At 69.1% G+C, this 57,671-nt stretch carries 39 protein-coding genes and 1 pseudogene; 9 read left to right on the plus strand and 31 right to left on the minus strand.

Features of this window, described 5'->3' with window-relative positions; translation table 11 throughout:
* The coding region (locus tag VGZ32_RS06310) for a hypothetical protein (RefSeq protein WP_326884894.1) at positions 1-182 on the plus strand (182 nt) is incomplete at its 5' end.
* Positions 183-242: 60 nt separating this feature from the next.
* On the opposite strand, the gene VGZ32_RS06315 is transcribed toward VGZ32_RS06310, so the two are convergent.
* The 4 genes from VGZ32_RS06315 to VGZ32_RS06330 all read right to left on the minus strand — a co-directional run bounded on the left by VGZ32_RS06315 (position 243) and on the right by VGZ32_RS06330 (position 5,571).
* On the minus strand, positions 243-1,280 hold the full coding sequence (locus VGZ32_RS06315; protein WP_326884895.1) for a hypothetical protein: 1,038 nt from the start codon (positions 1,278-1,280) through the stop codon (positions 243-245).
* Positions 1,277-2,950 carry an ATP-binding cassette domain-containing protein gene (locus tag VGZ32_RS06320; RefSeq protein ID WP_326884896.1) on the minus strand — a complete coding sequence of 558 codons (1,674 nt, stop codon included), beginning with the start codon at positions 2,948-2,950 and terminating at the stop codon, positions 1,277-1,279. The genes VGZ32_RS06315 and VGZ32_RS06320 overlap by 4 nt, the downstream gene beginning before the upstream one ends.
* Positions 2,951-3,566: 616 nt before the next feature.
* Entirely contained in the window at positions 3,567-4,325 is a 759-nt protein-coding gene (locus VGZ32_RS06325; RefSeq protein WP_326884897.1) for an NUDIX hydrolase, read from the minus strand.
* A 94-nt stretch (positions 4,326-4,419) separates the two neighbouring features.
* Positions 4,420-5,571, minus strand: a complete 1,152-nt coding sequence (locus VGZ32_RS06330) for a DUF4192 domain-containing protein (protein ID WP_326884898.1) — start codon at positions 5,569-5,571, stop codon at positions 4,420-4,422.
* Positions 5,572-6,163: 592 nt separating this feature from the next.
* On the opposite strand from VGZ32_RS06330, the gene VGZ32_RS06335 reads away from it, so the two are divergent.
* The 3 genes from VGZ32_RS06335 to VGZ32_RS06345 all read left to right on the plus strand — a co-directional run bounded on the left by VGZ32_RS06335 (position 6,164) and on the right by VGZ32_RS06345 (position 10,347).
* The gene (locus tag VGZ32_RS06335; protein ID WP_326884899.1) at positions 6,164-6,850 is read left to right on the plus strand and encodes a response regulator transcription factor; all 687 of its coding nucleotides are present in this window, start codon (positions 6,164-6,166) and stop codon (positions 6,848-6,850) included.
* 155 nt (positions 6,851-7,005) lie between these two features.
* Positions 7,006-8,556 (plus strand): HAMP domain-containing sensor histidine kinase, encoded by a 1,551-nt coding sequence (locus VGZ32_RS06340; protein ID WP_326884900.1) that lies wholly within the window; start codon positions 7,006-7,008, stop codon positions 8,554-8,556.
* Between the two features lie 78 nt (positions 8,557-8,634).
* Positions 8,635-10,347, plus strand: a complete 1,713-nt coding sequence (locus VGZ32_RS06345) for a S1C family serine protease (protein WP_326884901.1) — start codon at positions 8,635-8,637, stop codon at positions 10,345-10,347.
* Positions 10,348-10,454: 107 nt separating this feature from the next.
* On the opposite strand, the gene VGZ32_RS06350 is transcribed toward VGZ32_RS06345, so the two are convergent.
* Both VGZ32_RS06350 and VGZ32_RS06355 read right to left on the minus strand, forming a co-directional pair.
* Positions 10,455-11,261, minus strand: coding sequence for a hypothetical protein (locus VGZ32_RS06350; RefSeq protein WP_326884902.1), 807 nt, complete (start codon positions 11,259-11,261; stop codon positions 10,455-10,457).
* A 163-nt stretch (positions 11,262-11,424) separates the two neighbouring features.
* Complete coding sequence (locus VGZ32_RS06355) at positions 11,425-13,095, minus strand: MFS transporter (RefSeq protein WP_414642492.1); 1,671 nt, start codon at positions 13,093-13,095, stop codon at positions 11,425-11,427.
* 163 nt (positions 13,096-13,258) lie between these two features.
* Between VGZ32_RS06355 and VGZ32_RS06360 the strand changes: the two genes are divergently transcribed.
* The 3 genes from VGZ32_RS06360 (at position 13,259) to VGZ32_RS06370 (ending at position 14,662) form a co-directional block, all read left to right on the plus strand.
* Positions 13,259-13,885 (plus strand): helix-turn-helix domain-containing protein, encoded by a 627-nt coding sequence (locus VGZ32_RS06360; RefSeq protein WP_326884904.1) that lies wholly within the window; start codon positions 13,259-13,261, stop codon positions 13,883-13,885.
* A 268-nt stretch (positions 13,886-14,153) separates the two neighbouring features.
* Complete coding sequence (locus VGZ32_RS06365) at positions 14,154-14,405, plus strand: type II toxin-antitoxin system Phd/YefM family antitoxin (protein WP_211470650.1); 252 nt, start codon at positions 14,154-14,156, stop codon at positions 14,403-14,405.
* Positions 14,402-14,662 carry a Txe/YoeB family addiction module toxin gene (locus VGZ32_RS06370; RefSeq protein ID WP_326884905.1) on the plus strand — a complete coding sequence of 87 codons (261 nt, stop codon included), beginning with the start codon at positions 14,402-14,404 and terminating at the stop codon, positions 14,660-14,662. The genes VGZ32_RS06365 and VGZ32_RS06370 overlap by 4 nt, the downstream gene beginning before the upstream one ends.
* A gap of 600 nt (positions 14,663-15,262) precedes the next feature.
* On the opposite strand, the gene VGZ32_RS28610 is transcribed toward VGZ32_RS06370, so the two are convergent.
* The 8 genes from VGZ32_RS28610 to nrdR form a co-directional block, all read right to left on the minus strand.
* Entirely contained in the window at positions 15,263-15,475 is a 213-nt protein-coding gene (locus tag VGZ32_RS28610; RefSeq protein WP_349263510.1) for a KTSC domain-containing protein, read from the minus strand.
* Positions 15,476-15,618: 143 nt separating this feature from the next.
* Complete coding sequence (locus VGZ32_RS06375) at positions 15,619-17,118, minus strand: restriction endonuclease (RefSeq protein WP_326884906.1); 1,500 nt, start codon at positions 17,116-17,118, stop codon at positions 15,619-15,621.
* Between the two features lie 183 nt (positions 17,119-17,301).
* Complete coding sequence (locus VGZ32_RS06380; protein ID WP_326884907.1) at positions 17,302-18,447, minus strand: hypothetical protein; 1,146 nt, start codon at positions 18,445-18,447, stop codon at positions 17,302-17,304.
* A gap of 1,130 nt (positions 18,448-19,577) precedes the next feature.
* Complete coding sequence (locus VGZ32_RS06385; protein WP_326884908.1) at positions 19,578-19,919, minus strand: helix-turn-helix transcriptional regulator; 342 nt, start codon at positions 19,917-19,919, stop codon at positions 19,578-19,580.
* The gene (locus VGZ32_RS06390) at positions 19,916-21,037 is read right to left on the minus strand and encodes a tyrosine-type recombinase/integrase (RefSeq protein WP_326884909.1); all 1,122 of its coding nucleotides are present in this window, start codon (positions 21,035-21,037) and stop codon (positions 19,916-19,918) included. Before VGZ32_RS06390 ends, VGZ32_RS06385 begins: the two co-directional genes overlap by 4 nt.
* Before the next feature lie 96 nt (positions 21,038-21,133).
* Positions 21,134-21,397, minus strand: coding sequence for a hypothetical protein (locus VGZ32_RS06395; RefSeq protein ID WP_326884910.1), 264 nt, complete (start codon positions 21,395-21,397; stop codon positions 21,134-21,136).
* A gap of 281 nt (positions 21,398-21,678) precedes the next feature.
* Positions 21,679-24,621 (minus strand): vitamin B12-dependent ribonucleotide reductase, encoded by a 2,943-nt coding sequence (locus VGZ32_RS06400; RefSeq protein ID WP_326884911.1) that lies wholly within the window; start codon positions 24,619-24,621, stop codon positions 21,679-21,681.
* Positions 24,622-24,724: 103 nt separating this feature from the next.
* On the minus strand, positions 24,725-25,213 hold the full coding sequence (gene nrdR, locus VGZ32_RS06405; protein ID WP_326884912.1) for a transcriptional regulator NrdR: 489 nt from the start codon (positions 25,211-25,213) through the stop codon (positions 24,725-24,727).
* Positions 25,214-25,759: 546 nt separating this feature from the next.
* Here nrdR and lexA point away from each other — a divergent pair.
* Positions 25,760-26,659, plus strand: a complete 900-nt coding sequence (lexA, locus tag VGZ32_RS06410) for a transcriptional repressor LexA (RefSeq protein WP_326884913.1) — start codon at positions 25,760-25,762, stop codon at positions 26,657-26,659.
* 1,070 nt (positions 26,660-27,729) lie between these two features.
* On the opposite strand, the gene VGZ32_RS06415 is transcribed toward lexA, so the two are convergent.
* The 16 genes and pseudogenes from VGZ32_RS06415 to VGZ32_RS06490 all read right to left on the minus strand — a co-directional run bounded on the left by VGZ32_RS06415 (position 27,730) and on the right by VGZ32_RS06490 (position 53,651).
* Positions 27,730-29,901, minus strand: a complete 2,172-nt coding sequence (locus tag VGZ32_RS06415; RefSeq protein ID WP_326884914.1) for an ATP-dependent DNA helicase — start codon at positions 29,899-29,901, stop codon at positions 27,730-27,732.
* A gap of 218 nt (positions 29,902-30,119) precedes the next feature.
* Positions 30,120-32,006, minus strand: a complete 1,887-nt coding sequence (locus VGZ32_RS06420; RefSeq protein ID WP_326884915.1) for an IucA/IucC family siderophore biosynthesis protein — start codon at positions 32,004-32,006, stop codon at positions 30,120-30,122.
* Entirely contained in the window at positions 31,894-33,387 is a 1,494-nt protein-coding gene (locus VGZ32_RS06425) for a lysine N(6)-hydroxylase/L-ornithine N(5)-oxygenase family protein (RefSeq protein ID WP_326884916.1), read from the minus strand. The genes VGZ32_RS06420 and VGZ32_RS06425 overlap by 113 nt, the downstream gene beginning before the upstream one ends.
* Entirely contained in the window at positions 33,384-33,977 is a 594-nt protein-coding gene (locus VGZ32_RS06430) for a GNAT family N-acetyltransferase (RefSeq protein ID WP_326884917.1), read from the minus strand. The genes VGZ32_RS06425 and VGZ32_RS06430 overlap by 4 nt, the downstream gene beginning before the upstream one ends.
* Positions 33,974-35,719 (minus strand): IucA/IucC family protein, encoded by a 1,746-nt coding sequence (locus VGZ32_RS06435; RefSeq protein ID WP_326884918.1) that lies wholly within the window; start codon positions 35,717-35,719, stop codon positions 33,974-33,976. Before VGZ32_RS06435 ends, VGZ32_RS06430 begins: the two co-directional genes overlap by 4 nt.
* 20 nt (positions 35,720-35,739) lie before the next feature.
* Positions 35,740-37,194 carry a pyridoxal phosphate-dependent decarboxylase family protein gene (locus tag VGZ32_RS06440; protein WP_326884919.1) on the minus strand — a complete coding sequence of 485 codons (1,455 nt, stop codon included), beginning with the start codon at positions 37,192-37,194 and terminating at the stop codon, positions 35,740-35,742.
* The gene (locus VGZ32_RS06445) at positions 37,191-38,621 is read right to left on the minus strand and encodes a diaminobutyrate--2-oxoglutarate transaminase family protein (RefSeq protein WP_326884920.1); all 1,431 of its coding nucleotides are present in this window, start codon (positions 38,619-38,621) and stop codon (positions 37,191-37,193) included. Before VGZ32_RS06445 ends, VGZ32_RS06440 begins: the two co-directional genes overlap by 4 nt.
* Before the next feature lie 307 nt (positions 38,622-38,928).
* Positions 38,929-40,413 (minus strand): GTPase HflX, encoded by a 1,485-nt coding sequence (gene hflX, locus VGZ32_RS06450; RefSeq protein ID WP_326884921.1) that lies wholly within the window; start codon positions 40,411-40,413, stop codon positions 38,929-38,931.
* Positions 40,414-40,919: 506 nt separating this feature from the next.
* A pseudogene (locus VGZ32_RS28615) lies at positions 40,920-41,195 on the minus strand (helix-turn-helix domain-containing protein); the annotation flags it as partial.
* A gap of 228 nt (positions 41,196-41,423) precedes the next feature.
* Positions 41,424-41,882 carry a CinA family protein gene (locus VGZ32_RS06460; RefSeq protein WP_414642497.1) on the minus strand — a complete coding sequence of 153 codons (459 nt, stop codon included), beginning with the start codon at positions 41,880-41,882 and terminating at the stop codon, positions 41,424-41,426.
* 107 nt (positions 41,883-41,989) lie between these two features.
* On the minus strand, positions 41,990-42,613 hold the full coding sequence (gene pgsA / locus VGZ32_RS06465) for a CDP-diacylglycerol--glycerol-3-phosphate 3-phosphatidyltransferase (protein WP_326884924.1): 624 nt from the start codon (positions 42,611-42,613) through the stop codon (positions 41,990-41,992).
* 62 nt (positions 42,614-42,675) lie between these two features.
* Positions 42,676-44,151: a 30S ribosomal protein S12 methylthiotransferase RimO gene (rimO, locus tag VGZ32_RS06470; RefSeq protein ID WP_326884925.1), complete on the minus strand. Its 1,476-nt coding sequence runs from the start codon at positions 44,149-44,151 to the stop codon at positions 42,676-42,678.
* 50 nt (positions 44,152-44,201) lie between these two features.
* Positions 44,202-45,269, minus strand: a complete 1,068-nt coding sequence (locus tag VGZ32_RS06475) for a helix-turn-helix domain-containing protein (protein WP_326884926.1) — start codon at positions 45,267-45,269, stop codon at positions 44,202-44,204.
* Between the two features lie 350 nt (positions 45,270-45,619).
* Positions 45,620-48,220 carry a DNA translocase FtsK gene (locus VGZ32_RS06480; RefSeq protein WP_326884927.1) on the minus strand — a complete coding sequence of 867 codons (2,601 nt, stop codon included), beginning with the start codon at positions 48,218-48,220 and terminating at the stop codon, positions 45,620-45,622.
* Between the two features lie 140 nt (positions 48,221-48,360).
* Positions 48,361-49,014 carry a response regulator gene (locus VGZ32_RS06485; RefSeq protein WP_326884928.1) on the minus strand — a complete coding sequence of 218 codons (654 nt, stop codon included), beginning with the start codon at positions 49,012-49,014 and terminating at the stop codon, positions 48,361-48,363.
* A gap of 68 nt (positions 49,015-49,082) precedes the next feature.
* Complete coding sequence (locus VGZ32_RS06490) at positions 49,083-53,651, minus strand: HAMP domain-containing protein (RefSeq protein WP_326884929.1); 4,569 nt, start codon at positions 53,649-53,651, stop codon at positions 49,083-49,085.
* A gap of 282 nt (positions 53,652-53,933) precedes the next feature.
* Here VGZ32_RS06490 and VGZ32_RS06495 point away from each other — a divergent pair, with 282 nt between their 5' ends.
* Complete coding sequence (locus VGZ32_RS06495; RefSeq protein WP_326884930.1) at positions 53,934-56,168, plus strand: SpoIIE family protein phosphatase; 2,235 nt, start codon at positions 53,934-53,936, stop codon at positions 56,166-56,168.
* 58 nt (positions 56,169-56,226) lie between these two features.
* Here VGZ32_RS06495 and VGZ32_RS06500 read toward each other — a convergent pair whose 3' ends face one another.
* The gene (locus tag VGZ32_RS06500; protein ID WP_326884931.1) at positions 56,227-57,645 is read right to left on the minus strand and encodes a sugar porter family MFS transporter; all 1,419 of its coding nucleotides are present in this window, start codon (positions 57,643-57,645) and stop codon (positions 56,227-56,229) included.
* Positions 57,646-57,671 lie beyond the last annotated feature (26 nt).

The raw sequence follows: 57,671 nt of genomic DNA on the forward strand, positions 1-57,671 counted from the left end.
CACCGGGCGCCGCGCTACCCGCGACGGGATTCACCGGCCCCTCGTCGGGACGGGCGGCGGACGCGCCCGCGCTCGGAGAGCGAGGTCGAGACGTCGCGGACGTGACGGAGACGATGTTCATGGTGATCTGGTCGGCGTTCCCCGCGGCTGGCTTGAGAGCTTTCGACACCATTTACTCATGATTGTCACGGAATGCACTCCTGCGAGTGAATCATGATACTTACAGCGTCATGAACCACTTGTTAGCCGACGCGGCGTCTCCGCACCACAACCAACGCAGCCGCCCACCACAACAACGCCGAAACCGCTAGCGCGTCTCGAATAGGCACCCACGGAGCGTCCGCTGCAACGAGTCGCGCCACCCTGCCGACATAGGGCACAAGCGGGCTCGCCGAATCCGGAAGCATCGCAGCAAGAATCACGCAAGCCGCGACAGACGCAAGCACAGCGAGCAGGCGCATCCTCAGCACCGCACAGGCTGCGGTCGCTAGCGCCCCACACATCGCGGCCGTCACGACTTCTCGCACCGCCGGGATCATCAGCCGTAGCGGAACGTCAATCTTCGTCCCGGCCACCGCAAAGCCAAGCCGCGCCGTCCCATAAGCAACCGGCGTCGTGGCAAGGCAGAGCAGCGCGCCAAAGAGCGCGGCGGCAATGCATTTGGCGAGCAAGACCATGCCACGTCGAGGCAGGAGAACGTAGGTGAGCAGCGCTCCGCGATGCCGGTACTCGTATGCGATCGACGACGCGCCGATCAATGCGGCGCCGAGAGCCGCCATGGCCGCCGGAAGCACCGCCCCGACGACGCCGCCAGCAACGACGCCCGCACCACCACCACCCACGTGAGCGCCAGCAAGGCTCACGGTGGAGGGCAGCGTGTGAGTCGTCCCAGTGCCAACATGTGCGAGAACGCGGGCGCCACCGTGGCCCACTGCCGTCGCCAGAGCGATGCCGGACCCGCGCGGCGACCAGTTGGCAGGCAACACGATCGTCCGCCCGATGACACCGTCGCTGCGCACAGCCATAAATCGTCCATCGCCGAAGCTGGCGACCATCCCGCCGCGGCCCAGCACGAGCTTGGCGCCGCTCAGCCGTGCCACCTCAGCAGCCTGAGAATGCGCGAGCCCCACCGCCCTTCGCGCCGCCGGGAGTGTGACCAGCGCCGAGCCCAGAAGGGAAAGCAGGCTGACAGCCCTGACCGACCGCGTGATCAACAGACGCGCGAGCTCGTAACGCAGCGCACCGAGAAGGGCCATCAGCGGCGAGAAGAAGCGGCTCATGCGTCGGCGTCCGATTCCGAAGTCGCCGCTACCGATTCGGCGCCATCCACATGCTGACTCGATGCGTCCACAGACGCACCTTCAGGCTCCGCGCCCAAACCCACGGCATCTGCACTAGGTCTTGGCACCTCAGCGGTCACGCCCGCGAACTCCGCCACCACCGCGCCCACCCCTGCAGTCGACGCCGCACCCGCCCCCGACCCTGCAGTCGACGCCACACCCACGCCCGCACCCGACGCATGCCCCGCCACGCCCGCGAACTCCGCCACCACCGCGCCCGCTCCTGCTGTCGATACCGCACCCGCGTCCGGACCCGACACATGCCCCGCCACATCCGCGACCGCCGCCACCAATCCCGCCGCGCCCACGCCCGACCCTGCAGTCGATGCCGCACCCGCCCCCGCCCCCGACACGCGCCCCGGCACGTCCCCGAGCGCCGTTACCGATCCCGGCGCGCCCGCGCCCGACCCTGCAGTCGATGCCGCACCTGCGCCCGCGCCTACTTTCACGCCGCGGCGCGCATCCACGCCGACACCCGCGGCCGGCCGCGTAACCGTCTGGAGTGGCACAACCGCCCTGCCCCGGCTTGAGCACGCGGCGAGCACGAAGTCTCCCGGATCGGTGCCCGTGAACCGCTCGGCAAGCTCGTGCAGCGGGACGCCGTGCCGGTACGCCAGATCGCCGATCCGTGCCCGATCAAGCCCTCGCACTTCAAGGCTCGCGCCCTCGCCTTGGGAACTGCGGGCGCCCGCCTCGGCCAAGAGCGCCGCGAACCTCACGATCTGCGGGGAACGGACGATCACCGCTGCGCCCGCTGGCGCGCGCAACACCTCCTCCGAAGTGCGTGTGCCGACGAGGTATCCCGAGTCCAGCAACAGGATCCGATCAGACAGACGTGCCACAGTCTCGGTGTCAGCGCACGTCACCAGCGCAGCCCGGCCCTGGCCCGTGAAGGCGCGCAGCAGATCCCCGAGCCAGGCAACGCCTTCCGGTTCAAGCCCTCGGTCCGGGCAGTCGAGCAGCAACGCCATGGGATCACCGAGCAGCGCTGCAGCGATCGCCAATCGGGTCGCCATCCCGTTGGTTAGGTCGGCGATGCGCGTACGGCCCTGGCCGCTCAAGCCCACGATGTCCAGCACCGCGTCGATGCGATGTGTAGGCCGCGTACGGCCGCGCCGTGCGTTGCCGCGACTCGACGGCACGCGTAAAGTCGCGCCACCACCACCAGCCATGCCGGAACGGAGAGAGATCCGGTTGCCTTCGGCGTCACGCACCGCCAAGACACCCTCGCCGCTCTGACCGAGGTGACCGCCGCTCTGCTCAGCACGCCGAAGCCATCCGCGCACTCCGGACTCCACAGCCGCGCGCCGGTCAGTTGCCAGCACGAGCCGCAGATGCCCGCGCACTGTGTGGTCCGGGTATCCGGCCGCGTCTTCGAGGACGAGTCCGACTTCGCGCATCGGATGCACCAGCGCGCGGTAGGGACGGCCCTCGAACAGCGTCTCCCCGCCACCCCGGTCGAGTTGCACCATCCGACGCAGCAAGGTCGTCTTCCCCGCGCCCGTTCCTCCGAGCACGCCCGTGACTTGACCCGGCCGAACGTCGAAGCTGACCGCATCGAGTACAGCGCGGCCGCGTCGACGCACCGTCAGGTCAATGGCCTCGATCACGCGCGGCGCCTCCTAGGTTTCGTTGGCTGCAGACACCTCCGATCGTCTGTCTCGGTCATCATGAGGAAGAACTGACACGCGCGGCATACCGGGAAATACACCCGCATGGGGGCGATTCGTCCCCGCTGACGTGCGAGCTGGCGTCCGTTGCGAGGCGCCTGCCGGTGGCCAGCGCCGGCGAAAGCCGGGCCACGTGTGCGGGCGTTGCTCGACCATCTGCGCCGCGAAGCATGCCGACGCGGCGCCTTCGTAGCCTTTGCAAGTGCGGTCGGAGCTCGCGGAGCGCCTCCTAGCTTAGGTCGGGCTGAGATCCGCGCATCGGGATTGCTGCCCGAGCTGGGAGCGCACTCTCTGCCTTAGGTCGGGCCGCGATCCACGGATTGGGATCGTTGTCCGAACGGGGAGCGCACTCCCTACCTAAGGTCAGGCTGCGATCCGCGAATCGGGACCGTTACCCAAGCGGGGACTGCACTCCCTGCCTGAGGTGAGGCCGCGATCCACGAATCGGGACCGTTGTCCGAACGGGGAGCACACCCTCTGCCTGAGGTCGGGCTGCGATGCGCGGATCGGGATGCCTACCCCGGGCGTGGAATTCCTCCTTGCTTGGGTCGAGTACTCAGGTCGGGCGCAGCATCGGCGGATTGAGCAGGGTCGCCGTACCCAGCCGGAAAAGCTGCGCTGGGCGGCCGCCCTGACGGGCCGTCGTTCCTCCCACCGGAACGAGAAAGCCGGGGGTGCCGGTTACCTTCCGGTGGAAGTTGCGCGGATCGAGCGCCACGCCCCATACGGCTTCGTACACCCGCCGCAGTTCGCCCACCGTGAACTGGGGCGGGCAGAAGGCCGCCGCCAGCGGCGAGTACTCGAGCTTCGCGCGGGCCCGCTCGACCCCGTCGGCGAGGATCTTGGCGTGGTCGAAGGCGAGCGGCGTTCCGGTGGTCCCCGCATGCGCCGATGCACCCGGAAAGAGCGCTGGGAGCATCGGAGCGACCGGACGCCAGGCAGCAGAGGCGGCATCCCCGCCGGCCCGCGGGGTCGGCAGATCCGGCGCAAGGGCCAGATAAGCCACCGACACGACTCGCATCCGCGGATCACGGTCGACCGCGCCATACGTCGCCAACTGCTCCAGATGCATCGGCAGGTCCGCCAGCCCGGTTTCCTCGGCCAGTTCCCGGGACGCCGCCCGGTCGAGCGACTCGGCTTCGCGGACGAAGCCTCCCGGAAGCGCCAACTGTCCGGCGAACGGCTCCTCGCCGCGCCTGATGACGAGCGCTGAGAGCGCGCCGTCCCGCACGGTGAGCACCACCAAGTCCACCGTGACCGCGAACGGCGGCCACCGCCGGGCGTCGTATGACGCGGGGTCAGTCGAGGTCGCCATGGCGCCGCATCATATATCGTCCGAATGACGATAAACAGGCGCGTAAGGACGCCGTGTGTCGTCGACTCGACTGCGGACAGGATGCGAGCCATGGCTAGATCGCCCTCGAACTGAGCTGTTCCGCGTACATCTCGTTCAAGCGCCGCGCCGTGCCCCGCGCAGCCTCTCGCACCAACTCCGGGCCGATGCCGCGGTCCAAGCCCTGCTTGATCAGCCCGGCCAGCGCGTAGCCCGGCACGGCTGCGACGGCGCGCTCGATGCAGAGGCGGCTCCACGCACCCCAGCCGAGCGACCACGTCGCCCACGCCGCGACCGAGTAGGCCGCGGCGGCCTGCTCGGCGGTCACGGCACGGCGCGCCAACTCGACGCCTAGCGCCACCGCCTGCCCAGACCGGTCGTCGCCGCACCAGGTCGCCACGTGGTCGCGGACCCGGACATCGGTGAGCGCGACCAGGAGTTCACCGACGATCTCGTCGGTCAGTGCCCGGTCGAGCGGCACCTGCACGTCGCAGAGGCTGTCGGCCAAGCGCCAAACTCGCGACACGTCTTCCCACCGGAGGTCGAGCGTCTTGTCGTGCGTGGCGCCGACCGATCCTTCGATGGCCATGGACGTCTCGGCGTCCGCGGTCGCCCGTGCGTCGGCGAGTCGGTTCAAGGCGGCATCACACGCGGCGCGCGTACGGTCCGCCATGTCCGATGCATACGGCTCCAAGCCAGCGGCGAGGGCCGCGCGGTTCGGCAGCACAGCCAGCCCTGAATAGGCGGTGAGCACGGCGATCGCGCTCGCCCGGGTATCGATCGGCGAGCCCTCCGGTGGGCAGCACTGCGGGCGGTCGCACAGGAACGACCACCACCGCCCCTCGCTGACGAACAGGACGTCAAGGGGCGCCACGCCTGCGATCCGGAGCGGTGCGCACATCCCGGCGACCAGCCGACGGTACTCGGAGATCCGGGTCGGACCCTCCCGGGGCGGATAGACGACGCACAACGCCTCGTTCGCCCCGGTGTCCACCAGACGTGCCGCCATCCAGCGTCCGAAGGCAGCCGGACCGCGCTGCACCGAGCCGAGATCGATCCGCATCCCTTGATTGATCGCCGCCCGGCAGTCCCGCTGCGAGCGCGATAGGCCGAGCACCACGACAGAGGCGTCCGGATGGAACCCAAAGAAATGGGGAACCGCCGCCGCGACCTCTCCAGGAGAACCAAGCCGTACCGTGTCCTGCGCGTCGCCGTCGACGCTCGCCACAGCAGCACCTACCTCGGGACTTAGCCCAAGCGGCAGTTGAAAACGGTCGAGCCGATCCAAGGCCAGGCCGCCCCCGCCTGGCGTGCCGTGCGCGTAGCCGCACGCGTGGCCTGTCGCCCCGTTCGGCGCGCTGAAGAATCCATGTCCAACGTTGTCGAAGCCCCCGTCCGGCGCCTCGACGCACGCACCATCCACGCAGCGGCAGTCTGTGGTGCGCGGTACGCCGATTCCCGACGATCCGCCGCAATCGCACCGACCCCCGTCAGCACTCGCGTCCACAAAGCCCGACCCACCACCGCACATGCTTCCCGAACCGGTCCCCATCGCGTCCCGCCTCCTCGCGTCGCCCGCCGTTCTCCGGCGGTGGAGCGGACCCTTCGCCCGTCCCAAGACAAAGATCGGCTAGGGGGACAACCGCGCGTAAGAGGATTTGGAGCGTCTGTGGATAACTAGCCGTTGTGGAAACTGGATATCGCTTGAACAGCGCAATCGATAGTCACATGATGGGTATGGCACGCCGGGGCCGTCACTTATCGGCCGCATTTTCGGCGCGTCTCAGCACCTTCTCAGCGCTACGGGTAACACTTCGGGCATGCGGATTCTGGTAGTCGACGACGATCAGGCGGTGCGCGATTCGCTGCGCCGCTCACTGGCGTTCAACGGGTACGACGTCGAGGTGGCCTCCGATGGCCTGGCGGCGCTCGAGTCGATCGCGCGCAGCCGACCGGACGCCGCGATCCTGGACGTCATGATGCCCCGCCTCGACGGCCTCGAGACGTGTCGCCGTCTGCGCTCCGCCGGGGAGGACCTGCCGATCCTGGTGTTGACCGCGCGCGACGCCGTCTCCGACCGGGTCGCCGGACTGGACGCGGGCGCGGACGACTACCTGCCCAAGCCGTTCGCGCTTGAGGAGCTCCTGGCACGGCTGCGCGCGCTGCTGCGCCGCACCCAGCCCTCCTACTCCCCCGACCAGGATCTGCTGACGTTCGCCGATCTCACGCTGGACAGCTCGGCCCGCGAAGTCACTCGCGGCGAGCGCAAGGTGCGGCTTACCCGCACCGAGTTCAACCTGCTCGAGCTCCTTATGCGCCACCCCCGCCAGGTGCTGACGCGTGCGCAGATCCTGGAGGAGGTCTGGGGCTTCGACTTCCCGACCACTGCCAACTCGCTCGAGGTATACGTCGGCTACCTCAGGCGCAAGACCGAAGCTGAAGGCGAGCCACGGCTGATCCACACCGTGCGAGGGATTGGATACGCGCTCAGGGAAACGGCGCCGTGACCGACATACGTCCAAGCAAGCAGGTCAGTCGGCCGGTACAGCGACAGCGAAAGGCCGCACAGCCGCCGGTGTCTCGTGCGAAGAAGCCTGTAGGTAAGGCCCAGCAGCGACCCAAGAGCCCGCGACCGCGTTCGATCCGCACGGCCCTGCGCGGCGTGTCATTGCGAGCGCGCGTATCGCTGCTCGTGATGGTGGCCGTCGGCGTCACCGTCGCGGTCGCCTCGATCGTCAGCTACGCGGTCGTCCGCGACACGATCTACAGCCGATTGGACCAGGACCTGCTCCAGCGGGCCTCTACCGTGGCGGAGACGACGCTCGCCGATCCGGGACGGATCGTCTCGCCGGAAACGTCGGCCAGCCTGGCCATGGACGGACTCAAGGCGACGCTCGTCGACGGTCAGCAGACATACCGCCCGCCGACGATCCCCGTGCTGGTCAATGGGCAAGAGACTCCGATCGACCCCTCGCTCCCGGTGAACCCGGCCGACTACAACATCGCCACGAGCAGAAGCGGAGACTTCTACGACACGGTGTCCACCAAGGACGGGCTGTACCGCACGGTGACCGTCCCGGTGCCGTTCGAGCCTGGCGCGGCGCTGGTCGTCGGGACATCGATGGCGTCCACGCAGGCCACGCTGCACACCCTCGGGCTCGTGGCGTTGCTGGTGGGGCTCGCCGGTATCGCGATCGCCGGAACAGCCGGCCTCGCCATCGGCCGCGCCGCCCTGCGGCCGGTCGAAAGACTCACCGTCGCGACCGAGTACATCGCCCGGACGGGCAATTTGCGCAAGATCGAAGTCGCCGGGAGCGACGAGCTGGCCCGGCTGACCAAGAGCTTCAACACGATGCTGGCCACCCTCGCCCGGTCACAGGAATATCAGCGAAGACTCGTGGCGGACGCCGGCCACGAGCTGCGCACGCCGCTCACGTCCATCCGCACGAACCTCGACCTGCTCGCCCAGGCCATGGCCGAGCCGGACAATCCGCGCCTGTCCGCCCAAGACCGGGCGGACCTGATGAACGACGCGCGCGCCCAGATGGAAGAGCTCTCCGTGCTGATCGCCGACCTAGTGGAGCTCTCCCGGGACGAGCGCGCGACCCACGCGGTCGAGCTGGTCGACTTCGCTGACGTCGTCGAACGGGCAGTCGAACGGGTTCAGCGGCGCGCGCCGTCGCTTACCTACGACGTGCGCCTTAGCTCGTGGTATCTACAGGGCGAGCCGATGTCGCTGGAGCGGGCTGTTACCAACCTGCTCGACAACGCGGCCAAGTGGTCGCCGCCGGAGGGCACCGTGACCGTCACGCTCGAGGACGGCGCGCTCCAAGTCGCAGACCAGGGGCCGGGCATCGCCGCCGAAGACATGGAGCACATTTTCGAACGCTTTTACCGGTCACCCGAGGCCCGCACCATGCCCGGCTCGGGTCTGGGTCTGGCGATCGTGCGACAGGTCGCCGAGAACCACGGCGGACGAGTCGCCGTGGCACATGCGCCCGGCGGTGGCGCCCTGCTCGGCGTCTGGCTGCCCGGACTGCCTGAGCCACCTTCGGCGCCTAAGGCCGCTTTCCCGCGAGCGCCCGCGCCCAACGTCCTCACCGCGCCCATGGAGACGCTGGAACAGAACGTAGCGAACCTGGCTCTGCCGTCGGACTCTTCTGGCGATCCGGCCGGCTCAGCCCGGACGGCATTCCGCCCGGATGCTCCTTAGGCTCGGTTCCACAACTCCATAACCAGTTCTGCGCCCCATCTCAGCCGCATCTCAGACAGTTGGAAGAAAGTACGACTCATGACCGAGACGCCTGAACATCGCGAGACCGACTCGACGGAGCAGCCCGCAGAGCAGCCGCCGTTCGCCGGTGCCGCGACGCCGGGGGCAGAGGCACCCGCGCCCGAATCGCCGTCGGAGCCGGCTGAGATGTCGGCCCACCAGCAGTCCCTGATCGCGGACGCGACGCCCGGCGGCTCTGCGCCGTTCGCTCCTTTCGGCGCGAGCGAGCCAGTTCAGGGACCGTACGCAAGTCAGCCGTCCGAGCAGGCTCAGCCGGCTGCGGGCCTCCAGACGCCCGCCGGACCCGAGCCGCTGCCGCCGACGCCCGCCCCGCAGCCTTATATGGGCGATATGGAGCACACCAGGCCATTGCCCGAGACGCCGATACCGGCGCCGGTGCCGCCGCAGCCCCAGCCGCCCGCCGCTCCGATGTGGGGCGCCCCTCCGCCGCCCGCCGTGCCTCAGGGATGGGGGCAGGGCCCCTTCGCCGGCGGCCCGGGCACTCCCCCGCCGCCCCAATGGGCCGCCCCGGCATCGACCGGGCTGCCTCCATTCGGCACTCCGGAGGGTGGCCTCGCACCAGCCGAGCCTAAGAAGGGCGGACCCGGCAGGGTCATCCTGGCGGCTGTGGTGATCGCGGCCCTGATCGGCGCCGGCGTCGGCGCCGGAGTCACCTACGCACTCAAGGACAACAACAACTCGTCGTCGACGTCCTCGCTCACCAGCTCGAACAACAACAACACCAGCACCACCGGCTCCGGGCTCAACACCGCGTCGCCCAACTCGACCCAGGTCACCGCGGTGGCGGCCAAGGTCCTGCCGTCGGTCGTCACCATCACCGTGACCGCCAGCGACGGCTCCGGCGACGAGGGCACCGGAATCATCATCTCCTCGGATGGTCAGATCCTGACCAACAACCACGTGATCTCCGCCGCGGCGTCCGGCTCCGGCACGACGATGACCGTGACCTTCGATGACGGCAGGATCACCCCGGCCACGATCCTCGGCCGGGACACTTCCAGCGACCTCGCCGTGATCAAGGCCTCCGGGGTCAGCGGACTGACGAAAGCCGAGCTCGGCGACTCGTCCACCCTCGCCGTCGGCCAGTCGGTGGTGGCGATCGGTGCGCCGCTCGGCCTGTCCAACACCGTGACCACCGGCATCGTCTCGGCGCTGAACCGGCCGGTCAGCCCGTCGAGCGACACCTCGTCGCAGTCGTCGAGCCAGTCGGTGCTGGACGCGATCCAGACGGACGCGGCGATCAACCCGGGCAACTCCGGTGGCCCGCTGGTCGACATGAACGGCAAGGTCATCGGGATCGACTCGGCGATCGCGACCGCCAGTTCCGGCAGCCTCGGCAGCTCGGGCACCAGCGGCTCGATCGGCCTGGGCTTCGCGATACCGATCAACCAGGCCGAGTGGGTGGCCAAGGAACTGGTCACGTCCGGCACGGCGACCCACTCGCTGCTCGGGGTCTCGGTGAGCGACCCGTCCGCGACGGCGACCCAGGCCGGGGCCGTGGTCAGCGCCGTCACCTCGGGTGGACCGGCGAACAAGGCCGGGATCCAGAAGGGCGACGTGATCACGAAGGTCGACGACCAGCAGATCGGCGGCGCGGACTCGCTCGTCGCGGCTATCAGGTCGTACCAGCCGGGCTCGAAGGTGACGATCACCTACCAGCGCAACGGCCAGACTGCGAGCACGCAGGTCACCTTGACCAACGCCAGCTGACCTGCCTCTGCAAGGCGGAGGGCCCGGGCACGCACCCTGCGTGTCCGGGCCTTTGCCATCTCGAGATCTTGTCGCGCCGCTTTCGCCTGACGCAGACTGACGCAGAGTCAGGCGCGCAGGAGGACGCGGCACACGGTGACGGTCAGCAATGCGGACGGACGGCCGCTTTCGTCGATCCACGACCCGTCCGGCTCCTGACAGGCCGCCAGCCGCAAGGCGATCCGCTTCGTCCAGCGGTCGCCGGGCTGGGTGTCCGAGCCGAACCAGGCCAGATCCGTGGTGTCGAGCTGATCGAATACCCGACCGACGACGTCCAGCAGGCGGCGCGCGGCCAGCTCGCGGCCGGTCTCCCGAAACACCCGCGCGGCGAGCCAGTGAGCGACCATCGGCCCCGGCAGGCGGCCGTGCGGGTCAAGCGCCCATTCGAGCGCCCGCGCCGCGCGCTCGACAGCCTCCGCGGCCGTCTTGGCTACGAGCAGTGTGCGCGCGCAGTTCGCGGTGAGATAAGCGCGGGCGGGCGCCGAGCCTGGCATCAGCCAATCGGGCGTACGGTCGCTCTGCCCCTCGCGCCAGGTGCCGTCAGGCGACTGCGCCGCCTCGATGAACTCGAGCGCAGCGGACACGTTCGCCGTGGTGCGCGCATCGTCGAGGTCGGACAGCTGGTCAAGCATGAAGCACGTCGCGTCGAGGCTGGACGCTCCGCCGGACCAGGGCGCCGCCCAGCCGCCGTCCGGGTTCTGCGGCTCGGGGGGTTCGAGCGCGGCGGTGCTGCCGTTCGCGTCGGCCTCGGCTTCGGGAAGGCCTGCCCCGGCCACTGCTGCGAATCGGGCGCGGTCGAACGGTCCCCCATGACCCCGTATGTAGTTCGCTGCACGATCGGCCGCCTCGTGCAGACCATCCGAAGTCTCGTCCACGTACCTGAACCTACCCGGACGCGCCGCTCCCATGGTCACCTCTGGATAACGAAAGCGCGCATTACCGCGCGCATTACCGCTGGTAAGCCGCCGGTAGCCGACGGCCGATAGACGATGTGCGTCCACGACGACCGTCGGCTTCCGACCTTCGTCTGAAGAGGCGTCAGACTGCCACCTCGACGTCACTCGGAACCGGCGCGAGCGTCGGTACCCGCGCCAATGCCTGCTCGACACGGACGCCGCGGAAGAGAGCGATGGAGAGCACCGCGGCTGTGAGCGTGGCGATGCCCGCCCCGAGCGCCGCCGCATTTACCCCGTGTGCGAACGAGTCGCGCGCTGCGTTGAGGAGGGCCGTGCCGCTCACGCCCTGCATGTGAGACGCCGTGGCGACAGCGCCGCCGAGCGTCTCCCGCGCCGTATCCGCGCTCCGGGCGGACAACCTGGCCGGCATCGTCGAGGCCAAATGGCTGCGGTAGACCGCAGTGCCGATGCTGCCGAGCACCGCCATGCCGAGCGCGCCGCCGAACTCGGTGCCGGTCTCGACGACCGCGGACGCCGAACCCGCCCGCTCCGGTGACACCGCACCCATGATCAGCTCGGTGCCCACCGTCATCACCATCACCAGACCGCTGGCGTAGAGGCTGCAGCCGACCAGCGGGAACCAGAGATGCGACGAGGCGTGCAGCTGCGTCAGCATGCCGAACCCGCCGGTGGCGAGCAGGAATCCGGCCGCCGCGAGCGTAGCCCGGTCGAAGCGCTGCACGAGCGCACCGGTCAGTGGAGCGATGGCGCCGACCCCCGCGGACGGCACCAGCGACCACAGCGCCGCGGTGAACGGGCTCATGCCGAGCACGGACTGCAGGTACTGGGTGATGAAGATGGCGAATCCGACGATCGCGAACATCGACAAAAGATTGAGTGTGACCGAGCCGCTGAAGCCGCGGCTGCGGAACAGCGCCAGGTCGATCATCGGATGGTCGCTGCGCAGTTGCCGGACCAGGAACAGCGCGCCCACGAGCACCCCGACCGCGATCGACGCGAGCCGCACCTGGTCCACGCCGTTCGCCGCAATCTCCTTGATCCCGTATATGGCAGGGAGAACAGCACCGAGCGACAGCACTGATCCGAGCACGTCGAACCGCCCCGGCTGCGGCGCGCGGAACTCAGGCAGCAGAACGGGGGCGAGGGACAGCAGCGCGAGCATGAACGGGACGTTGATCAGAAAGACCGAGCCCCACCAGAAGTGCTCGAGCAGCAGCCCGCTGAGCACCGGGCCGAGTGCGATGCCGCCCGTCATCGCGCCGGTCCAGATGCTGACTGCCGTTCGGCGCTGCTTCTCGTCGTGGAACATGTTGCGGACCAGGGCGAGCGTCGAGGGCATCAACGTCGCCCCGGCGACGCCCAGCACCGCGCGGGCCGCGATCAGCTGTGCCGCGCTGTGTGAATAAGCCGCAGCCAGCGAGGCGAGGCTGAATCCCGCCGCGCCGAGCAGCAGGAGCCGGCGCCGGCCGATCCGGTCACCCAGCGAGCCCATCGTGATCAGCAGGCCGGCCAGGACGAACCCGTAGACATCGAAGATCCACAGCTGTTGGGTGCTGCTCGGTTCGAGGTCCCTGCTGATGAATGGGACCGCGAAGTAGAGGACGGAGACGTCCATCGAGACGAGCAGGAGAGGCAGGAGGAGCACGACCAGAGCGGTCCACTCACGTCGCCCGGCTTTCGGTCCGGACGGCCCTGAGCAACCCGAGTCCCCCGACGGTGCGGCGCGGTGCGATCCAATCGCCCTGGCCGACCGGTCGTCTGCCTGCGACGTAGAAGACGTGGAACGTGGCATATCGGTCACTCCCCCGGATTGTTGTCCGCACCCGAGCGCGCTCGCCGCGCTCGGTGATTCGTCATACCAGGGAACAGTACAAGCGTCTTGTACGCTTGTCTAGAACAAACGTCTAAAACGATTGTATGAGACGATCGTGCGAGACGGGAGTAGGCTGCTGACCATGGGAAATCGAGAGGACCTGCTCGCTGCGGCCAAGCGCTGCCTGATCGAGAAGGGCTACGCGCGCACCACGGCCCGCGACATCGCGGCGGCCTCCGGCGTGAGCCTGGCGGCGATCGGCTACCACTTCGGTTCCAAGGACGCGCTCATGAACCAGGCGGTCTACGAGTCGATCGGCGACTGGGGCGAGGAGATCGAGCGCGCTCTCGCAGCGGCAGGGGACCTGGACGCCGGGCCGCTGCGCCGCTTCGAATCGATCATGGCGCGCACGATCGAGTCGTTCAGCGGCCCGAACTCAGGCCTGTGGTCGGCCCAGGTGGAGCTGATGAGCCTGCTCGGCCGCAACGACGAACTGCGCGCCTTCCTCGCCGGAGTGCAGACCGAGGCGGCGACCGGCCTGGCGGAGATGTTCCTCGGCGTCGATCCCGAAGCGGAGCCCGAAACCGCCAGGCTGGCGGGCTCGGTCTACCACGCCCTGTTCATCGGGATCATCGCCAAATGGTTCATGGATCCCAAGCAGGGCCTCACCGCCCACGAACTGGCCGAGGGCCTGCGCATCATCGCAAACCGGATCTGCGCCAGCCCGGAAGACAGCGCAGGCGGCGCCACTTCATCACAAGCCTCATGACGAGAGGGGCCCGGCGATCACCGGGCCCCTCCTCAGTCGCTTCTCGCTGCTGATTACCGGTGGAGTGCACTTATCCGGAGGCTGCAGTATTCCTCCGCGGCAGACGACTCTTGGTCGCAAGCTCAGCGCCGTTCGACCGATGGACGCTAGAGGCTGCGAAGCGGCCTGCACTGGACATCTCCATGGTCCGGGGAGTGCCGATCTGCTGGCGGTTGCCCGCCGTCCCGGCGTAACGTACAATTTCCTGTACAAGCCAAGGAGGTGTGCGATGCGCACAATGACCTATTCCGAATCACGTGCCAAGTACGCCGAGACCCTGAGCGCGGTGGTTGACGACCGCGAGGAAGTCATCATCACGCGGGCCGGACACGACCCGGTGGTCATGGTAGCCCTCGATGACTACGAGTCGCTCAAGGAGACCGCCTACCTGCTGCGCAGCCCCGAGAACGCCCGCCGCCTGCTGGCCTCGATCGACCGACTCGAGCATGGAGGCGGCACCGCAAGGGAGCTGGCGGAGTGAAGCTGCTCTGGGACGAGAGCGCCTGGGAGGACTACGTCTGGTGGCAGACGCAGGACCGCAAAGTACTCAAACGGATCAACACTCTCATCCAGGACGTCCAGCGCAACGGCAACGAAGGCATCGGCAAACCCGAACCCCTCAAGCACGGTTTCCACGGATACTGGTCGCGCCGGGTCACCGACGAGCACCGGTTGATCTACAAGGTCGTCGATGAAGAAGTGCGCATCGCAGCATGCCGCTACCACTACGGCCCATGACCCCACAGTAGACGCCAACCGCTCCTACGCCGCACAGCTCATGGGGCGACTCGACAGTTGCATCCAACGCAACAACGCTATGAATGCAGGCAAGGCCCAGGGGAGCCGACGTCTTGGCCGACTCCCCTGTGACCTGCTCTAATGCTACTGGGCAACACCTGTAATGTTGGTGGAGTGTACTTATTCGGAAGCTGCAGTATTCACCGGTCGTCGTTGATGCTTCGAGGCCCTGCAAGCATCGACCGCCTTGCACGAGCTGCCACCAAACGAAGGCCGCCGACGAAGCTAACTTGGCTGGGAGCTGCGCGGAGGGCGAGTGGGCTGGGTAACGGATCCCGCGCCCACCCACGGACACCGGACACAGCGGCACGAGGCGGCAAACGGCCGGTGGCCCCGAACGTTCTACGTGTTCGGGGCCACCGGCCGTCGCAATTCGCTGCCAGTTGTCAGCTCGTATCAGCTACTACGGTGCTGATAGAGCGGACTTGTTCGACCCGTTCGCCGATCAACGCCAATTGGTGTCCATCTGCTCGGGGAGGGACGAGGCGCTGCGGAGTGCCAGCGGCGGCGCCGGCACCTCACAGATCAGCCGGTCTGCCCTTACGCAACTCGCCGGAAGTCGTACGCAGGCTTTATAGCCCTTGCTAGATACCGTCCCTTGCTCCGGGCACTCATGAGCTGCCGGTGCATGATCGAGGGCACATTGAAGTACTGATAGATCCTGCCGCCCCAGAACTCGACCTCAAGGGTGCGAGATCCCGGGTCATAGCCAACCGAGACAAGATTCGAGGAAACCACCGTGACGCGATCCATTCCGTTTCCCTCCTCGGATATCTCGTAGCTCGCGGCCGCCGATCTGTCCGTTTTACTGGTGGAGTGTAGTTATTCCACCCGTGCGCTATTCCTCGACCGAGCTGGCCCTGGAACAGCCGGGCCAAAGTCCGAGGACGGACATCCTAGGGAGTCCATTCGCGCGGTGGCTTGGGCAAAGTGATCAGCGCGTCGAGGTTCAAGTGAGTCTTGAGCAGCGCGATCAGCTCTCGTGCGTCGATCAACTGCATGCGGCCGTTTCTCGTGGCGAAATCGCGGCTGGTCTTGCCGAACCACGAGGTAGTCACGAGGATGCCTTTGGTTGCGTTCATGTCGTCCATGACGCCAGCCAGAGCCCGCACGTCGTTGGCCGGCACGACCTTTGTGTAGCGCTTGGCCTGGATGACGCAGGTCCCACCTGTGAACGGGTCCTTGTTGAACGCCACCGCGTCGACTCCGTCGTCGCGTGAAGCCTGAGTCACCCAAGCCTGCAAGCCGTAAGCCTCGAAGAGCCTTCGAACCAAGTGCTCGAACTCTGTGGGGGTCAAGTTAAGGATCTCCGGTCTACTGTCGAGTCCGGCGACCACATCAATAGCATCCACGAACCTGTAGCGGCGCGCATCGAAGACGACGACTGGTTGTACAGGTTCGAGATCCCCCGGGTGTTTCGAGAAGATCGCGTTGAGATGGTGCAGGCAGGCTGCTGGATCGAGCTCCGGTTCGCACAGATCCATCTCGTCCATCAGTGCGCGGGTGGCCTGCACGCTCAGCACACATGGTCGGATCGGCCTGCCTGTGGCCGGGTTCTTGGCACTGACATGGCCGTTGAACACAACGCTGTCGATGAGAGACGGTGGGCACACGGTGAACGCTTCGTGGAGTCTGCGAAGGGCCACCCGAGCGATCAGCAGGCGATACAGCGCGTCGCGCTCAATCAGTTTGCGGGCGACAGGAACGATCTCACGTCGACTTGCCACGTACCGATACTCCGCGACTGCGGGGACCGTGTCCCGCGGAGGCAGCTCAACGTCCATGATCAGTTCGCGCGCTTCCGGGATCATCTGGGCGCGCACTGGCCCTGCGACGCCCGCTGGATAAGGGCATGAGGTGAGGGTGCGCTCAACCACGTCGATGGCCGTGATCAGGTCGCCATTGTCGAAGGCACGTTCCAGTGGCAGGCGCGCCGAGTGAAGGCCGGACGACACGCTCTGCAGCAGGGCATCAAATTGCGCCAGTTGGATGCGGATCTGTGCACTACGCTCGCCGGCTTCGTGTCGCCGCGCCATCTCGAGCGCCTTGGCCTGCTCAGCAGCCTTGCGGCGCGCTTCAGCCTGCTTGGCCCGCTGCTGTGCAGCTTCCTGGCGCTGCCGCTCTTGCTCGCGCCGTTCGGCCTCGCGCTGAATGCGCTCGACCTCCCTCTGCGCCGCCTCGCCCGAACGACGTGCGCGCAACTCCTCCGCGGCGCGCACGTTGCGCGCCTTCGCCGCCTGGTCGCGCTTCCGCTGCGCCTGACGTTGCCGCTGCTCCTCTAGCTTTTGCGCTCGGATCTCTTCCTGCAACTCCATGCGAGCCTGCTGCGCCCTGGCTTTCTCCTTCTCCTGCTTGAGCCGCAGGAACTCCGCGATGATGGACTTCTTGCGCGCCACTCACGCCCCCTCACATCAGCAGAGCACTGACAGTGGGATTGTCCCCTGTTATCGCCGGTCCGATGCAGGCAAAGCTCAACCTACCTGTGAGTGGCATGGATAGAGGCGGACACTCTCGATGGAGCTCAGAGCGACGTGGCGCCTAGCTTGAACGCCTCCGCCATAATGGGACTATTCGAATGCTCACGTTTCAAGCATGGGTAAACGACCAGGCCGTCCGGTGTCGACTGCGCGTGCTGCAACGTAGTCGGCCCAGTCACGCTTGACATACGAAACCCAATAGGCGGCCGTCGCAATGTGAATACCCAGAAGGTCGGCCAGAATCGCTGCTGGCATGTCGGCGGCGAGTGCGCATAGCGCAGTCGAGCGCGTAGTGCGTGCCTCGATTCCAAAATGACGAAGGCGCTCGGTTATTCGGTTTGCCGTTATATGACGACCAGGATTTAAGCCGGGAAATAACCAACGTCGCCCCGGAACGGCACGTCCCAGTGCTGAGCGAGGCTGGCTTTGCGCCCCCAGTTGTAGCAACTCGGCAACCGAAGGAGGCAGCAGCACTGGATGGCGACCGATGACAAGGTAGCTGTTCTCGCCTTGAGTTATCAGGCGATCACTCGTCAACTCGACGATACGTGACACGGGTATCCCGAAAAGGCTCACCAATGCTCCGGCGGCTCGAACATCGACGGGTAACGTCGTATCGGTAACACATCGCCGAAGCTGCAAGAGATGCTGGTCCTCTTCCAGTACCTGATCGAAGTATTGCCGAAATGACCGCGCTGGAACGGTGAGAGGCGGCGTAACTTTCCGATTGGCAGTCCACGCGAGGAATGATCTTATATCGTAGCGAGTTTTCGGGCCATCATTCAGCCACTGCTCGACTTGCGCTTGCTTGAGCTCCCCCAGAGAAATGTTCCGCTCATCGGCCCATTGCAGGAAGTCCAACGCAGCTCGAATGCGCCGTCGGGCACTGGCACCAGCGCCTTGTGTATACGACCGTCGGAGACTGGCTCGCCGAGCGCGGCGCAGTACGAACCAGTGAGCGAAAGGTCGGACCAGTTGGCCGTGGTGCGTCGGTACATCAAGAAGAACATGATCGAGCCAAGGGCCTATGCGTTCCAAGTACTCAACCCGGTCCGGCAGCACACCGGTATGGACGAGAACTTGACGCACGTAATGCAGATTCCTCGATTGTGGTAGGCCGTCGAGCATCTGATGCGTGATGGGCTCTCCTTTGGCGGCAAGCTGCGCCAGCAGCCGCGCTGAAGCGCTTTTTCGAAGCCAGCCAAGGATCGAGACAGGGTGCTCAACATTAACAAGCGCATCACGCACAGCACCCAGCTGCGAAATTCCAGTCGGATGTCCGAGTAGGTCATTGACCCGAGTGGCGAGTACACAGCGCGCGCACTGCCCTTCGGCATAAATCTTTCCCCCTGACCCACAAGCCTTGCAGACATAGTCAACGGCCACACCTGCACACGGGCCGCAAATATTTCCGCCTTCCGACACCGCAATCAGCGGCTGAATACTCCCGCACGCTGCGCATACTTCGGGATGGTTACGAATACGCTCATAACATGTCGAACACACTGGACCAATCGGCCACTCCGCGTTAACGCGTCGATTCCTGCCACATCGACAGCACTGTCGTAGTTGACGTGGGAGACAGCTCTTGCAGATAAGGATTCCGGAACGCACTCCTAGGCAGGGGCGAATGCGACCGCAAACTGTGCACGTACCCGTTACCCCTTGATAGCAGTTCTCGCAAAGGTCGGGATTATCCTCGGTCGCCCGGAGGGATATCGGCATGACACGTTGGCAGCGGCCACAAAGCCGCTTTGGCCGCTGATAGCACCGCGCGCATATGGCCTGACCATCGCGATTCGTTTTGGCTGGCGCCTCTGTTCCACACACCGTACATGTGTGAATTGGCCGGCTGCAATTCCCACACACGGGCTGACCATCGGCAAGTCGGATCGCAGGCACACGTGAATTTCCACACCTGATGCACGGTTCGGTCACCAACGGATCGCGTTGGTAACACGTGTAGCAGATGACTCCTTCCGGGCGGCGAGCCGCAATGCGCCCCTCCCTTCCACATCGGGCGCACGTCGTTCGACTCGACCGCGCGTAACAGCGGCTACAGACTCGTCCGCCGGAACCAGCCCTCAACTGCGTGGCCGACCTGCCGCACGTCGCGCAAATCGGCAAGCTGATCTCGTAGCCGCCATCGCTGACCACCTGCACCAACCGTATGTAGCTCGCCGGACAATCAGAAATCGGCCTGCGAAGAGCATTCGGTTCCCCAGCAAGGAACGCGTCCAGTTCGCGCATCGCCTTGCCGCGGTGCGCCTGCGCCTCTGAGAGCAGACGGCGCGCTGAGACCAGATCCAAGCCGGGAACAGATGCCTGGATGCGTGCGGTCATCCGGTCAACAACGACGTCGGCCGGATCAACACTGCTCATAGTCCGGTTGGCCTCCGGATCGTTGCGCGCCGCGGCTGCGGTGCGTCACCGACGGTCTCCCCACTCGCCGCCTTGCCACTGCCGTCTTTCCGTACCTGCGCGTTGATGACCTCGATCTCGATCAGATCGCTCGGCGTGCAGCTGAGAATGTCACACAACGCAGCAAGCACATCCATCGACAGACGCTGCGGTGGCTGTGTCACCAGGCGAAAGACCTGCTCACGGGATAGCGAGATGCCACGCTCTGCCAGCAACGGCACAAGATCCGTCGTCTGGAACATCCCCTTGTCGGCCATAAGGCCTCGCAGATGCCACTGATAGCCCATCTTTTTGATCATCCGACGACTCCCCAAAGCTCGCCATAGCGCTCCTTCAGCGATCGTGCCAAGAGCCGGTTCCGGTAGTCGTCAGACACCCCGGTATAGATCGCGGTCGTGCTGGCATAGGCGTGGCCGACTTGCTCCTGGACGAAGCGCTCGGTGTAGTCGAACTCGACCAAGTGCGTGACGTACGAGTGCCGAAGACAGTGCAGGTCTAGCTCATCCGCCAGCCCTGCCGCACCGCGAGCTAACGCAAATGCGTCATCGATCGAGCGCGGTGATAAGCGTCCCGCTCTCTCAGTCACCCACAGCGCAGGGTGCTTGCCAGCACGGAACGCGGGACGCACCTCGTCGAGCCATTGCTCAAGTACCGGGATGATCCAGTCCATCTCCGGCACCGTCAACACGGTGCGCCGTTTCGGCGGGCTGCCTTTGGTGGCCTTCCCCCAACGCACGAACAGTGCTCCGATTCGGCCGAACTGCCGTGCTTTCGGGTTGTGCCGCAGGTCGGCAAGGTCTAGCCCCGACGCCTCGCTCCGCCGCAGACCAAAGGCGTAGATCGTCTTGAGCACGGTCGCGTCGCGCAGGGCCGCCAACGCGCCTTTGCGCCGACGTGCGCGGATTTCTTCCACCCGGGAGTCGGCCGCATCGAAAAGTGCCTGGACCTCGTCATAAGTCAACGGCCGCCGGCGCGGATCGCCCTCATACTCGTTGACGTGGGTGATCGAGTTCCACTCATGCAGGATTTGGACCGGAATCTGACCAAACCGGTCGTGACACTGTTGTGGCCATTCGTACCGCGTGTCGGTGACGTACTCCATGAACATCCGCAGCGTGTTCTGATATCCGCGTGCCGTCGACATCATGATCGGGCGAGCACCGGACCGAAGATCACCAAAAAACGCTTCGATCTCAGTCGGCTGCCACTGCCAGGGGTACTGGTTCGAGAAGCCAGCTAGCCGACGCACGAGACGCAAGCGAGAGTCAACCGTCGTGTCCTTGAGGAACCGGGTCCGCTGCTGGAGGGCCCAACCCTCGAGCATTGCTTCAAACACTGCGGGCGCAGGATCCAGGTACCGGACATTCTCGGCGAGCACGAAGCGCGCTGCGCCAGCAAGAGCGACAGGCCGAGTCATGTGTTGCATTAAACGCAACAATGATGCTTTGAGTCAAGAAGGTCGCTGCTTCGGGCTAGCAGCCCGAAGCAGCGATCGCCTCATGCCGTGCCGCTCCTAGCCGTGCAGCGGAGTCTGCTCGAGAGCGCTGGCCGCGACTTCGCGCTCGATCCGCGTCGCGTTCGAGTCGCGCAGAACCTTCGCCGCAGCAGCCGCCGCCCGGGCGCTCGTCTGGTCGAGGTTCGGACCGTGGGTGCGCCGGACCTGGTCGAGAGCGCTGGCCGCAACCGTGCGGTCGTCCATGGTCGCGTTGCTGCTACGCAGCAGCCGCGCCGCATCCGAGGCGACCTTCGCGCTCGTCTGGCTGAAGTTCATGACCATCGAATAAACATCCTTATCTATAGTGCCGATTTGCACTGCGACCCAGGATGTGGTGTCCTAACAGCCCACTACAGCGTGCAGGACATCACGTCTGAATCGCACCGAACGCTCGGCCCCCTGGGTCGGGCGTTCGTGTTTCGGCCGCAGGTTTGCGGACCGGAACACTCTCTGACCAGCTACCTCAGGCATGAGCGCACCTGAGGGCTGCTGATCGCCGCATCAAGATCTACAGTTCACTCAACTACGCCGAGTGGTTGCATCTGATGCAATAAATCCCAATTTTAGCTGCAGCCGCTGGTGGAGCCGCAGCCCTCACAGGCATAGCAGCTTCCGGCGGGGCGCATCTTGGTGCCGCAGTTAAGGCACAGCGGGGCGTCGGCGGCGTGGCCCAACTTGGCCTCCACCACCTCCATCGAGGAGCGGGCCGAGCCCACCGGGGTCGCAGCGCCGACGGCGACATCGCTCGCCGCCTTGGCCTTCGGGGCGCGCTCCTCTATCGGCGCGGACTGGGCGATCTCGGTGAGATCTGCGTCCTCGTCGGGCAGGTAAGAGCCGGTCTCGACCTGGCGCTGGCGCTCAGTCGCGGAGTAGATGCCGTAGTCCGCTCGCACGTCAAACGGCAGGTGGTCGAGCGCCAGGCGGCGGAAGATGTAGTCGAGGATCGACTGCGCCATCCGCACGTCCGGGTCGTCGGTCAGGCCCGCCGGCTCGAAGCGCATGTTCGTGAACTTCGACACATACGTCTCCAGCGGCACTCCGTACTGCAGACCGACTGAGATGGCGATCGAGAAGGCGTCCATCATGCCGGCCAGGGTCGAGCCCTGCTTCGACATCTTCAGGAAGAGCTCGCCGAGGCCGTCGTCCGGGTAGGAGTTCGCGATCATGTAGCCCTCGGCACCGCCCACCGCGAACGACGTCGTACGCCCGGGCCGGTTCTTCGGGAGCCGCTTGCGCACCGGGCGGAGTTCCTCGACCGCGGTGGACGCCGGGGCCGGGGTCGCAGGCGAGGTCGCCGCTGCCGCCGCTGCCGCGGCCTCGCGCTTGGCGCCCTTCGCGTCCTGCAGCGGCTGGCCCACCTTGCAGTTGTTGCGGTAGATCGCCAGCGCCTTGAGACCCAGCTTCCAGCCCTGGAAGTGGATCTCCTCGATGTCCTCGACGGTGGCCGACTCGGGCATGTTGACCGTCTTGCTGATCGCGCCGGACAGGTGCGGCTGGATCGCGGCCATCATCTTCACATGGCCCATCGGCGCGATCGAGCGCTCGCCCATCGCGCAGTCGAAGACGTCGTAGTGCTCGCGCTTGAGGCTGGGGGCGTCCACCACGTGGCCGTGCTCGGCGACGTACTCGACGATCGCCTCGATCTGCTCCTGGTGGTACCCCAGACGGCGCAGCGCGCGCGGGACCGTGTTGTTCACGATCTGCATCGAGCCGCCGCCGACCAGCTTCTTGAACTTGACCAGCGCCAGGTCCGGCTCGACGCCCGTGGTGTCCACGTCCATCATGAAGCCGATGGTTCCGGTCGGAGCCAACAGGCTGGCCTGGGCGTTGCGCCAGCCGTTCGCCTCGCCGGTCTCGATGCCCTTGCGCCAGGCGCGCTTCGCGGCGTCGAGGATGTCGGCGTCGAACTTCTCCAGCGTGCGGACCGCATCCGTGGCCGCGGCGTGCTTGCGCATGACGGCGGTGTGCGGCTTCGCGTTGTGGGCGTATCCGTCGTACGGGCCGACGACTCCGGCCAGTTCGGCGGACCGCTTGTACGCGGCGCCGGTCATCAGCGCGGTGACCGCGGCGGCGATCGCCCGGCCGCCGTCCGAGTCGTACGCGTGGCCGGTCGCCATCAGCAGCGCGCCGAGGTTGGCGTAGCCGATGCCGAGTTGCCGATAGGCGCGGGTGGTCTTCGTGATCGGCTCTGTCGGGAAGTCGGCGAAGCAGATCGAGATGTCCATCGCGGTGATGACCATCTCGACCACCTTGGCGAAGGTCGCCGTGTCGAAGGTGTCGTCGTCCCGGAGGAACTTCATCAGGTTCAGCGACGCCAGGTTGCAGGACGAGTTGTCCAGCGACATGTACTCCGAGCACGGGTTCGAGGCGCTGATCCGGCCGGTGTTCGGGTTCGTGTGCCAGGCGTTGATCGTGTCGTCGTATTGGATGCCCGGGTCGGCGCATTCCCAGGCCGCTTGCGCCATCTGGTGGAAAAGGTCCTTGGCGTCGACGGTCTCGATGACCCGGTGCTCGGGGTCGCGGGAGACGAGGTCGAAGGTGCCGCCCTCCTCAACGGCCCGCATGAAGGCTTCGTTGACCCGGACCGAGTTGTTCGCGTTCTGGTACTGGACCGAGGTGATGTCGGCGCCGCCGAGGTCCATGTCGAACCCCGCGTCGCGCAGCACCCGGATCTTGTCCTCCTCGCGGGCCTTGGTCCAGATGAACTCCTGCACGTCCGGGTGATCGACGTCGAGGACTACCATCTTGGCCGCGCGCCGGGTCGCCCCGCCGGACTTGATGGTGCCTGCCGAGGCGTCCGCGCCGCGCATGAAGGACACCGGCCCCGAGGCGTTACCTCCGGAGGAGAGCAGTTCTTTGGACGAGCGGATCCGGGAGAGGTTCAGGCCGGCTCCGGAGCCGCCCTTGAAGATCAGACCTTCCTCCCGGTACCAGTTCAGGATCGAGTCCATGGTGTCGTCGACGGAGAGGATGAAGCAGGCCGAGACCTGCTGCGGGCTCTGCGTGCCAACGTTGAACCAGACCGGCGAGTTGAACGCGAAGACCTGGTGGACGAGGGCATGGGTGAGCTCGTGCTCGAAAATCTCGGCGTCCTGCGGGGTGGCGAAGTAATCGTGTTCTTCACCGGCCGCGCGGTAGGTCTTCACGACGCGGTCGACGACCTGCTTGAGCGACCATTCGCGCCGATCGGTGCCGAGCGCGCCGCGGAAGTACTTCGTGGTGACGATGTTGGCCGCGTTCACCGACCAGAAGGCGGGGAACTCCACGCCCTTCTGCTCGAAGTTGATCGAGCCGTCCCGCCAGTTCGTCATGACGACGTCCCGGCGCTCCCACTCGACCTCGTCATAGGGATGGACGCCGGGCTTGGTGTAGATCCGCTCGACGCGAAGCCCGCGACGCTCGCCCTGACCGGCTTTTCCGCCCTGACGCGCGGAGTCCGGTTGCGCGGGCAACCCGCCGCCTTGCTTGGCCGCTTTGCGCGACGGCCCGCTGATGGTTTCCGTCATGAGGAGCGTTCCTTCCCATCCCTCGTCCTTACGAATCAACGTCTTCAACCCTCGATCGGCTTCCCCACCGCCGAGGGCCGCCCCACTGGGGCTCGGCTCAAGCTCAAGTTGTGACGGCGGGCTGCTGTGCCCGCGCGGCGCGCGCGGCGCGCGCGGCCCGCAACGCCGCGATCTCGCCCTCGAAGTCCTCGAGCGAGTCGAACGCCCGGTAGACCGATGCGAAGCGCAGGTAGGCCACCACGTCCAGATCCCGCAGGGGGCCGAGTATCTCCAGCCCGACCTCGTGGCTGGGCAACTCGGCCACGCCCTTGGCGCGGATCGCCTCCTCCACGCGCTGGGCCAGTTGCGCGATCTGGTCCTCGGTGACAGGCCGTCCCTGACAAGCCTTGCGCACGCCACCGACAACTTTCTCGCGGCTGAACGGTTCGGTGACCCCGGATCGCTTGACGACCAGTAGGGCGGCGGTCTCAACCGTGGTGAACCGTCGGTTGCACTGGGGGCAGGAGCGGCGGCGGCGGATCGCGGTGCCGTCTTCGGTGGTCCGCGAGTCGATCACCTTGCTGTCGGTGTGGCGGCAGAACGGACAGTGCACGGCTGACCGGCCTCCCTCGGCGACGGACGGTGACGAACCTGTGGACACACGCTGTGCATAACCCCGTGACCTGCCGGGCGTTGATACCACAAGTTGTGGAGTACTTCAGGCCCAGCGAGTACTAGATGTAGGGGTACGGTAGTCCCGGCGAGCGGCCGTCCGCAAGCCGCACAGGGCCGAACGGGGAAGGATGTCCAAGCCCTGATCGGCTACGCTCCGCGATCGCTCCAGGTGGGCCGAATCACCTTTGCGGCGCAGGCGCAAGGGTGTTCGCCGCAAATTCCTTCGACCGGATGAATTCCCTGTGGAAAACGGGATGTTGCACCTTGCCTGGCAGCAGGATGGACCTAGCAGGGATAAACCGCGCCGCGAAGGGCTCGCGGACAGCGACACCGGGGCGATCGCCGGAGGGGAAGTGAACTCACATGTTCGACCGAGTCGTTCGAACATGTGTTGCGCATTTGTCGTCCGATTCGGCTACCGTGGATTAGGGGATCACCCGGGGTCCGTCTCCAGCGAAAAGGAACAGGGAAGGGAACCACGATCATGGCCGGACGGAGCAGTGGAGCCGCGTCGAGGCGTCGCGTCGGCTCGCGCGGCGAGGGGGTGGACGCGGGCGGGGACGGCAAGCCCGGCACCGTCGTGCGCCAGCGCCGGAGGGGACCGGGGCGGTTGGGGCCGACCACCGCGGAGCTCTCCGACGTCACCCGAGTACCGCTGTCGCTGCGGCTGACCGATCGCCAGTGCCGGGTGCTGGAGGTGATTCAGGACTCGATCGACCGGCGCGGCTACCCGCCGTCGATGCGTGAGATCGGGGAGGCGGTGGGCCTCCAGTCGACCTCGTCCGTGCGGCACCAGTTGGTGGTGCTGGAGAACAAGGGTTTCATCCGGCGGGACCCGAATCGGCCGCGAGCGTACATCGTGCGCGGCCCGAGCGACCCGACCCAGGCATGGCGGGCGCGGATGGCCCAGTCCCAGACCGCAGTGGCCGAGCAGGCGGCGGTGCGGGAGGGCGGGGACACGGACGCGCAGGTCCTGCAGTTGCCGGGAATGGTCGGCGCGACCGAGTACGTGCCTCTGGTCGGCCGGATCGCGGCGGGCGGTCCGATCCTGGCCCAGGAGGAGATCGAAGAACTGATCCCGATGCCGCGCGACCTGGTGGGTGACGGCACCCTGTTCGCGCTGACGGTGGTCGGGGACTCGATGGTGGATGCGGCGATCTGCGACGGGGACACGGTGGTGGTGCGTCAGCAGCCGACCGCCGAGTCCGGCGAGATCGTGGCGGCGATGATCGACGGCGAGGCGACGGTCAAGCAGCTCAAGCTCCAGACCACGCCGACCGGCCGGCACGTCTGGCTGATGCCGCGCAATCCCGCCTACGACCCGATCCCCGGAGACGAGGCTTCGATCCTCGGCCGGGTTGTGGCGGTGATGCGTCGCCTGTAGGCGAGGCGGGCCGGGGGCGGTGCGCGGCGAAGGCCGGGCACCGCACGGCGACGCCAAGTAGGCGTTGCGGGGCGAGGCGCGGAGTTGGGCACCGCACCACGAAGCCGGGTAAGCCGAGGGCGCCCGCTGAAGCCGAGCACTGCACGGCGAACGCCGAGGGTGGGCTGGCCGGAGGGTGAGGCAAAGCCGAGCCCTCACGCGGCGCACCCGCCGGCAGCGCGGGGGTGGGTGGCTGAACTGAGGGTGAGGCGCAGCCGAACCCGCGCGGCGCACCCGGCGACAGCGTGGGGTAGCGCCAGGGATGGGCTCAACGGAGGTGAGGCGCAGCCGCGCCCTCACACGCGCACCCGCTGGCAGCGCGGGGCAATGCCGGGCGACAGGCGGCGAACTCGCAAGCGTGCGGCCCCGAGCGCCATGCGGTAGCGCGCAGGCATGTGAAGCTGAGCGTTGCGCGGTACGTGCACAGCGTAGGAGGCGACCGCTGCGCCACAGCCCGCAGAGGCGTGAAACCGAGCTGCGCGGTCAGGGCATGGGCGAGTCGAGCCTCGGCAGGGCGAGGCTGCGAGGCTGCGAGGCTGCGAGGCTGCGAGGCTGCGAGGCTGCGAGGCTGCGAGGCTGCGAGGCTGCGAGGCTGCGAGGCTGCGAGGCTGCGAGGCGAGTGTCAGCCGCCGGGTTGTGTGCGCACAACCCGGCGGCTGCGCAGAGAAGCTTTGGGGGCACCGAGTTCGGCGTGCGCGCACGCCGGGAAACCACGGCGCGCCCGGCTAGGTTTCGACGGCATGCCGGTCGGATTTCGGCAGCAGGGGCGCTGACGGCGTGTCAGAAGTACGCGGGGTCTCGTCGGGACGTGCCCGCGTTCATGAAGTCTTGCCGGGCAGTGCCCGACAGCGGCTCGTCAGGAATGCTCGATCGGTCGGCTTGTCAGGAATGTCTAGCGGCTGACTCATCAGGAATGTCTGGCGGTCGGCTTGCCAGGATGTCCGGCGGTCGGCTCGTCGGGAATGCCCGACAGCCCGCTCGTTAGGAGTGTCCGGGAGCTGGCTCGTCGGGAATGCTCGACGGCCGACTCGTCAGGAGTGCTCGGCGTCGAGGCGGCGGAGGGCGGCGCGGACGAGCTTGGGGTCGTCGGTCGGCCAGAACGGGGGCAACGAGGCGCGGAGGAATCCCGCGTAGCGCGCGGTGGCTAGGCGGGAGTCGAGGATCGCTACCGCTCCGCGGTCGCCTGCGGCACGGACCAGGCGGCCCGCGCCCTGGGCGAGGAGCAGGGCGGCATGCGTGGCGGCGACGGCCATGAAGCCGTTTCCACCGTTGCGGGCCACCGCTTCCTGGCGGGCTGCTGCGAGTGGGTCGTCCGGACGCGGGAAGGGGATCCGGTCGATCACGACGAGCTGGCACGACGGGCCTGGAACGTTGACCCCTTGCCAGAGGGAGAGCGTGCCGAACAGACACGTACGCGGGCTCTCGCCGAACCGCGAGATCAGCTGGGGCAGCGAATCTTCTCCCTGGCACAGCACGTTGAAGTCGAGCCGCTTCGGGATCGCTTCGGCGGCCGACTGTGCGGCGCGCAGCGAGGAGAACAGGCCCAAGGTCCGTCCGCCGGCTGCGTCGATCAACTCGGCGAGTTCGTCGAGTTGATCGGGGCGGATTCCGTCGCGGCCGGGCGGATCCAGATGCCGCGCAATATAGAGGATGCCCTGCTTTCGGTAGTCGAAGGGCGACCCGACGTCGAGCGCGTGCCAGCGGATCGGGTGATCGGCTGATTCCGCCTCCGCCCCCGCCGTCTCCGCCGCCGAATCCCGCTCCGATTCCGTCTCTTCCGCGTTGGCGACTTCGTCGGAGTCTGGGTTTCCGTCTGGCGTGTCGACGGGTTTTGCATCGGGCTCTGTGCCGCGTTCGGTGTCCTGGATGTCTTGCTCTGTTTTGGCCGGCTGCGCCGCCGCTTCGGGCATTCGGTCGGCGCGCTCCTCCGGGTAAAGGCCGACCGAGCGTGCGACGCCGTCGAAGTCTCCGCCGAGCTTCAGCGTCGCCGACGTCAGGACCACATGACTCCGGGCAAACAACCGGTGGCGCAGCTGCTGGGCGACTGAGAGCGGGGCGATGCGCAGCGAGCTGAACCGGTCGCCGCGGTCAAGCCAGATCACATCGTCGGACGCGCAGAGCAGCATTCGATCGGAGAGCTCGAAGACTTGCTCGATCGCGGCCTGGGCCTGCCGCCGTGCTCCCTCCTCCCCCGCTCCTTTATCCCGATCGCGGTCCCGATTCCTGGCCAGGGCGCTGATTGCCTGGCGGGCCGCGTCGCGCACTTGAGTAAGGGCGTCCACGATTTCTTCGGGCAGATATTGGGCGTAGCGGCGCGCGTCTGCGCTCTCGACGACCTCGCGGAACAGCTCGCTGGCCTGCTCGAGCACGAGCTGGGTCTTTTCGTCGACGTGCTTGCGAATGCGTCTGGCCGCGCGGTCGACGGTGCCCGACGGCAGCTCCCCGGAGTTGGCCCCGGTGGCGCGCGAGACTAGCTCGTGTGCCTCGTCGATGACCACCGCGTCGTGTTCGGGCAGAACTTGAATTTCACTGTCGAAGGTGTCGATTGCCAGCAACGCGTGGTTGGTGACAATGACGTCGGCCTCGCGGGCGTGTTCGCGTGCGGCCTCCGCGAAGCACTCGGTACCGAAGGGACACTTGGCGGCGGTCAGGCATTCGCGGGCGCTGACGGAGACGGCGTTCCACACTCGGTCATTGACGCCCGGTACAAGATCGTCCCGGTCGCCGGTGTCCGTCTCGTCGGCCCACTCGCGCACCCGCAGCACCTGTCGGCCGAGTTCGGTGACAGCCGAGGCGTCGAAGAGGGTTTCTTCGCTCTCGTCGCCACCACCGCCGTCGATCTTGTAGCGGCACACGTAGTTGCTGCGGCCTTTGAGCAGTGCGAACTCCGGTTCGCGGCCGAGTGCTGGGGCCAGAGCACTGGCGATCAGCGGAAGGTCGTGGGCGACGAGCTGCCGCTGGAGAGCGAGCGTCGCGGTGGCGATGACGACGCGCCGGTTCTGACGCTCAAGGCAGTGGGCGATCGCTGGGACGAGGTAGGCGAGCGATTTGCCGGTCCCGGTGCCGGCTTGGACAAGCAGCGGATCCCCGTCCGCGAGCGCCTTGCGGACTGCCTTGGCCATCTCGACTTGCCCTGACCGTGGCTCGCCGCCGACTGCGCCGACCGCGGTGGTGAGGAGGGATTCGAGATCGGCTTTGCCCATGGAGCAATAGGGTACGGGGCCGGGCCGACAAGCAAGGTCGAGTTAGGGATGGAGGGTGAGACGGAGGGTGTGAGGGGCGGACGTGGAGGCGGCGGGAGGAGGGTGCGGGATTGGGACGGAGGGAATAGTGGGGACGGGAGGAGGGAGGAGGGAGGAGGGAGGAGGGAGGAGGGGCGGGAGGCAAGGAAGGCGGGGCGGGAAGGCGGGGCGCAGATGGGTCAAGCGGGCGGGGCGAGGGGGTTGGGGACGTCGCCGAAGGCTTCGACGTGAGGGCGGGTGGGTCGGTCGCGATAGCCGTCCAGAAGCAGGCGGTTGCGGTTGAGGCAGAGGCGGTCGATGCGCCGGGTGCCGAGGTCGAACAGCTCGTAACGGTCCGCGCGGTCGGGGAACTGGTCCTGGTAGGTCTTGATGGCTTGGCGCACCATCGCCCAGAACTCCGTCTCCTGGACGTCCAGGTGACGCTCGCAGATCTTGGCGAGGTAGCGGAAGTGGCCGATGAACAGGCCGGCGTGCAGGAATTGGCAGAGGTAGTCCGGCTTCTCGCGCAGCAGTACCGCGGCGACTTGGTCCGGTAGGTCGGTGAGTTCAGGCAGGTCCGCTTCGACGAGGTTGACGTCGTCCACGAAGTCTTTGACCGCGAGGCGCGCCGGGATGTCCCGCTCGTCGTAGATGACGACCGCGTTTTCGCCGTGCGGGGAGAACGCCGTGCCGTACGCGTAAAGGAAGTGCAGGAGGGGCGGCAGGATGGCGGTGAACAGTCGGTCCAACCACCGGTGCGGCTCGAGGCCGGAACGGGCGACTAGTTCGGCGAGCAGCGGTTTGCCGTCTGCGCCGAATGAGAGGAGGGCTGCAAGGGTGCGTGCCCGTTCTCCCGGTTGCAGTGCTGCTGGCAGTGGCTCGCGCCAGATCGCGCCGAGCAGCTCGCGGTACTGATACGGGATGCCCTCCATGCGGTCCAGCACGGGGTGGCCGACGGTCACGGACGCGACCTCGCCGAGGAGCGCGACCCTGCAGACATCGGAGAGGTAGGGGTCGGTGTGCGCGACACCTTGGAGCCATGCCGTGACGGCCGGGGCGGCGGCGGTGCGCTCAGTCGGGAGGCCGCGCCAGACCATGGTGTTGAGGACGGTCAGCGGGAGTTTCACGTGGCGCCGCTGCGGCGCTGAGATGTTGCTGAACGTGCGGATCGACTGCTGCGGCAGGTAGGAGTCGTCGCCCTCGCCGAGGTACACCATCCGCGCCGCCGCGATCTGCGGGCCGAACAGCGGCTGGATCGTCTCGTCCCACTGCCACGGGTGGACCGGCAACCACCAGTACCGGGCCGGATTGCAGTTGTGCCGGATCAGCTCCGCCCCGAAGCGGACGCGCGCGGCCGGGGACAGCTCCTCGGTGTAGAGCCTGCGCGCGCCGAGCCCGCCGACCGCCTGATAGCACGCCAGATCGTCGCGCACCGCGATCCAGGGGAGCCGCACCGGCTGCCGCGCCTCAGGGGCGTACCGCAGGGCGTCCTGCGCGGAGAAACCGACCCGGCCCTTGTTGAACGCGATCCACGGATGGCCGGTCTGGTGCCCCTCGAGTTCCGCGTAGCCGAGATCGGCCAGTTCGGCGGCGGTGAGCGTCGCGGTGGACAGGATCTCGGCATCCGCGGCGAGCGTGGCCGCCATTTCCCGCACCAGGTGACCGGCCGTGTCGCCGGGCAGCCCGAGGGTCGAGGCCGCGTCCGCGATGAACGCGAGGGGGTCGGCGGCCGGATGTCCGGCCCGGCGGACCGAGCCGGGATCGACGAACCAGGACGCGTATGCGCCGCGCTCGGCACGGAAGCGGTACTCGACGCCGTCGAGGGCGAGCCGGTGCCAGCCGTCCTGGTCGGGCTCGGGGGCGAGGAGGTCTTCGTAGGCGAACTCGCCGATGGTCTTGGCCAGCAGCGCGCGCCCGGCCTGCCGCCAGCGCAGCTCCGGATCGTTGGGCGGCGCCGAACGGGTGCCGCTGGAGTCAGTGCGCGCGGCCGGGAGCTGCGCGGCATAGGGCGTCTGGGTCTGCGTCTGTGTCTGCGTAATCGGGTGCGGGGCGGGGACCGCCGAGGTGTCCGTGCTGCCGGATGTCATGGCCGAATTCCTCCGTGGTCAGAGCGATGCCGGGGTCGGCGGCCGCGGCGACGGCTGGGGCGAACGCGGTGTGCGCGGTACGGCTGGGCAGCGGGTAGACCGACCGGCCGATCACGGCGCGCAGGATCGTCGCCGCCCGGTAGGCGCCGAGGCCCAGGTCGGGCACGCCCACGCCGTGGGTGTGGAGCTCGGCGTTCTGGACGAACAGCCGGGCGCGTGTCCCGTTCAGACGGACGCGGTGGTCTCGGTCTACGACCCACCGCCCGGCCGCGTCGTGCTTGGCGAGCGGGTCGAGAGCGGCGAGGAAGTCCGGACGGCGTGGCGCGTAGCCAGTAGCCAGGATCAGGCGCTCGGTGTGGACGGTGAATCGCTCGGCGGTATGGCGGTGCTGGAAGGTGAGGGTGAGCGAGTCCGCGGTGCGGTGGCCCGTGACCGCTTCAGCGCCGGGCATGAGCGTGACGCCGGTCGAGGTGATGCCGTCCGGGAACGCGCGGGTGTCGAGTTCCGCGCGGATCTCGGCCAGGGTTTCGGCGGAGACGGCTTTATAGAGCCGGCTCTGAGCGGCAACGAGGTCGTCGCGCGCGGGCTCGGCGAGGCGGTGGAAGTGGTCGGTGTAGTCCGGGGTGAAGTGTTCGAGCCCGAGCTTCGAGTACTCCATCGGCTCGAACGCCGCCGACCTGGTGATCCAGCGCAGTCGCCGGCCCGGGCGGTGCCACGAGCGCAGGAGGTCGAGGACGACTTCCGCACCGGACTGGCCGGAGCCGAGGACTGTCACGTCGTCGGCGGACCGAATGTATTCGAGGCGGTCGAGGTAGTGGGCGCTGTGGATCGCGCCGAGATTGGCGAGGGGGCAGGGAATGAACGGCTCAGTGCCGATGGCGAGGACGAGGTTGGGGGTGAGGAGTGTGCGGGTGGGGGTGTGCGAGCCAGGGTTCAAGGAGGAGACGGCGAATCCGTCGCGGGCGTCGGGCAGGCGGACGGGGTGCACGGCCGTCACGCGGGAAGCAAAGCGGCAGCTCGGCAGGCTCACGGCTACCGACCGGCAATAGGCCTCGTACTCCCGGCGCGGGACGTGCCACTGCTCGGAGAAGTAGAACCCGAACAGCCGCCCGGTGTCGCGCAGCCAGGCCAGATAGCTGTGGCGGCTGGTGGGGTCGACGAGGCTGACCAGATCGGCGAGGAAGGGCACCTGAAGCGTCGCGCCCTCGACCATCATGCCGGGGTGCCAGGAGAACTCGGTCTTGTCGTCGAGGAACGCGGCGCGTAGCCCGCTCACTGGTTCGGCGAGGGCAGCGAGGGCGAGGTTGAACGGGCCGACGCCGATTCCGGCCAGGTCCACGAGCTCCGGCTCGGGCACTGTGCCCGTCTTGTCGTTGGTCACGGCTCCCCCGCATCGGACGGGCGGCGCGGCCTCGGGACGGCGGAGCGGATCACCAACACCGCTCGCTTCTCCGGCAGGTCGACGATCCCGGAGGGTTCGAACCCTGCTGCTCGGAACGCGCGCACCGAGGCGGTGTTGCGGGCATCGGGTTCGGCGACGACGCGGCACGGACCGGCCGACCGGGTTTGGATGGCGTCGCAGACCACGCGCAGGAGCAGCGTGCCGAGTCCGATGCCGCGGCAGTCGGGCTCGCCGATCAGGAAGTGGACGCCGACGTCGTCGCGCAGCGCCGGGTAGTACTCGGCCAGCCGGTCCTCCGCGGCGCGATAGACCTCCCAGTAGCCGATCGAGCGACCGGCGAGACGCGCCACGTACGGTTCGGTGTGCGCTGCCGCGCGTTGCCCGGCCACATGCTCGGCGACGCGCTCGATCGAGCCGTCCAGCTCCCAGTACCGCGCCACGGTCGGGTCGTTCATCCACCGGTGGATGTCCGGCAGATCGCGCTCGGGCTTGACCGGGCTGAGGGTGAGCCGCCCGGCCTGCGTCGGCAGATCCCACCAGCGCGGGGCTGCCGGGGTTCCGACGCTCATGGGGTGTTTCCGGCGGCGCGGGCGGCGAACGGATTGCGGATATCGACGTACACGGACTGCGTGGCCAGGTCCCCGACCAGCTCGTCCAGTCCCTGCGCGCGGGTGCGCAGATTCGCCTTGCACCGCAGGGTCTGCGCGTTCAGCAGCAGGTCCACCGGCGGGTGTCCGCGCAGCGGCGCGAGCAGGTCTGCGGCCAGGCCCAGCAGCCGCCGCTCGTCGGCGAGCCCGGCGCAGCCGAAGGCGCCGATGACACCCATCAGATTATTGATCCCGACGTAGTAGAGCAGCCGCTCGGAGACGACGTCGTCCGGCACGACCGTCTCGCTGGCCCGGCCGAGCCCTGGGATGCCGCTGAGCGCCTCGAGCTCGGCGATCCGGGATTCACGATAGTAGAAGCCCTGGTTGTCGCGGTACCAGCCGGTGCCCGGGTAGCCGCGACCGTCGAACTGGATCAGCGTGTTCTGCTGGTGTGCCTCGAGGGTCACCCCGTACTCGGCGTCGAGCCAGAGCAGCGGCGTGATCAGGACGCTGACGTACCGGGCGAACCACTCGTCCGCCACCGCCGCCGCCGGCCGGCCCTCAGCCGCCGCGAGCGCGTGCACGTGGGCGGATAGCTCGTGCGGGTGCCCATCCCCTGCTGCCGCGCCGCGTCCGAGATCGGTCAGCGCCGCGACGCAGTACACGAAGTCCGACTTCCGGAAGGGTGCGTGGCGGAACGAGACGTCGAGTCCCGGCACACCGTCCGCGGCCAGGTACGCGGCGTCGGTCAGCACCCGGAAGCCGGGGTGTGCGGTGAGCAGCCGGGTGCCGAGTTCGCCGGACAGCAGGCGGTGCGCCTCGATCCCGCGCAGCAGCTCCTTGCGCAGGTTCTCCCGGCGGGAGTTGGTGATGTTCAGGGCCAGCGAGAGTTTGAGCAAAACCGGCGCGTCCGGACGGTACACGGTGCGCAGGGACGACGTCGGGTACCAGGTGGCGCCGGCTGGGCCGAGGCGGGCTAGGCGACCCGCCGTGATCAGCTCGCGCACCGCCGGGCGCCGCATGAGCTCCGCGGCCTGCCACGGGTGAGCTGGGATCAATGCCCTGCCGTCCGGGATCAGGCTGCTGAGGAACGCGGCGAGGTCGGGGGCGGTCGGGCCGAGTTCGCTGTCGTGCGCGGCGAGGTCCGGGTCGACGGCGAACCAGTGCAGCGGGAAGGCGCCGCGCAGTTCCGGTGAGTACCGGGCGGAGGCGTCCAGGTCGAGGCCGTCCCGGCTCTTGGGGGTCGGGTGGTGCGGATGCCCGGCCAGCAGCCCCTGCTCGGCGATGAGGAAGGGCGTCGCACCAGCCTCGGGTTCGGGCCGGGCGGCGCGGTCGGCCAGGTGCGCTCCGATGCGGTCCGCGGACTCGATGGCGCGCCGCACCAGGTCCTCCAGCGCCTCGCCCTGGGCCCCGGCGCCCTCCCCTGCGAGTCTCGCCAAGCCGCCGGGACTGAGCGGGCCGATCGGCGTGCTGGGCGCCCCGAGGCGGTGCAGGCCCGTCGGCGACCAGTACTCGACCGGCACGGCCAGCGTGGCGCCGCCGACGTCGAGCCGCAGCGTGCCGCCGGGCGGGGCGGCCACCGCGTTCTCCCGGATCCAGCAGCGCAGCAGCGCCTCGAGGGCGAGTCGGTCCGCTCCCACCTGGCCCGCGGGCGGGACCGAGGCCCCGGCGGGGGCGAGCACCGAGGTCGGCAGGGGAGGCGGCGGGGCCGCGGCGGAAGTCACGGGGGCGTTCCTTAAGGCGGTCAGGAGGGCAGGTCTTCGGCGGCTCCGGCGGCTGCCACCAGGTCGAGCAGCCGGTCGAGGTCTTCGGGTGTGGTCTGCGGGTTGAGCAGGGTGAGCTTCAGCCGCAGCGAGCCGGGTCCGTTCGGTTTGCCGTCCGGTCCGGGCAGTTCGGTGCGCCCGATCACCGCCGAGCCCTCGGCCAGCAGCCTGCGCCGCAGCGCCGCGTTGACCCGGTCCGGGTCGCCGTAGCGGGGTAGGTAGCGGAACAGCACGGTGGTCAGGGCCGGTTCGACGGCGAGTTCGAACTCGGAGCGGGCGCGGACCGCGGCGGCTGTGTGGGCGGTCAGCGCGAAGCAGTGCTCGATCAGGGCGGCCAGACCGGCGCGGCCGAGGGCCTGGCAGGTGGCGACGATCTTGACCGCGTCGGCGCGGCGGGTGGTGCGCACCGAGCGGTCGAGCAGGTTGGGGTATCCGGCCCGCTCGTCGTCGAGGGCGGACAGGTACGCCACGCGGCGGGCCAGCGGGCCGAACGCGGCGCGGTCGCGGGCCAGCAGCACCCCTGCGGGGATCGACTGCCAGCCGAACTTGTGCAGGTCGATGCTGACCGAGTCGGCCTCTTCGATCCCGTCGAGCATCGGGCGGCGCCGGTCGGAAAACAGCAGGCCACCGCCGTACGCGGCGTCCACGTGGAACCAGGCGCCGCGCCGGTGGGCGATCCGGGCGCACTCGGCGAGCGGGTCGATCGCGCCGGCGTCGGTGGTCCCGGCGGTGCCGACGACGGCGGCGATCAGGTGGTTGTCCGCCTCGAGACGGGCCGCTGTCTCCTCGAGGGCCTGCGGGTCCATCCGGTGGTCCGGGCCGATGGGCACGGGCACGACGGCGCGCTCGCCGATGCCGAGCAGCGCGGCCGCGCGGGCGAGCGAGAAGTGCGCGACGGCGGAGGTGAGGATCTTGATCCGGCCGGCCGCGTAGCTGGGGATGCCCTCCTCAGCCGGGTCGGTGTCGTAGGCCCGGTGGATCGCCTCGTACCGGGCGAACATCAGGGCCATGAGGTTGGATTCGGTGCCGCCGGTGGTCACCGTGCCGCCGGGGTGCGAGGCCGTCGCGCCGAAGCACAGCCCGGCCAGCGCCGCGACGAGCTCCTCCTCGATGACGCTCGGCGCGGCGGACTGGTCCCAGGAGTCCATCGACGGGTTCAGCTCGCCGATCAGGGCGTCCAGGGCGGCGGAGGCCGCCAGGACCGGGCCATGCAGGTGCGCGGCGGTGTGCGGGTGGCGCGGCTGGACGGTCTCGGCGCGGACGAGGGCGGCGAGGGCGTCGAGCGCGGCCGGACCTGCGCCGTGCTCGGGCAGCACGGCGCCGAGGGCAGCGCGTACGCGTTCTGCGACCGCTGCGGGGCCGCCGGGCGGCAAAGGTCGCTCCGGCGTCGGGAAGGACGCCGGAAGAGGCGCAGGGGCGTCGGTCGGGTCCGTCATGGGCGTGGGTCCCTGCTCAGTTGCGCGAGCGCGTCCGTGAGGATCCCGATCACCCGGTCTGCCTCGGCGTCGGTGATGGTCAGCGGGGGCAGCAGGCGCAGGACGGCGCCGTGGTGGCCGCCGAGTTCGACCAGCAGGCCGCGCTCGAACGCGGCGGCGCGAAGGCGGCGGGCGAGGCCGGGGGCGGCGGGGCGGGCGCCAAGCGGGTCCGGAGCTGCGTCGGGATAGACCACCTCGAGGCCGAGCATGAGGCCGCGCCCGCGTACGTCGCCGACGACCGGATACTGCCGCGCAGCCTCGCGCAGAGCCCGCTCGAGCCGCTCGCCGACCTTGCGGGCGCGGGCGGCCAGGTCGTGCTCACGGACATATTTGATCGTGGTGGTCCCGGCGGCCATGGCGAGCTGGTGGCCGCGGAAGGTGCCCGCGTGGGCGCCCTCGGTCCACCGGTCGAGGCTGGAGCGGTAGACGATCACGGCCAAAGGCAGGCCGCCGCCGATCGCCTTCGACAGGACCATGACGTCCGGAGCGATCCCGGCGTGGTCCACTCCCCACAGCTCACCGGTGCGCCCCAGGCCGGTCTGGACCTCGTCGGCGATCAGGGGGATGCGGTGCGCGCGGGTGATCTCCCGGACGGCGCGCAGCCAGTCGTCCGGAGCCGGGATCACGCCGCCCTCTCCCTGGACCGGTTCGACGAGCAGCGCGGCGGGCGGTGTCAGGCCCGATCCAGGGTCCGCGAGGAGGCGGCGCAACCGCTCGGTGGCGATGCGCACTCCGCCCTCGCCGCCGACGCCATAGGGGCACCGGTAATCCTGCGGGAAGGGCAGACGCGTGACTCCGGCGTCCGATACGCGGGCGGCGATACGAACCGATGTGTCGCCTGAGGCGGCGAGCGTGGCGGCCGTCATCCCGTGGTAGGCGCCGGTGAACGCGATAAGGCCGGTCTCGCCGGTGGCCGTGCGGGCGAGTTTGAGCGCGGCCTCGACGGCGTCCGCGCCCGACGGACCGCAGAACTGGATTCGGGCGTCGGCCGCCAGCTCCCGCGGCAGGACACCGAGCAGGGTCTCGGTGAACTCGTCTTTGATCGGCGTCGCGAGATCGAGCACGTGCAGGGGCGCGCCGGAGTCCAGCACACGGCGGATCGCGCCGATCGCGACGGGATGGTTGTGGCCGAGGGCGAGCGTGCCCGCCCCCGCCAGGCAGTCGAGGTAGACGCGCCCGTCCGCGCCGTAGACCGTCATGCCTTCGGCACGCACCGGGACGATTGGGAGATGCCGCGCGTACGTCCTGGCGGCGGACTCGCGCTTCGCCTGCCGGGCCAGGATCGCGGTCTTGCCCGACTCGTCCGGCTCTTCGGGGCCGACAGGGGCCTGATGGCGGCTCGCGATCGAGCCGCCGCCCCGGTGAGCCTCGAAGAGCACCTTTCGCATGTCTGTCCCTCACTGACGGTCTCGCAATGAAGATCGCTAGGAAGCAAGCCTCACGCGGCCACGGGCAGTACGTCAACCCCATGTCACCGTCAAGAGTGAGTTGTCGGCTGAACACACCGGCCGCCAGTATCAGGGTATTGTATTAGCGTGAAAGTGGGAGGGGTGGGAGGGGTGGGAGGGGTGGGAGGGGTGGGAGGAGAATGGACAGGCGGAGCAGAGGTCCGGGCGGGCAGAGGCGCGTAGTTGGTCGGCTGAGCAGAGGCGAAAGGGCGCGTCCGAGATCTCGGACGCGCCCTTCGACGTGTCGTTACGCGGCGGCGAACTCCCCGAGCGCGGCGGCGAGAACCGGGTCGACCCGGGCCACGATCCTGGTCCCCGACTCCAGATGCGTCTCGCTCAGCATCTCGCCGGACGAGTGCACCCGGGCGATCAGGTCGCCCCGGCCGTACGGCACCAGGGCGTCGACCTCGACCGCGGGGCGCGGCAGGTCCTCCTCGACCGCGGCGAGCAGTTTGTCGATCCCCTCGCCGGTGCGCGCCGAGACCACCACGCAGTGCGGCTCGCGGCGGGTCAGCCGGGCGATCGTCTCCGCGTCGGCCGCGTCCGCCTTGTTGAGCACCACGATCTCGGGCACCTTGTGGGCGCCGATCTCCTGGAGCACCTCGCGCACGGCCGCGATCTGCCCCTCGGGGTCCTCGTGCGAGGCGTCCACGACGTGCAGGATCAGATCGGCCTGCGCCACCTCCTCCAGGGTCGAGCGGAACGCGTCGACCAGCTGGTGGGGCAGGTGCCGGACGAATCCGACGGTGTCGGCGATGGTGAAGCCGCGGCCGCTGGAGGTCTGCGCCCGGCGCACGGTCGGGTCGAGGGTGGCGAACAGGGCGTCCTCCACCAGCACTCCGGCTCCGGTGATCCGGTTGAGCAGCGACGACTTGCCGCCGTTGGTGTACCCGGCGAGTGCCACGGCCGGGACCGCGCCGCGGCGCCGCTCCTGCCGCATCGTCTCCCGGGCCTTGCCCATGTCGGCGAGCTCCCGCCGCATCCTGGCCATCTTCTCCCGGATGCGCCGGCGGTCCAGCTCGATCTTCGTCTCACCGGGACCGCGGGTGGCGATGCCGCCGCCGCCCCCTGTCCCCGAACCACCCGTGCCGCCGCCGCCCATCTGGCGGGACAGCGACTGGCCCCAGCCGCGCAGCCTGGGCAGCATGTACTGCATCTGCGCGAGGGCGACCTGCGCCTTACCCTCCCGGGACTTGGCGTGCTGGGCGAAGATGTCCAGAATCAGGGCCGTGCGGTCGACGACCTTGACCTTGACCACGTCCTCCAGGTGGATCAGCTGCGCCGGGGTGAGCTCGCCGTCGCAGATGACGGTGTCGGCGCCGCTGGAGACCACGATGTCGCGCAGCTCACGGGCCTTGCCCGAGCCGATGTAGGTCGCCGGGTCGGGCCGGTCGCGCCGCTGGATGACCCCGTCGAGCACTTGTGAGCCCGCGGTTTCGGCCAGCGCGGCCAGCTCGCGCAGCGAGGCCTCGGCGTCCGCCGCGGTCCCGCTGTGCCACACGCCGACCAGGACGACCCGCTCGAGCCGCAGCCTGCGGTACTCGACCTCGGTGACGTCTTCGAGTTCGGTGGAAAGGCCCGCGACCCGACGCAGCGATTGGCGGTCGGCCAGGTCGAGTTGATCGCCGTCGTAGACGGCGGAAAGGTCTTCGGCTCCGTAGCGGGGATCGACGCGGTAACGCTCCTCCTCGTCAGTGCCGTGACCGGTTACGAGGCGGTGCGATTCCTTCATGTCTTCCCTTCAGAGGTGCCAGCCGCCCGCACGGAGAGTGGGGGCGGCGCTACCTCTCGATGGTCGCACGCCCTCAAGCAGGCGGACGAACCGTTTATCTTCCCCGTGTTCTTCAGCTCCTGTTTTCGCTCAAGTGCGTACCCGACCAGTTCTCAGCGCAGCGCGAAGTCGCCCATGTTGACCAGCGGAAACGCGCGGACCCTGTCCGGGTCGCCGTTCATGCCGATGGCGGTCAGCGGCGTGCCGCCGACCGGGCCGAGCGCTCCGAGCGGGGTTACTACGGGTCCCTCGACCCGACGTGGCCCCTCGAGCACTGTCTGCGTGATCATCGCGGCCGGTACGACCGGGACCTGGCCGGTGACCCCGGCGGAGGCGGCCACCGGCGGAACGCGGCGCGTGACCGGACGGGGCGCCGGGCGTGCGCCGGGGCGTCCAGCGGTCCGCGCGACCGGCTTGGCCAGCGCGGCGGCCTTGGAGACCGCGGCGGAACCGACCCGCGCGCCGGGCACGGGGGCGCCGACGCGCTCGGCCTCGAGCGCGGCCGCCAGCTCCGCGGCCTCAAGGTCGATCGAGACTTCGCGCAGCAGGTCGGACAGACGGATGCTCAAGGCGTCGCAGATGGCGGCAAGCAGCTCGGAGGACGGCTCCTTCTGGCCCCTCTCGATCTCGGAGAGGTAGCCGGGCGAGATCCGCGCTTCGGCCGCGAGCTGGCGCAGCGTGCGCCCCTCGTCCTGCCGCTTGCGCCGCAGCACGTCACCGAGCAGGCGACGGATAAGGATCATGTCGTCGCTCCCTCCCTGAGTTAGGTCTCTTCGCCACCGTACCCGCTTTCGGCAGCTGGCGCTGCCGGCTTCACCGGGGGTGGTGAAACCCGACTACGCAGTACAACCGTAGGCAACCGCCGCGCGTCCTGCGGCTATTCCCGAGCTCTGGGCCGGGGGTACTTACTCCAAGACGTGCCACGCGCACAGGTGGTTCATGCGGAGCCGAGGGAAACTTTTGTAGAGCCGTTAACTACCGGTCCACATCTCGAGACGTCCTACAGCCATATTCAACGCCGCCGCGGTAGAGGAACGCTGAATTCGCGCTCGCGAACCGGTGAACCACCACCGACGCGAGCTTGTTCCGTCAGGGGTCGCGACGGCCGTGTAGACGGTGCCGACCGGCCGGCCGTCCTGCGGCTCGGGGCCGGCGACACCGGTGGTCGCGACGCCCACGTCGGCGCCGCAGAGGCGCCGTACGCCCTCGGCCATCTGCCGGGCCACCTCAGGATGGACCGCCCCGTGTTCGGCCAGGAGGGTGGCGTCCACGCCGAGGATCGAGGCCTTCAGGTCGGTGGCGTAGGCGGTGACCGAGCCGCGGAACACGGAGGACGCCCCGGGGACGGAGGTGAGGGCCGCGGCCAGCTGGCCGCCGGTGAGGGACTCGGCGACCGCGACGGTCAGGCGGCCGTAGCGGGCCCGGCGCATCAGCTCGGCGGCGAGTTCGGCCGGATCGCGGTCGTCGAGAGCATCCTCAGTGCCTGGCGCTTCATCCCGCTCATGGGCGTCGGAGAAGTCGGGGCCGTCCGTTGTCATCAGGCGCCTTCGGTCGGGGCGCCGGTCGTCGACCCGGCCCCTGTTCGCGCCGAGCGGCGCAGCTGAATCGCCTTCACGACGTAGTCGGCGCCGGTCACTACCGTGACCACCAGCGCCGCCCCCATGATCACGGTGCTGATCCAGCCGAGCCAGGCCAGACCGGGCACGGCGGCGAGCGGAAGCACCGAGATGGAGATGGCCACCGCCTGCAGGAGGGTCTTGAGCTTGCCGCCGCGGCTGGCCGCGATCACGCCGTATTTGATCACCCAGAACCGCAGGAGAGTGATACCCAGCTCGCGCACCAGGATGACGATGGTCACCCACCACCACAGCCGGCCGAGCACGCTCAGCGCGACCAGCGCCGCCCCCATCAGGGCCTTGTCCGCGATCGGGTCGGCGATCTTGCCGAAGTCGGTGACCAGGCCGCGCTTGCGGGCCAGCTCGCCGTCGAGCCGGTCGGTGAAGGAGGCGATCATGAAGACGCCGGCCGCGGCGAGCCGCCAGCTGGTGTCGTGCCCCGCGTCGTGCAGGAGCAGCACCGTGAACACCGGCACCAGAAGCAGCCGGATGACGGTAAGGATGTTCGCGATGTTCCAAAGGCCAACGGCTGGGGCCTCGGGCACCGGCGCCCCCTCAGACGCGGCCGTGGGCACATGCGTCGGCGGAGTCGACGCGGGACCGGCCGTCACGCGGGCGCCGCGATCAGGTCGACTCCGTCGCTGTCCACCACGACGGCCCGCACGAGCGCGCCGACCCTGAGGGACCGGGCGCCGTCGCCGACGAGCCGGATCGAGCCGTCGGTCTCCGGCCCCTGATGCGGCGCACGCCCTTCGACGAGGCCCTCGGTCCCGTCGATCTGCTCGACCAGCACATCCACCGTCTCGCCGACGCGGTCGGCGGCGCGCTGCGCGGTGAGCTCCTCGGCCAGGTCGGTGAGCAGGGCGACCCGCTCGTCGATGACGTCCTGGTCGAGCTTCCCGTCGAAGCCGGCCGCTTCGGTCCCGTCCTCGTCGGAGTAGCCGAAGACCCCGATCGCGTCGAGGCGGGCCTCGGTGAGGAAGCGCTCGAGTTCCTTGACGTCGTCCTCGGTCTCGCCGGGGAAGCCGACGATGAAGTTCGAGCGCGCCCCGGCCGCCGGGACCCGCTCCCGGATCGCGGCGAGCAGCCCGAGGAACCGGTCGGTGTCGCCGAAGCGGCGCATGCGGCGCAGCAGGTCCGGCGCGGAGTGCTGGAAGGACAGGTCGAAGTAGGGGACGACCTTGGGGGTGTCCACCAGCGCGTCGATCAGGCTCGGCCGCAGCTCGGCGGGCTGGAGGTAGGAGACGCGGATCCAGTCGAGGGCGTCGATCGCGGCGAGCTCCGGCAGCAGCGTCTCCAGGAGCCGCAAGTCGCCCAGATCCTTGCCGTAAGACGTGGAGTTCTCGCTGACCAGCACGATCTCCCGGACGCCCTGATCGGCCAGCCACCGGGCCTCGGCGAGGATGTCGGTGGGGCGGCGGGAGAGGAACGCGCCGCGGAAGGACGGAATCGCGCAGAAGGCACACCGGCGGTCGCAGCCGGAAGCCAGCTTCAGCGGCGCGGACGGGCCGCCGGCGAGGCGGCGGCGCGGCACGCGGGGTCCGGAGGCGGGGGCGACGCCCGCGGGCAGGTCGGCGACCGGTGCGGGAATGGGCGCGGTCTCGTGTCCGGGAACGGCCACGGCCGCCGCGGAGCGCTCGACCGGAGTGAGCGGCAGCAGTCTGCGGCGGTCGGCCGGGGTGTGCGCCGGGACGTGGCCGCCGCCGAGGATGGTGCGCAGCCGGTCGCCGATCTCCCGGTAGTCGTCGAAGCCGAGCACCGCGTCGGCCTCCGGCAGTTCGTCGGCGAGCTGGACTCCGTAGCGCTCCGCCAGGCACCCGACCGCGACGACCGCTTTCGTGACGCCGTTGCCCTTCAGGTCGGCGGCGGCCAGCAGGGTGTCGATCGAGTCCTTCTTGGCGCTGTCCACGAACCCGCAGGTGTTGACCACGGCGACGGCGGCCTGAGCGGCGTCTTCGACCAGCTCCCAGCCGTCGGCGGCCAAGCGCCCCGCCAGCTCCTCGGAGTCGACGTCATTGCGCGCGCACCCGAGGGTGACTAAGGCGACGGTGCGCGCGTCAGGCGCGGGCGGGCTGCTGGACATGTCTCCAAGGGTATCTGGCGCCCACGGGGCCTCGGTGCGTCGCCGGTGGGCTACTGCGCCGTCTCCACCTTGTACGTGGCGTGGAAGACCTCTCCGGACGAGCCTGGGGCGTTCAGGTTGTGCCCGTTCACGACGATATCGACGGCGCCCGCGTCCCCGACGATCACGTCGAGCTTGGCCGGATCGGTGAACTCCTGCGCCTGCCCGTGCTGGAGGATGTTCCAGTAGAGCTGCTTGCCCGCGGAGTTCGTGATGCCGAGCCAGCTCGCGGCGCTGCGCGCGGTCACCCGCACGTCCACCTGGGTGGTCGGGCTCGGCGACGGCTGCGGCGCCACAGCGGCCGTGGAAGGCGCCGGCGACGGCTTGGGGTGGGCCTGAGCGGCCGCGGCTGCGCCGTTCGAGGCCGTCGCGCGGGCCGCACCGCCGGATCCGTCCGGCCACAGCTGCACCGCCGCCACGAGGCCCACCGCGGCGAGCGCGCCGAGCAGCGCGATCGACCAGTTCGGGCCGGTCCGCACGGCGCCCTTCGCCCCGCCCAGGAAGGCCGCCGGCCGTTCGTTGAGAGCAGGCCCGCCCCGCCCGCTGTCCACGATCGCCGCCGCGGAGCCGGCGTCCGCGTCCGTGAAGTCGCCGCGCCGCTCGTGCTTGAGCCGGGGCACGCCCGGCGGCGGGGTCGCGCCGGCCATCGGCACCAGGGACGGCACCGCGCCGGGCACGATCGTCGGCAGCACGGAGCGTGCCCGCTTGGCCACCGCGTTCTGCCCGCCGCGCGGTGCGCCCGGCACCGCCTCGTTCGGCGGCTGCGGCACTACGCGCGGCTTGCGCAGGTCACGCTTCGTGAGCGGAGGCAGGTGGATCTCGCCGTACTCGGCCAACAGCGGCTCGGGGTCCAGGCCCACCGCGCGTGCGTAGCTTCTGATGTGCCCGCGGGCGTAGATGTCCCCGCCGCACGCGTCGAACTGCCCGGCCTCGACCCGGTGCAGCACCTCCACGGTGATCCTGGTGGCCTCGCTCACCTGCCGGGCGGTCAGCCCGGCGGTCAGACGGGCGCTCAGCAGCTTCTCCCCGATCCTCCGGTGCGCCTCGCCGTGCTGCCGCCCGTCAAGTTCCTGCGCCACTTTGGATCCCGCCTCTCGTCCGCTCTCGTGCGCCTCCGCGACTGCTCATGCCCGGCGGGACCGCGACACTCCCCTCACCTAGGCAGCATTCGCCCGATTGGCCGCTCTTCGGATTTATCCGCCGCACCGGTGCGGCGCGGTCCGCCTCGCACGGCCCCGCCCCGGGCGGTCGCGACCCGAGCCGGGCGCGATCGGCCACGGGCTTCGCTCGCCGGGCCTAACGCGCAAGGGGACGAGACGGTCACCGAATACACACGTTCGTGGTGACCAGTGCCCGCACGGACCGCCGGGCTGGGCCAGGAGAGTGGGTCAGGACGGTGGGCCGGGAGAGTGGGTCAGGACGCCGTGCTTTACGACTCGCCGCGCAGGGATTCGAGCAGCCCGTCGAGGTCGTCCGGGCGGATCAGCACGTCGCGGGCCTTCGCGCCCTCCGAGGGCCCGACCACCCCGCGCGATTCGAGCAGGTCCATCAGCCGGCCGGCCTTGGCGAAGCCGACCCGCAGCTTGCGCTGGAGCATCGAGGTCGAGCCGAACTGGGTGGAGACGACCAGCTCGGCGGCCTGCAGGAGCAGCTCGAGGTCGTCGCCGATCTCCTCGTCGGTCTCCCGCTTCTTCTCCGCGGACTCGGTGACGTCCGGACGGTACTCGGGCTGCAGCTGCTCCTTGCAGTGCTTGACGATGGACTCGATCTCTTTGTCCGACAGGTACGCGCCCTGGAGCCGGGTCGGCTTCGAGGCGCCCATCGGCAGGAAGAGCGCGTCGCCCTTGCCGACCAGCTTCTCCGCCCCGGTCTGGTCCAGGATGACCCGGGAGTCGGCCAGCGAGGAGGTGGCGAAGGAGAGCCGGGAGGGCACGTTCGCCTTGATCAGCCCGGTGACCACGTCGACACTGGGCCGCTGGGTGGCCAGGACCAGGTGGATGCCGGCGGCGCGGGCGAGCTGGGTGATGCGCACGATCGAGTCCTCGACGTCGCGCGGGGCGACCATCATCAGGTCGGCCAGCTCGTCCACGATCACCAGCAGGTACGGGTAGGGCCGGTACTCGCGCTCGCTGCCCAGCAGGGGCTTGAGCTTCCCGGCGCGCACCGCCTTGTTGAAGTCGTCGACATGCCGGAACCCGGACGCGGCGAGGTCGTCGTAGCGCAGGTCCATCTCCCGCACCACCCACTGCAGCGCCTCCGCCGCCTTCTTCGGCGAGGTGATGATCGGGGTGATCAGGTGCGGGATGCCCTCGTACGAGGTCAGCTCGACCCGCTTCGGGTCGACCAGCACCAGCCGCACCTCGTCCGGGGTGGCCCGGGCCAGGATCGAGGTGATGAGGGTGTTGATGCAGGTGGACTTGCCCGCGCCGGTGGCCCCGGCGACCAGGATGTGCGGCATCTTGGTCAGGTTCGCGGTGATGTCGCGGCCCTCGACGTCCTTGCCGAGGCCGACCAGCATCGGGTGGTGGTCGGCGACGGCGTGCGGCGAGCGCAGGATGTCGCCGAGCGAGACCATCTCCCGGTCCATGTTCGGGATCTCGATGCCGATCGCGGACTTGCCCGGGATCGGCGACAGGATCCGCACATCGGCCGAGGCCACCGCATAGGCGATGTTCTTCGACAGAGCCGTGATGCGCTCGACCTTGACCGCCTGGCCGAGCTCCACCTCGTACCGGGTCACGGTCGGGCCCCGGGTGAAGCCGGTGACCTGCGCGTCCACCGCGAATTGCTCGAAGACCCCGGTCAGCTGCTCGACCACCATGTCGTTGGCCTTGGACTTCACTCGAAGCGGCGTGCCCTTCGAGAGCAGGTCGAGCGGAGGCAGCTGGTAGTCGGCGCCACTGGACAGGGTCAGCTGCTCGACCCGCGGCGCGGCCGGGATCGGGTCGGCGGAGGGCGCGTCGCGGTCCTTGGCGCCGGCCCGCGGCCTGCGCTGCTGCGGGGGCAGCGGGAGGACGACGGTGGGCTCCGGCTCGCCCGCGAACGGCTCGACGTCCGGGATCGGGTCGCCCAGCGGCAGGCCGTCGGACAGGTCGGTCTTGGGCGTGCGTCGGCGGGACGCCGTCGCAGGGCGCAGATCCGTCGGATCATCCTCGTCGACCGGCGGCATCAGGTCGGGCGGCGCGGTGCCGTGGAAGGCGCGGTAGAGCAGCGCGTCGGCCTTGGCCCGGGCGGCGCGCAGCCGCTCCGGAATCCGGTAGACCGGGGTCGCGGTGGTGACCAGCAGCCCGAAAAGGATCACCAGGAGGAGCAGCGGGACGGCGAGCCATTGGGTGAGCACGGCGGAGATCGGGGCCGAGACCAGGTAACCGACCCAACCGGCGCCGTGCCGCATCGCCAGCGGACCCATCGACGGCGTCGGCGCTCCGCGCCCGATGTGCACGATCCCTGCGACACCGAGGGTCAGCGCGGTCAGGCCGATCGCGATCCGCCCGGCGTCTCGCGTGGTCTCCCGCGGGTGTCGCATGACCCTGATCGCCAGCCCGACGAGCACCAGCGGCACGAGTTTGTCCAGCACGCCGAGGCTGCCGGTGACAACGGTGACCAGCGCCGTGCCGACCTTTCCGGGCAGCTGGTGCCACACGGCGGCACCGAGGATGAGCGCGGCGGCCAGCAGCGCCAGGCCGATGCCGTCGCGACGGTGGTCGGGATGCAGGACGGGCTCCCCTTCCCCGTCCGCTGTTCTGGGGCGGCGCACGAGGTGCCCTATGCCGCGGCCGATCCCCATCCACAGCACCGAGATGAGCGCGAAGATCCCGTCGAAGAAGAGCTCGAACGGTCCCTTGGTGACCGGCCTCGACGGGTTCTGCCGCCGGTTGCGGGCGCTGTTGCCGCCCCGGCCGCGCGCGGGCTGCTTCTTCGCCGGGGCCCGGTTCGCGGCGTTGCGCGCGGCCGCCCGCTGCGTCGCAGAGTTCTTCGTCGAGGCGTCCTTCACCCCCGCACCGCGTCGAGTCTGGGCAGAGGGCGCCATGATCCAGAGATTAGCGGATGATCACGATCACCGGCCCGCGACGCGCCGACGCGGGTGCCGCGGTGTTCTTAAAGCCAGTGCTCTCAAAGCCGGTGTGTTCGAAAGCAGTGTGTCCGGGTTCTACGACGGTGAAAGTTTCATCAGGCCAATGCGTCGATCGCCGAGCGCAGCCGGGCAAGCCTGGTCGCGAGCACGTCCACGGTCGCCGCCAGTTCCTCGCGCGGCACGGCGTCCCGGTTCGAGTCGGCGGCCAGCTTCTCCAGCGCGCGGGTGTGCTCCTCGACCGCCGCGAGCCGCGCGGACAGCTCGGCGACCAGCTGCGGCCCGGTGTCCTTGGCCGCCTCGCCCGCGCCCGGCCCCTCCGCGAGCCGGCCGGCCAGCAGCGCCGACTGCTCCTTCAGCAGCAGGTTCTTGCGATGCAGCTCCACGAACACCGAGACCTTCGCCCGCAGGATCCACGGGTCGAACGGCTTGGCCAGGTAGTCCACCGCGCCCGCCGCGTAGCCGCGGAAGGTGTGGTGCGGGCCGTTGGACACGGCGGTCAGGAAGATGATCGGAATGTCCTTCGTGCGCTCCCGCCGCTTGATGTGCGCGGCCGTCTCGAACCCGTCGAGCCCCGGCATCTGCACGTCCAGCAGTATCACCGCGAAATCGTCGGTGAGCAGCGCCTTGAGTGCCTCCTCGCCGGAATTGGCGCGCACCAGGGTCTGGTCGAGCGCGCCGAGAACCGCCTCGAGGGCCACCAGGTTCTCCGGCCGGTCGTCGACCAGAAGGATCTTCGCCCGGTCTGCCACGCGTTCCGTCGCCTTCCGTCGCGGCGGCCGGACTTGCCCCGGCCGCCTTTGTCGTGTCTGCGATCGCCCTACCGTACCGGTCGGCCGTCCTCCTCGGCATTGAGCCAGCTCCTGATCAGATTGAGCAGCTCGTCTATGTCGACCGGTTTGGTCACGTATTCCGAGGCCCCGGCGTCGAGCGCCTTCTCCCGGTCGCCCTGCATGGCCTTCGCGGTCAGCGCGATGATCGGCAGGTCGGCGAAGCGGTCCATCCGCCGGATCGCCCGCATCGTGGCGTATCCGTCCATCTCGGGCATCATGATGTCCATCAGGACCAGGTCGATGTGCTGGGCCCGCTCCAGCAGATCGATGCCCTCGCGTCCGTTCTCCGCGTAGCGCACCGAGAGTCCGCGCTGCTCCAGCACGCTGGTGAGCGCGAACACGTTGCGCACGTCGTCGTCCACGATGAGCACGGTCTCGCCGGAGAACCGGCCGGTGAACCGGCCCTCCCCGGACTCCGCGACGTCCCGGCGCGGGGCGAGGAACCGGCCGTCGTTCTTGCCCTGCTCCGCCGCCGCCGTGGCCGCCAGCGCCTTCTCCATGGTGTGCGCGTCGAGCACGCCGCGCTGCTCGGGCACCCGCGGTGCGGCGGTCGTCCGCGACTGCTCCGGCACCTGCTCGAGCGGGAGGTAGAGCGAGAAGACCGAGCCGCGGCCGAGGGTGGAGCTGACCGTGATGCCGCCGCCGAGCAGGTGCGCGATCTCCCGGCTGATCGACAGGCCCAGGCCCGTGCCGCCGTGCTTGCGGCTGATCGTGCCGTCGGCCTGCTGGAAGGCCTCGAAGATGATGCGCAGCTTCTCCTCGGCGATACCGATGCCGGAGTCCGCGACGGTGAACGCGACCGACCGGTTGAGCAGGATCGGCTGGCCGGGCCCGGCGTCGCCGGCCGAGCCCCCGCCGAGCCGGACGCTCTGCTCGACGCTCACCCGCAGCTCCACCGAGCCGGACTCGGTGAACTTCACCGCGTTGGACAGCAGGTTGCGCAGGATCTGCTGGAGCCGCTGCTCGTCGGTGTGCAGCTCGGCCGGCACCCGCGGATCGAGCCGGATGGTGAAGTCCAGGCCCTTCTCCACGGTGAGCGGGCGGAAGGTGGCCTCCACGTACTCGACCAGGGTGCTGACGGCTATCGGGGCGGCCTGCACGTCCATCCGGCCCGCCTCGATCTTGGACAGGTCCAGGATGTCGCTGATCAGGCCGAGCAGGTCGGATCCCGCCGAGTGGATGGTCTCGGCGAACTCGATCTGCTTCCCGCTCAGGTTGCCGTCGTTGTTGTCCGCCAGCAGCCGGGCGAGAATCAGCAGGCTGTTGAGCGGGGTGCGCAGCTCGTGCGACATGTTGGCGAGGAACTCGGACTTGTACTTCGAGGCCAGCGCCAGCTGGTCGGCGCGCTCCTCAAGGGCCTGCCTGGCCTGTTCGATCTCGAAGTTCTTGACCTCGATGTCCTTGTTCTGCCGGGCCAGCAGCGCCGCCTTGTCCTCGAGTTCCGCGTTGGAGCGCCGCAGTTCCTCCTGCTGGCTCTGAAGCTCCTCCGAGCGCTCCTCGAGCTGCGCGGTCAGCTGCTGCGACTTGGTGAGCAGGTCCTCGGTGACGCTGTTGGCCATGATGGTGTTCACCGTGACGCCGATGGACTCCACGATCTGGTCCAGGAACGCCCGTTGGACCTCGGTGAACCTCTCGAACGAGGCCAGTTCGATCACGGCCAGCGGCTGCGACTCGAACAACACGGGAAGCACGATCAGCGCGGCGGGGGAAGCGCCACCCAGGCCGGTGGAGATCGGCAGGTATCCGGCCGGGACCTGCTCGATCAGGATCGGCGAACGCTGCGCCGCGGCCTGGCCGACCAGTCCCTCGCCGATCTGGAAGCGGACCGCGGTCTTCGCGGCGCTGGCCCGCTTCGGCACGATGCCGTCGCCCTCCTGGCGCTCGGTCAGCAGCCCGTACCCGGCCAGCATCCGCAGCGAGTCGCCCTCGCGCAGGTAGAACGCGCCCTGCTGGGCCTTCACGACCGGCGTCAGCTCGGCCATGATCAGCTGCGCCACCGCCATCAGGTCCCGCTTGCCCTGCATCAGGCCGCTGATGCGGGCGAGGTTGCCCTTGAGCCAGTCCTGGTCCTGGTTGCGCCGGGTGGTCTCGCGCAGGTTCGCGATCATCTGGTTGATGTTGTCCTTGAGCTCGGCCACCTCCCCGGACGCGTCGACGTCGATCTGCTGGGTCAGGTTGCCCCTGGTCACCGCGGTGGCCACCTCGGCGATCGCGCGCACCTGGGTGGTCAGGTTCCCGGCCAGCTGGTTCACCGACTCGGTCAGCCGCTGCCAGGTGCCCGAGACGCCGTCCACCGTCGCCTGGCCGCCCAGCTTGCCCTCGTTGCCCACCTCGCGGGCGACTCGGGTCACCTCGCGGGCGAAGATGGACAGCTTGTCGACCATCGTGTTGATCGTGGTCTTCAGCTCCAGGATCTCGCCGCGGGCGTCGACGTCGATCTTCTTGGTCAGGTCGCCTCGGGCGACCGCAGTGGTCACCTGGGCGATGTTGCGGACCTGGCTGGTGAGGCTGTTCGCCATGACGTTGACGTTGTCGGTCAGGTCCTTCCAGGTGCCGGCGACGCCGGTGACCTGTGCCTGGCCGCCCAGCTGGCCCTCGGTGCCGACCTCGCGGGCGATACGGGTGACCTCCGCGGCGAAGACCGAAAGCTGGTCCACCATGCGGTTGATGGTGTTCTTCAGCTCGAGCACCTCGCCGCGCGCGTCCACCTCGATCTTCTCGGACAGGTCGCCGCGCGCCACCGCCGAGGCCACCTGTGCGATTTCACGCACCTGGGTGGTCAGGTTGTTCGCCATGACGTTGACGTTGTCGGTCAGGTCCTTCCAGATGCCCGCGACGCCGCGTACTCGGGCCTGGCCGCCGAGCTGGCCTTCCGTACCCACCTCGCGGGCGACTCGGGTCACCTCGTCCGCGAAGGCGGAGAGCTGGTCGACCATCGTGTTGATGGTCTCCTTGAGCTGGAGGATCTCGCCGCGCGCGTCGACGGTGATCTTCTGCGAGAGGTGACCGCGGGCGACGGCCGTGGTGACCTGGGCGATGTTGCGGACCTGGGTGGTCAGGTTGTTCGCCATCAGGTTCACCGAGTCGGTCAGGTCCTTCCAGGTCCCGGCCACGCCGGGCACCTTCGCCTGACCGCCGAGCTGACCTTCGGTACCCACCTCACGTGCGACTCGGGTGACCTCGTCGGCGAACGCTGAGAGCTGGTCCACCATCGCGTTGATGGTGTTCTTCAGCTCGAGCACCTCGCCGCGCGCGTCCACCTCGATCTTCTCGGACAGGTCGCCCTGCGCCACGGCGGTGGTCACCTGCGCGATGTTGCGCACCTGGTTGGTCAGGTTGTTCGCCATGAAGTTGACGTTGTCGGTCAGGTCCTTCCAGGTCCCCGCGACGCCCGGGACGTTGGCCTGGCCGCCGAGCTGGCCTTCGGTACCCACCTCGCGTGCGACTCGGGTGACCTCGTCCGCGAAGGCGCCGAGCCGGACGACCATGTCGTTGATGGTCTCCTTCAGCTCGAGCATCTCGCCGGCGACCTCGACGGTGATCTTCTGGCCGAGGTCGCCCCGGGCGACCCCGGTCGTCACCCCGGCTATGTCGCGGACCTGAGCAGTGAGGTTCGAGGCCATGGAGTTGACCGATGCGGTCAGGTCGCGCCAGATCCCGGCCGCGCCGGGCACGTTGGCCTGTCCGCCGAGCCGCCCCTCGGTGCCGAGCTCCCGGGTGACGCGGATCACTTCCGAGGAGAAGTCCGAGAGCTGGTCGACCATGTCGTTGATGGTCTGCTTGAGGTTCTCCATGGCGCCCGAGGCGGGCCCCTCGACCTTGCGGGACAGGTCGCCGGCGGCCACCGCGGAGGTCACCCGCAGGATCTCCTGGAACTGTCCGCTCAGCCGGTTCCAGGACCGCTCCACCGTGCCCAGCAGCTCGTTCCATTCGCCCGGCATCCGGTCCGGCCGGAACGGGGACTCGGACGGCTGCTCGCCGGAGGCGTCGATCTCGCCGCCGACCGTCGCGGCCAGCCAGGCGATCGCCGCGTGCACGGTGTCGAGCTGGGCGGTGAGGCGGTTGACCGCGCGGGCCTTGCGCAGTACGTCGCCGCGCAGGGTGCGGCCTTCAGGGGCGAGGTCCACGGGGTGTTCGGCCGCCTCGCGCAGCTCGCCGGACGCCAGCGCCTCGATGACCCGGTCCACGTCCGCGATCGGGCCGAGGAGCCCGTCGAGCATCTGGTTGACCGAGCCGACGGTCTGGGCCCACGCGCCGCGCCCGGCCATCGGGCTCAACCGCTCGGCGAGCTTGCCGTCGCGGCCCACCGAGACCGAAACCCGCTCCAGCTCGGCGGCCAGCAGCTGCTGCCGCTCCACGATCTCGTTGAACAGCGCCGTGGCCTCGGCCAGCGCGGACCCTGGAATCACCTCGAGGCGCAGCCTCAGATCGCCGTCCCGCACCGCGCGCAGGATCCTGACGAGCCCGTCGAGCTCCATCGTGTGCTCGCCGATCTCGAGCCTCGTGCTGGGAGCATCCGGCCGCTCGGTCACCTTCGTGTCCGACCGCTGCACCATAGAAGAACCTCTCCTCGGTTGTGACGGTCCGCCAGTCCGGCGCGATACACGCATGCGCCATCCGGCCGCCCACACCTCAGCCAGTTTCGCACCGTATCAGGAGCACAGGGAAGAAATCTCCTGTTCCGCATACCCTTTGACACGGTCCGGTCACCGCGAGCGCCCCTGCAAGGTTCACCTACAGTTCACGCAATGCGGTCCGCGACCCGCTCGTCACTCCCCGGCGTGGAGTGGATACCCGCTGTTGCTTCACGAGCGGCGCTGGACGGATACGATCGACGCGTGGGCAGCACAGCGGATGGCGCGGTGGCGGATCTGCGGACGGCCGTGTTCGGACCCGATCCGTCGGCCGTCGGTCCGGCACGGGCGTTCGTCCGTGATGCCGTGCGCGGATGGGGCGCACAGGCGGTGCTGGATGACGCGGTGTTGATCGCGAGCGAGCTGGTGACGAACGCGGTCGTGCACGCGGGCACCGCCGCGGAGGTTTCATGCGCGCTGGTGCGTGACGAGAACGGGCACGGCACCGCGGTGCGGGTCGAGGTGGCGGACCAGCACCCGGGGCGCACGGTGCCCACGCCGCGCATCCCCTTGGACGACGACGCGGAGCCGCTGGAGTTCGCCCAGCAGGAGAGCGGTCGCGGACTGTATCTGTCCGCGCAGATCGCCTCCGCATGGGGAGTCCAGTACACGCGCACCCGCAAGCAGATCTGGTTCCTGCTGCCGCTGCCCGAGGGCGCCAAGTCCGCGCCGCCGGTTCCGGAGCCCCCGCCCACCGGGCCGATCCGGTTCCAGCCGATGACGCCGCAGCGCGCGGCCGTGGAAGACCTCGACGACTACCTGGCGCTGACCGCCGAGAAGATCAAGACCCTGCTGGACGCCGACGGCGCCTTCATTCTGCTGGCCGAGGACGGCGACCTCGACGCGGGGCTGCGGCTGCGCGCCGAGGCCGGACTGCCGCCCGGGCTGCCCCGGGTCACCGCCGCGCCGAGCGCGGCCGGGCGGATCGGACTGGCCGGCCTGCCCGCCGTCTACCCGGACCTGGCTGGGCCCTCTGAACACGGCACCGCGCTGATCGGCGCGCTCGCCGCAGCGGGCCTGCGGTCGATGGTGACCGCGCCCTTGTCTTCGACACCAGGCGTGGCCGGATCCCTAAGGCCCAGCGGGCTGATCGCCGTCGTCGCACGCGAACCGGACCGGTTCACCGAGCAGGACGCGGTGCGCCTCGGCGAGGACGCGGACCGGATCGCAGCGCTCGTCGAGTCGGCCCGGTTGGCCGAGGCGGGCCGGGCCCGCCGCGGCGCCCTGTCGTTCCTGGCCGAAGCGGGCGAACTGCTGGCCGGATCGCTGGACCCGGACCGCACGCTCGCCCTGGCCGCGCAGCTCGTCGTGCCATCGCTGGCCCGCTGGTGCGCGGTGCACCGGCTGGACGAGGCCGGGCGCCCGGTGCTGGCGCTCGTCTGGCACGCGGACGAGGACCTGCACGACCGGCTGGAGAAGGCGGTGCTCGAATCCGGGCCGCCGACCACCGAGTCGGTCGCCGGGGTGTGGCCGAAGCTGTCCGGCGACACGGAAGTGCTGCGCCCCGGCGAGCTTCTGGTCGTGCCGCTCCAGGCGCGCGGCCGCCAACTCGGCACCCTGACACTCGCGGCCGCGCCCGACGGCCGGTTCCCGCACGACACCGCCGAGCTGGCCTGGGATCTGGGCCGCCGGGTCGCGGTGACCTACGACTCCGCGCTCGCGTACGCGGGGCGCCGAGAGACCGCGCACGCCCTGCAATCCTCGCTGCTGCCGCCGGTCGTCCCCGAGGTGGCAGGGGCGGATATCGCAGTGGTCTACCATCCGGCGGGCAGCGCCCTGACCCCGGCCCACCTGAGTCAGGACACGCTGGTCGGCGGCGACTTCTACGACGTGTTCGAGATCCGCCCGGGCTGCTGGGGCCTGGCGATCGGCGACGTGTGCGGCACCGGCGCCCAGGCCGCCGCCGTCACCGGCCTGGCCCGCACCGCGTTGCGCCTGTTGGCCCGCGAAGGACTGCGCCCGCCCGCCGTGCTCAGCCGGCTGAACCGGGCGATCCTCGACGAGGGCGAGCGCGGCAGGTTCCTGACGCTCCTGTACGCCGAGGCTGAGCCGCGTCCAGATGGTTCGCTGGCTCTGGCCCTGGTATGCGCGGGCCACCCGCCGCCCCTGGTCCTGCGGACGGACGGCACGGTCGTCATCGGCGCGTCCAGCCAGCCGCTGCTCGGCGTGATCGAGGGCGATCCCGGCTTCCACGTGGAGTCGCTGGCGCTCACCCCCGGCGAGACGTTGCTGGCGTTCACCGACGGCGCGAGCGAGCGGCGGCGCGCCGGCGGCGAGATGCTGGAGGCCGAGGGTCTGGCGGCGGTCCTGGCCGATTGCCGCTCGCTGTCCGCGGCCGGCGTGGCGGCGCGGGTTCAGCGCGCCGTCGAGGAGTTCGGCGACGCCCCGCTGACCGACGACATGGCCGTGATGGTGATCCGGGCGACCGGCGAGATCTGACAGAGCTCTGACCGGGGTCTGACCCGAGACCGGTTCTTCCACCTGGTCAGGATCGTTGTTATCCCATCTGCTCCAAGGCTTTCCCCTTGGTCTCTCGGACCGCGAAGACGACGAAGGGGATCGAGGCCGCGGCGAAGCAGGCGTAGATGACGTAGCTGCCGCTGAGCGACCAGCGCGACATCGACGGGAAGCTCTGGGTGATCGTGAAGTTGGCCAGCCACTGCGCCGAGGCCGCGACGGACAGCGCCAGCGCCCGGATCTTGTTCGGGAACATCTCGCCGAGCATGACCCAGACCACCACGCCCCACGACATCGCGAAGAAGAACACGTAGACGTGGGCGGCGACGATCGCCGTGGTGCCCTCGGCCTTCGGGATGTGCGCGGTGCTGCCGCTGCCGCTCGCGTATGAGAACGCCCACGCCGCCAGGCCCAGCGAGATCGCCATGCCGGCCGAGCCGATCAGCGCCAGGGGTTTGCGGCCGACCCGGTCGATGACCAGGATCGCCACCACCGTGCCGACGATGTTGACCAGCGAGGTCGACACCGAGATCAGCAGCGAGCTGGCCTCGTTGATCCCCACCGACTGCCACAGCAGCGAGGAGTAGTAGAAGATCACGTTGATGCCGACGAACTGCTGGAAGACCGACAGCCCGATGCCGACCCAGACCACCGCGAGCACCCGGCCGGACGGCCCGAGCAGGTCGCGGAAGCCCGGCCGGTGGTCGGCCGCCAGCACGGCCCGGATCTCGGCGATGCGGGCGTCGACGTCCTGCTCCCCCTCGACCTTCAGCAGCACTTCGCGGGCGCGCTGGTCCTGGTCCGTGGCGATCAGGAACCGCGGCGACTCGGGCACCGTCAGCGCGAGGCTGCCGTAGACGAGCGCCGGGACGACCTCGGCCAGCAGCATCCACTGCCAGGCGTTCAGACCCCAGAGATGGTTCTCGCTGCGGCCCCCGGCCGCCTGTGCCAGGCCGTAGTTCACCAGCTGGGAGATGAAGATCCCGAGCACGATCGCCATCTGCTGGAGCGAGCCGAGCCGGCCGCGGTACGCGGGCGGCGCGACCTCCGCGATGTACGCCGGCGCGATCACGGACGCGATGCCGATGCCGAGACCGCCGATCACCCGCCAGAAGGCCAGATCCCAGATATTGAAGGGCAGACCCGCCCCGATTCCGCTGACCACGAACAGGATCGCGGCCAACACCATGACCTTGACCCGGCCGATCCGGTCGGCCAGCTGCCCGGCCATCCAGGCGCCCGCCGCCGAACCGAGCAGCGCCGCCGCGACCGCGAACCCGGTCTGGCTGGAGCCGACCGCGAAGTGCTTCTGGATCCCGGTCACCGCGCCGTTGATCACGGCACTGTCATAGCCGAAGAGGAAGCCGCCCATCGCTGCCGCTGCGGCGATGAAGACCACGTATCCGAAGTGGGTCTCTTCCCCGGGCACCATCACCGGGTCAGTTCGCGCGGAGGACATACATCGAACACACCACAAGCGGCGGC

This window comes from Actinocrinis sp., from assembly GCF_035938995.1.
In the GTDB taxonomy this organism is placed as follows: domain Bacteria; phylum Actinomycetota; class Actinomycetes; order Streptomycetales; family Catenulisporaceae; genus DASZGI01.

Excerpts from the sequence above, each read along its gene's own strand:
- VGZ32_RS06315 (WP_326884895.1), bottom strand. The coding sequence starts at position 1,280 with ATGAGCCGCTTCTTCTCGCCGCTGATGGCCCTTCTCGGTGCGCTGCGT.
- VGZ32_RS06325 (WP_326884897.1), bottom strand. The coding sequence starts at position 4,325 with ATGGCGACCTCGACTGACCCCGCGTCATACGACGCCCGGCGGTGGCCG.
- VGZ32_RS06335 (WP_326884899.1), top strand. The coding sequence starts at position 6,164 with ATGCGGATTCTGGTAGTCGACGACGATCAGGCGGTGCGCGATTCGCTG.
- VGZ32_RS06345 (WP_326884901.1), top strand. The coding sequence starts at position 8,635 with ATGACCGAGACGCCTGAACATCGCGAGACCGACTCGACGGAGCAGCCC.
- VGZ32_RS06355 (WP_414642492.1), bottom strand. The coding sequence starts at position 13,095 with ATGCCACGTTCCACGTCTTCTACGTCGCAGGCAGACGACCGGTCGGCC.
- VGZ32_RS06360 (WP_326884904.1), top strand. The coding sequence starts at position 13,259 with ATGGGAAATCGAGAGGACCTGCTCGCTGCGGCCAAGCGCTGCCTGATC.
- VGZ32_RS06365 (WP_211470650.1), top strand. The coding sequence starts at position 14,154 with ATGCGCACAATGACCTATTCCGAATCACGTGCCAAGTACGCCGAGACC.
- VGZ32_RS28610 (WP_349263510.1), bottom strand. The coding sequence starts at position 15,475 with ATGGATCGCGTCACGGTGGTTTCCTCGAATCTTGTCTCGGTTGGCTAT.
- VGZ32_RS06385 (WP_326884908.1), bottom strand. The coding sequence starts at position 19,919 with ATGATCAAAAAGATGGGCTATCAGTGGCATCTGCGAGGCCTTATGGCC.
- VGZ32_RS06390 (WP_326884909.1), bottom strand. The coding sequence starts at position 21,037 with ATGACTCGGCCTGTCGCTCTTGCTGGCGCAGCGCGCTTCGTGCTCGCC.
- VGZ32_RS06395 (WP_326884910.1), bottom strand. The coding sequence starts at position 21,397 with ATGGTCATGAACTTCAGCCAGACGAGCGCGAAGGTCGCCTCGGATGCG.
- VGZ32_RS06400 (WP_326884911.1), bottom strand. The coding sequence starts at position 24,621 with ATGACGGAAACCATCAGCGGGCCGTCGCGCAAAGCGGCCAAGCAAGGC.
- lexA (WP_326884913.1), top strand. The coding sequence starts at position 25,760 with ATGGCCGGACGGAGCAGTGGAGCCGCGTCGAGGCGTCGCGTCGGCTCG.
- VGZ32_RS06415 (WP_326884914.1), bottom strand. The coding sequence starts at position 29,901 with ATGGGCAAAGCCGATCTCGAATCCCTCCTCACCACCGCGGTCGGCGCA.
- VGZ32_RS06420 (WP_326884915.1), bottom strand. The coding sequence starts at position 32,006 with ATGACATCCGGCAGCACGGACACCTCGGCGGTCCCCGCCCCGCACCCG.
- VGZ32_RS06430 (WP_326884917.1), bottom strand. The coding sequence starts at position 33,977 with ATGAGCGTCGGAACCCCGGCAGCCCCGCGCTGGTGGGATCTGCCGACG.
- VGZ32_RS06440 (WP_326884919.1), bottom strand. The coding sequence starts at position 37,194 with ATGACGGACCCGACCGACGCCCCTGCGCCTCTTCCGGCGTCCTTCCCG.
- VGZ32_RS06445 (WP_326884920.1), bottom strand. The coding sequence starts at position 38,621 with ATGCGAAAGGTGCTCTTCGAGGCTCACCGGGGCGGCGGCTCGATCGCG.
- hflX (WP_326884921.1), bottom strand. The coding sequence starts at position 40,413 with ATGAAGGAATCGCACCGCCTCGTAACCGGTCACGGCACTGACGAGGAG.
- VGZ32_RS06460 (WP_414642497.1), bottom strand. The coding sequence starts at position 41,882 with ATGCGCCGGGCCCGCTACGGCCGCCTGACCGTCGCGGTCGCCGAGTCC.
- rimO (WP_326884925.1), bottom strand. The coding sequence starts at position 44,151 with ATGTCCAGCAGCCCGCCCGCGCCTGACGCGCGCACCGTCGCCTTAGTC.
- VGZ32_RS06480 (WP_326884927.1), bottom strand. The coding sequence starts at position 48,220 with ATGGCGCCCTCTGCCCAGACTCGACGCGGTGCGGGGGTGAAGGACGCC.
- VGZ32_RS06490 (WP_326884929.1), bottom strand. The coding sequence starts at position 53,651 with ATGGTGCAGCGGTCGGACACGAAGGTGACCGAGCGGCCGGATGCTCCC.
- VGZ32_RS06500 (WP_326884931.1), bottom strand. The coding sequence starts at position 57,645 with ATGTCCTCCGCGCGAACTGACCCGGTGATGGTGCCCGGGGAAGAGACC.